Below are 57,553 nucleotides of genomic sequence, written 5' to 3' on the forward strand. Positions count from 1 at the left end.
CTACAACGGATACCACTCTCCAGTAGCAGCGGAAAAGATGGCGGCGTGAGAACCGAAAAGAATGTCCGAAATTACTGGACCAGTTCAGCTTGCTCGCGACACTGGCGACTCAGTCACTCTGTTTACCCGCCCTTGCGGCCCCCGTGAAAGCGCTGCGTGCGAACTCCCCAGTGTCACACAGGTCGGTTACTTAAATAGCTGTCAGTGTGCCCACGACGAACGCGTACAAAAACGCGACATTTTTTGTTGATCTCAACGCACTCACGCCCTAAAGTTCGCGCCGAACATCCATGCTGGAAACGATCCATCCGGCTCAAGTACTGACGACGAGACAGCAAGGTCCATTTACCTTATTTGCTTTCGGCGGACATGCCTTGGGAAGTAGGCGAACCAAAGTGGGGATACGGAGGATGTTCAGTTGCGCCCATTTATTTCTGACGTTTGCCACTAGGAGTCCCTCCCATGTCGATTCAGGTCGAAGACTATTACGCGCGTGAAACCTTCCAAAAAATGAAGGCTTTCGCTGACACACAAGAAACCCCGTTCGTGGTGATCGACACCGCCATGATCAGCAAGGCGTACGACGACCTGCGCGCCGGCTTTGATTTCGCCAAGGTGTACTACGCCGTTAAAGCCAACCCGGCCGTGGAAATCATCGACCTGCTGCGCGACAAAGGTTCGAGCTTCGACATCGCGTCGATCTACGAGCTGGACAAAGTGATGGACCGTGGCGTTGGCCCGGATCGCATCAGCTACGGCAACACCATCAAAAAATCCAAAGACATTCGCTACTTCTACGAGAAGGGCGTGCGCCTGTTCTCCACCGACTCCGAAGCCGACCTGCGCAACATCGCCAAGGCCGCTCCGGGCTCGAAAATCTACGTGCGGATTCTGACTGAAGGCTCGACTACGGCTGACTGGCCTTTGTCGCGCAAATTTGGCTGCCAGACCGACATGGCCATGGACCTGCTGATCCTGGCCCGTGACCTGGGCCTGGTGCCTTACGGCATCTCGTTCCACGTGGGCTCCCAGCAACGCGACATCAGCGTGTGGGATGCGGCCATCGCCAAGGTCAAAGTGATCTTCGAGCGCCTGAAAGAAGAAGACGGCATTGTGCTCAAGCTGATCAACATGGGCGGCGGCTTTCCGGCCAACTACATTACCCGCACCAACAGCCTGGAAACCTACGCCGAGGAAATCATTCGCTTCCTGAAGGAAGATTTCGGTGACGACCTGCCAGAAATCATTCTGGAGCCGGGCCGCTCGCTGATTGCCAACGCCGGTATTCTGGTCAGTGAAGTGGTTCTGGTAGCCCGTAAATCCCGCACCGCCGTGGAGCGCTGGGTTTACACAGACGTGGGCAAATTCTCTGGCCTGATCGAAACCATGGACGAAGCCATCAAGTTTCCGATCTGGACTGAAAAGAAAGGCGAAATGGAAGAAGTCGTCATTGCCGGCCCAACGTGCGACAGCGCCGACATCATGTACGAAAACTACAAGTACGGCCTGCCACTGAACCTGGCTATCGGTGATCGTCTGTACTGGCTATCCACCGGCGCCTACACCACCAGCTACAGCGCCGTTGAGTTCAATGGTTTCCCGCCGCTGAAGTCTTTCTACCTGTAAATACATGCCCCCCGGACAAGCGTCCGGGGGGGTGTCATTAGCGCCTAGCGACTGATACGCCGCAAGAAGCGCTGAAACCCTGCCAGCTCTGCCGATACCTGCTGAATCGAGTTCTCATTCACTTCAGTGGTCGGGTGAACCCGGGCGATAAACACCGCAATCCCCTTGGCAACCAGCCTCATGTTGTGAACCCAGTACGCCCGAGCCTCAACCAACTCGGCATGACGCCTTATTTGTTCTGCACGCTCTTTCAATACTCGAGCGTCTGTCATGTTTTTATTTTTCAACACTCGCAAGTCAGATAACTTATCCGCTATTTTGTTGCGTGCTTCCGTCAGGGCAAACAAACGATAGCCACCGTCGAAAAAGCCCAGGTACAGCGTAACGCGCTCAATGGCAGCCACCACCACATCCGCCTCCGCCCTTCCTACCAACGCAGAAGTTACAAGCGCCTGAACTTGTTCAGTGGTCGGCAGTATATCCCTTACATGATCCAGCCATGTTCGTGCTTGAAGGATAGTGACCGCGGCGTCCATGACCTGTTTATCCGCACGCAACCTGTCTTCTTCTACCTGCAGTGTTACAGCCTGCTGCTCCAACGCTTCGAGCCTTGCCACATCATAAGCGAGCAACGGATCAGCGTAGTGATCCAGATTTAACCCTTCCCCCTCATCGGCCCGCTGGGCTATGTATTCTTTGGCTGCCCCGACAGCACTCACGATGCGATTTATCCGCTGGGCGCAGGTGTCATTGAGTGCAATGATCGCAGAAGTTTGTATTTCCACTGTCAATTCAGTGTGCGCCCGGATGGCAACCCATTGTTCCAGCAGCGCATCGAACCCCGAACTTTCAACGACCACATCAAGATGACGCACCTGATCAACAATAGTGCGCGCACCACTACTCAAACTTCTGGCCGCCAGAACCAAACGCTCTTGTAAAGATGGAATAAAATCGTATTCACGATTAACCGCCACCGCATTGAATTTCTTCAGCCCGGTAAAAACACCCGGCATATCAGGATTTTCATAAACCATCGGTCCAATATCCCTATTCATGAATCCAGTCCCTTTATTCAAAGACGCCCATCGATAATTTCATTGAAAGCGTTGGATATCTGCACGCTATAGTCTTTAACACGCGTCCAGGGATTCAACAGTTGAGAAAAATCAAGTTTGAACCTGTGTAGCCGGGCAAGGTCATCCACCCCCTCCAACTGATAGGCGGCTTCATCGAGGTATTTGGCAATGTAGCCCCATACTTGCGCCAACTGTTTGGCCCCCTGCTCGGCGCCGAGCATACGGCTGCGCAAATCTGTAAAACGCTGCTGAGTGGCATCCAGCACCTGGACCAGCCTCTCTTGATCCTGACTGCCTTGTCTGGCGATCTCGCGCTCGGCAATCAGTTTGTTTTTCCGGGCTCGTGTGGCCTCAGCTTTCACTCCAAATATCCCGCCCGTGATGGCTAATCCGATGGGCCCTAAAAAAAACCCTGAATGGCCATACAGCACTTGGGACTTATAGTCCTTGATCAACTGCTCGATTTCACTGTCGAGCTCTTTTATACGAGCGACTAAAATTTCACGCTCCTTGGACAGCCCCCGCTTCGCATAAGCATCCAGCTTGCCGTTGACTTCGTGAATCAACTCATCCGACAACACCCGTTCGAACTCGGCGGCCAACGCACCAACAGCAGTGGCTTTGTTGATGTAGGCGTCGGTATCTTTTTTAATCAGCAGCACGTACTCCCTGACAACACGAACTGCTTTAAGCTCTGTTGAAGTCAGAATAATTGTCTTCAGCGCGGCTTCTTCCTCCGCAGTCAATTCATTAAGCGTGCCCGTGAGAAAGCGCTCGAATTCAACTTTATTGATCAGCTCAATAATGCCGTTAGCCGTCGTAATAAAACTGTCCGAGAACCTGTTGAGTTGCCGGCTGAGCTCTTTTGTATCGCGTTCCAGCGCCGACCATGTTCCGGCGTGTTGTACAACACGCTGATGAAACGACTGAATGCTCGCAGGCTCGAGCCCCGGTACGGTCTGCGTATTAGTCCCGAACCATGCCACGATCTTATTGTAATCGACCGGCAATGCCCGCGATTCGCGCACATAAGCACGGATGCTGTGTATATCACTGCGCCGGACAATAAACCCCAATTCATCCTTTGAAACCGCAGCATCCTTTTCACCCGCCAGCACCTGGATATATTGCGACGGCAAGTAAATAGCCGCATCCAGGGAAGTCATCTCTTCTAGCGGCCTGGCATCTTCAATACTTTCAACGCGTGCGTGATTATCACCTTGCATATTAATTCCCTTTAAATAATTATCCTGCCAAAACAGAATCAATCTTCAAAGATCATTAATCAATTACAATGCGACCCGGCAACTTGTCAGATAACGACAAAAACAAAAAAGAATACTTACCCAAACAAATCATTCGCCACGCAGACAAACTAAAACGCCGCGTACGAGCATGACCCGCAGCGGCGTAATTAATATCAGTCATTCCTGTTCAGGAGACTATTGATGCGTGCTTGCCAAAGGTCGCTGATTGCTCTGACACGAGGCTCTTTGGCCTCCCGCAGGGCCAAGTAACTCACACGCAAAAAGTTCAGATTGCCTCCCGCCAATGCGCGCTCAAACCAGACCAGGGCCTCATCAATGTTTCCGGACTCTGCCAGTACCGAGGCATGGCTGAACTGGCCACGAAAATCACCGCCCCGGGCCGAGCGTTCGTACCAAATACACGCTGCCTGCTTATCACCCGGGCAATGCACGCCCTCTTCAAGGTAACGGCCCACCAGATTCATCGACTTGGCATGGCCGGCCTGTGCCGCCACCCAGTACAACTTGAAAGCCGCGCGCTGGTCTTGTGCCACACCGCGACCGGTCGCCAGCAAGTTGGCGTAATTGTAGAGCGCCCAATCCAGCCCGGCCTCTGCCGCTTGCCGATATTCAAGGCTGGCCAGCGTGAAGTCGACGGGCCCACCCCAGCCATGCTCCCAGCAACGCCCGAGCATGTTGCGGGCCATCAGGTGGCCTTCATTCGCCGCGATCTGAAACCAGCGTTTAGCCAGCACGGGGTCGCCTTTGATCCCTTGCCCGTCGAGCAAAATCTGGCCCAGCAATGCCTGTCCGTCGACGATGCCTTGCTTGGCCGCCATCAAAATGGCCTGGGCGGCTTTCGCCGGGTTTTCGGCCAGCATGGCGCTCAGTTGATCGCCATCGAGCACTTCTTCGCGGCGTATTTGAAAACTCATGGCTTACACCTCTGCCCAGCGACGCAACAGGTTGTGATAGGTACCCGTGAGCTGGATGAGAGACGGATGATCAGGTACATCGCGGGTCAGTTGCTGGATCGCACCGTCCATTTCGAACAGCAAGGTGCGCTGGCTGTCTTCACGCACCAGGCTTTGGGTCCAGAAAAACGACGCAAAACGTGCGCCACGGGTGACGGCATTGACCTTGTGCAAACTGGTGCCGGGGTACAGCACCATATCGCCAGCGGGCAGCTTGACCTGCTGCACGCCATAGGTGTCCTGAATCACCAACTCCCCGCCGTCGTAGTCTTCAGGCTCGCTGAAAAACAGGGTCGCCGACAGGTCGGTACGCACCCGCTCGGGGCTGCCTTTGGGCTGACGCACGGCGTTATCGATATGAAAGTCGAAACTGCCGCCCCCGGTGTAGCAATTCACCAAAGGCGGGAAGACCTTGTGCGGCAACGCCGCTGACATGAATTGCGGGTTTTTCCACAGCCGGTCGATCATCGCTGCGCCAATCTCCTTGGCTAACGGGTGATCTTCGGGCAGTTGCAGATTGTGCTTGGCCTTGGCGGATTGAAAGCCGGCGGTGATTTTGCCGTCAGCCCACTCAGTTTGCTCCAGCGCCTCTCGAATGCGCTGCACTTCTTCGCGGGAGAACACGCCGGGGATATGCAGCAACATGACGCAACACCTGATAGCAAAGGGATGGCAATGGTATTGATTCTTATTGAATGTGTAAAACCCTGTTAAGCGCTCATAGACGAACGAGTGTGAAAAAACCGTAAAGGCAAATTGTAAAGATTGTAAATTTAGCGCAAATAGTAATCCCTCTCAATTGATAGTCAGAATTGTTTGCCATATATTTCGCGGCTCAAATTCTGGGGGAAGGGATCTTCAAATGTCGCGCCAACCAATAAAAATACCTGTCAGCTCACCTCGCCTGCTGGCTTCGGCCATCGGTGTCGCTATCACCGCGACCTCCGCAGCCCATATGGCTCAGGCTGCAGAAAGCACTGACAGCAAAGCTCAAGGCAGCAGTATTTCCCTGGGCGCGACCACTGTTACTGGCGAGCAAACCGAGCAGTCTTACCAGGTTGACAAGGCCAACTCCCCGAAATACACCGCCCCGCTGATCGATACCCCACGCTCGATAACCGTGATCCCGCAGCAGCTGATCAAGGACACGGCCGCGACCTCTCTGCAAGACGCATTGCGCACTGTTCCGGGCATCACATTCGGCGCAGGTGAAGGTGGCAACCCACAGGGCGACCGTCCATTCATTCGTGGTTTTGACGCTCAGGGCGATACCTATCTGGATGGTGTACGTGACACCGGCGCGCAAAGCCGCGAGATCTTCGCAGTAGAAAGCATTGAAGTTGCCAAAGGCCCCAACTCAGCCTTCGGTGGCCGCGGCGCGGCTGGCGGTACCATCAACATGGTCAGCAAAAAAGCACACCTGGGTAACTCTATTGATGGCGGATGGACCTGGGGCTCAGACCAGACCCAACGCTACACAATGGACGGCAACTACCAGTTCAGCGATACCGTTGCTGGCCGCCTGAACCTGATGAGCCATGAAAGCAATGTTGCCGGTCGCGACAAGGTCAACTACGACCGTTGGGGTATTGCTCCTTCCTTGGCCTTTGGTCTGGGAACCGATACCCGCTTCAACGTCGATTACTACCACATGGAAAGTAACGACTTGCCTGATTCGGGTATCCCGTACGGCTTCTCCGTGGGTAAAACCCACACCGCAGCAAGCCCGGACAAACCCAACAACGGCGGCGACAGCAGCAACTTCTATGGTCTGACTGATCGCGACTTCCGCAAGACTCGCGCTGATATCACGACGCTTGCGTTCGAGCATGACTTCAGTGACGACCTGCACATCAAAAATACCCTGCGTCACGGCAACAGCATGCAGGACTACATCCTGACCCAGCCGGATGACAGCAAGGCCAACGTCAACAATGGCAGCGTATGGCGTCGAGCCAACACTCGCGTGAGCAACACCGCCACCACGACCAACCAAACCGATCTGTTTGGTGATGTGTATATCGCAGGGTTTAAAAATAGCTACTCCACCGGTATCGAGATCAGCCGCGAGACAAGCAGCAAGTCTTCTTACACCGTTGATACCAAAACCGGCTTGGGCAAAGACAACAACGAATGCAACCTAGGAATAATCGGTGCACCAAGCGGTTTTAACTGCACATCGTTGGGCAACCCGAACCCGGATGATCCATGGAGCGGTTCAATTTCGCGTAACTACGCAGGGACCGACAGTTCCAACACCACCCGCGCCATTTATGCAATGGACACCCTGGAGCTAGCGCCTGAGTGGCTGTTGAACATGGGCCTGCGTTACGACCATTTCGAAACCAAATACAAGTCGTACACCGCCGGTGGTACCACCACCTACAAAGGCGAGGACACCAGCGACTTCTTCTCCGGTCAGCTCGGCCTAGTGTGGAAAGTACGTCCTAACGGCAGCATCTACGTTTCCTACGCCACATCTGCGACCCCACCGGGTGCGATGCTGGACGCCAATGAAACAAACCCGTTGAGCGGTACTCCGGATCGCACCGGCAAGATCCTCGCCAGCGACATGGAACCAGAAGAAACCACCAACTACGAAATCGGCACCAAGTGGGATGTGCTCAATGACCGCCTGTCTCTGACAGCGGCCATCTTCCGCACGGAGAAAGAAAACACCCGCGTGCAGACAGACGCTGACACTTACGAAAACGCCGGCAAGACTCGAGTAGACGGTGTTGAGTTGTCTGCCACCGGTAAAATCACCGAAAAATGGCAAGTGTTCGCTGGCTACACCTACCTGGACGGCAAGCAGCAAGATGGCGGCCCGTTGAACAAAGCCACAGACGGCAACCAACTGCCTAACACTCCGAAAAACAGCGCCAGCCTGTGGACCACTTACGCGATTACGCCAAAGCTGACGGTCGGTGGCGGTGCGTTCTACGTGGATGAAGTCTTCGGTAACGTTGCCAACTCGACTTACGTTCCGGCCTACACCCGCTACGACGCAATGGCCAGTTACAAGCTGACCAAAAACGTTGATCTGCAACTAAACGTGCAAAACCTGACCGACAAAACCTACTACGACAAAGCATTTTCGACCCACTTCGCCAATCAGGCAGCAGGCCGTACCGCCTTGTTGACCACCAGCTTCCACTTCTAATCCGAAGCTGAGCTGTACAGAGCCCCGCCCATCTGATGGTCGGGGCTTTTGTGTGTAAAAAGACGCACACGGCATACTGCGCCGTGAAGCATTCAATTGAGCAAGCAAGGCGGTCGTCGTGTTTAAGAAAACACTTTTCCAGCTGCACTGGTTTTTCGGGATAACCGCAGGGTTGATCCTGGCCCTGATGGGGATAACCGGAGCCACAGTGTCGTTCCAGGACGAGCTGCTGAACTTGCTCAACCCGTCGGTGCTCAAGGTCGAGAAACTCGACAGCGGCGTATTGCCACCGGCCGAGCTGGTGCGCCGGGTCGAGGCCACCGAGGGCAAACAGGTCGCCATGATGTGGGTCGGTGTGGACAGCGCCAGCGCCGCGCGCATCTTCTTCACCCCGCCACCGGGCGAGCGCCGTGGTCAATTGCGCTACGTCGACCCTTACACCGGCGCCTACCAGGGCGATGCCCGCGGGCAAGGCTTCTTCGACCTGATGCTGCAACTGCACCGTTTTCTGGCCATGGGCCAAACCGGTCGCCAGATCACCGGCGCATGCACCTTGATGCTGATCTTCTTCTGCCTGTCGGGCCTGTACCTGCGCTGGCCGCGCAAGGCGCTGAACTGGCGGGCCTGGCTGACGCTGGACTGGGCCAAAAAAGGCCGCAGCTTCAACTGGGACCTGCACGCCGTGGCCGGGACCTGGTGCATGGTCTTTTACCTGCTGGCCGCACTGACCGGTTTGTCGTGGTCCTACGAGTGGTACAACAAGGGCCTGCAAAAGCTGTTTTCAGACACGCCCAACAGCCAGCAACGCAAAGGCGGACGCGGCCAGCCCGGGCCTGCGGGGCCTGCACCCGTGGCTGATTACGACGCGATATGGGCCAGCATCCAGAAAGCCGCCGGGCCCGGGCTGAGTATGTACAACGTGCGGATGCCGCCGGTCGCGGGGCAACCGGCCACGGTCTTTTATCTGCGCAGCGACTCGCCCCATGAGCGCGCCTTCAACCAGATCGTGCTCGACCCGGCCACCGGCGTGGTCAAAAAACACGAGCGTTACGACGACAAAAGCTACAAGGCGCAACTGCTGAGCAGTATTTACGCGCTCCACGTAGGCAGCTACTGGGGCCTGACGGGACGCATCCTGGTGACCATCGCCAGCCTGACCATGCCGCTGTTCTTTATTACTGGCTGGCTGCTGTACCTGGACCGGCGTCGTAAAAAGCGTCAAATCAAACAGGCTCGTCAGGGTTTTGCTGACGCAGCCAGCGACGCGCCGTCCTGGTTGATCGGCTTTGCCAGCCAGAGCGGCTTTGCCGAACAACTGGCCTGGCAGACTGCCGGGCAATTGCAGGCTGCCGGCTTGCCAGTGCGGGTTCAGCCTTTGGCCACGCTCAACGCAGACGATTTGCAACAGGCCAGCAACGCCCTGTTTGTGGTCAGCACCTTTGGTGACGGCGAAGCGCCCGACAGCGCCCGGGGCTTTGAGCGCAAGATCCTCGGCCAACCCTTGGGGCTCAATACACTCAAGTACAGCGTGCTGGCACTGGGGGATCGTCAGTACCCGAGCTTCTGTGGTTTTGCGACACGCATTGAGCAATGGCTGAACGAGCGCGGAGCACAATCGCTGTTCGCCCCGGTACAGGTCGACAGTGGTGCCCCTGAGGCCCTGCAACACTGGCATCGACAGCTCGGCCAGCTCACGGGCGGTGCACCGGGTGCCCACTGGCAGGCCCCGAGCTACAACAACTGGCCCCTTGAACAACGGCAATTGCTCAACCCCGGCAGCAGCGGCTCAGGGGTTTACCTGCTGGGGCTCAGCGCACCCGCAAGCGGTATGTCATGGCAGGCCGGTGATCTGGTGGAAGTCATGCCAAGGCAGTCCGTCTGGGCGGTTGAGCACTTTCTTGACGGCCTGGGCCTCGCGGCTGACACCCCGGTGCAACTGAACGGTCTGCAAGAAACCCTGGCCCAGGCACTGGCGGGTCGCCAACTGCCGGAAAACCGCGGCCATCTGGTGGGTATGCACGCCCAGGCACTGGTCGATGCGTTAATCCCGCTGAGCATGCGCGAGTACTCCATTGCCTCGATTCCCGAGGACGGCTTGCTGCAATTGATCGTGCGCCAGGAGCGGCATGCCGATGGCAGCCTGGGGATAGGTTCGGGCTGGTTGACGGAGCATGCCGACATCGGTTCGGCAATCAGCCTGCGGGTGCGTCGCAATAGCGGCTTTCATCTGCCGGCCGAGCCCTGCCCGCTGATTTTGCTGGGTAACGGTACGGGGCTCGCGGGGCTGCGCAGCTTGCTCAAGGCGCGGATTGCACAGGGTCAGCAACGCAACTGGCTGTTCTTTGGCGAACGAAATGCCGAGCATGACTTCTACTGCCGTGATGAGCTGCAAGGCTGGCTGGCCAGTGGTGATCTGGCGCGTCTGGACCTGGCGTTTTCACGAGACCAGGCAGAGAAAATTTATGTACAGAATCGCTTGCTGGAAGCCGGTGATGAAGTACGTCAGTGGCTGGAAGAGGGCGCTGCGATTTATATCTGCGGCAGCTTGCAGGGGATGGCGGCAGGCGTGGATCAGGCATTGACCCAGATGCTGGGGATTGAGGCTGTGGACACGTTGATCGAGCAAGGACGTTATCGGCGGGATGTGTACTGACGTCCTTCGGCCCGCTCCCACGGGTTGTGCGTCAATCTTGTGGGAGCTGGCTTGCCTGCGGTGATGCCTTCGCGAGCAGGCCCGCTCCCACCTGTTTTACAGGAGACTGGATTAAGCCTTGGCCGCCTCCAGCGCCATCTCCACCGGCTCCGGTCGCTTGATCACCGCATACACCACCGCCGTCACCAGACTGCCCGCCACAATCGCCAGCAAGTACAGCAAGGCATGATTGATCGCGTTCGGGATCAGCAACACGAACAGGCCACCGTGCGGCGCCATCAGTTTGCAGCCGAAGTACATCGACAATGCCCCCGTCAGCGCACCGCCCAGAATGCTCGCCGGGATGACTCGCAACGGGTCTTTGGCGGCAAACGGGATCGCGCCTTCAGAAATGAAGCACAGCCCCAGCACCAACGCCGCTTTGCCGGCCTCGCGCTCGGTCTGGACGAACTTGCGTCGCGCCAGGAAGGTCGCAATCCCCAACCCGATAGGCGGCACCATGCCCGCCGCCATGGTCGCCGCCATCGGTGCATAACTTTGTGAAGCCAGCAGCCCTACCGAAAACGCATACGCCGCCTTGTTGATCGGCCCGCCAAGGTCGACGCACATCATGGCGCCCAGCAGCACACCCAACAAAATGGCGTTGGTGGTGCCCATGCTGTCGAGGAAGTGAGTCAAACCCTCAAGCATCCCGGCAACCGGCTTGCCCACCACGTAGATCATCACCAGACCGGTAAACAGGCTGGCGAACAACGGGATGATCAGGATCGGCTTCAACGCTTCCAGGCTTTGCGGCAATTGCAGATAGCGGTTGATCGCCTTGGCGCAGTAGCCCGCGATAAACCCTGCGATGATCCCGCCGATAAACCCGGCTCCCAAGGTGCTTGCCAGCAGGCCGCCGATCATCCCCGGGGCCAGGCCCGGACGGTCGGCAATCGAATAGGCGATGTAGCCCGCCAGCAGCGGCACCATCAGTTTGAACGCGGCATCACCACCGATTTGCATCAGGGCTGCAGCCAACGTGCCCGGCTCTTTATAAGCCGTGATGCCGAACACGAAGGACAACGCGATCATCAAACCGCCTGCCACCACCATCGGCAACATGAACGAAACGCCGGTCAGCAAATGCTTGTAGACCCCGGCCTTTTCTTGCTTGACCGGGCTTGAACCGCCCGTTGCGGCGGTCTCTTGCTGGCCTTCACTCAGCGCCTTGTTCAGCGTGGCTTCGGCTTGTTTGAGGGCGATACCGGTACCGCAGCGGTAAATCTTTTTGCCGGCAAAGCGCTCTGCAGGCACTTCGATATCTGCCGCCAGCAACACCACATCGGCGTCACGGATAGCCTCGGCGCTCAGCGGGTTGCGCGCCCCTACGGAGCCCTGGGTCTCCACTTGCAACTCGTAGCCCAGACGCTTGGCCGCCTGCTGCAAGGCTTCGGCCGCCATAAAGGTGTGCGCCACGCCGGTTGGACATGCGGTGATGGCCACGATTTTAGGCGCACGTTTTTCGTTCTCGACCGGGGCCGATGAGGACTCAGGGGCAGCATAGACTTGCGCCTCCTGTACCCCGCGCTGCAAGACCGCTTCTACATCTTGCAGGGCCTGGGCCGGGGTGCTCTGAAATACCCGTTTGCCGATAAACCGCTGCATGTCCAACGGTGTGCTGCTAACCAGTAATACCCACTCGGCTTCGTCAATGGTGGCCGCCGACAACTGGCGCTCCGGGTGCTTGGGATCGTGCACTTCAACGCTGGTGCTCCAACCCTGACGCTGCGCCGCAGCATCGAGCAGACGGGCACACAGCACGCTGGTCACCATGCCGTTAGGGCAGCCCGTCACAATGGCTAATTTCATGTGTATCCCTCTTATTCTTCTGTCAGGGGGCGAACGCTGACGCCGCCTTCAAGCGTCGCCAGGCGCGCCGCATCGCTGATACCAAAACCAATCTGGGTGACCGCCATGGCCGCAATGGCGGTGGCGGTGCGCAAGGTCTGCTCGGGGCTGTGGCCGCTGAGCAAACCATGGACCATACCCGCCAGCAGCGAGTCGCCTGCGCCCACCGTGCTGGCCACGCTGACCTTGGGCGGCAACGCCTGCAAGGCCGGGCCGCGGCTGAACCAGTTCACGCCGTCGGCACCATGGGAAATGACCACATGCTCAACGCCTTGCGCCTGCAGACGGCTGGCCGCGGCAACCTGGGCCTCAAGGCTGCTGATGTCCCGGCCCAGCGCATCGCTGAGTTCTTCAGTGTTGGGCTTGATCAGCCAGGGCCCGGCCGTGAGGCCTTCTTTCAAGGCCTGGCCGCTGGTGTCCAGAATCACTTTCAGGCCCAGCGCCTTCAAACGCAGCACCAGGTCGCGCAACCACTGCGGGCTGATGCCCTGGGGCAAGCTGCCGGCCACAACGACCGCGTCATGCCCCACGGCAATCTGGTCGAGGGTGTCGAGCAAGGCTTGCTGCGCCTGGGCGCTGACCTGCGGCCCAAGCCCGTTAAGGTCGGTGACGCGGCCATCGTCTTCGGCAAGCTTGATATTGATGCGGGTTTCACCCGGTACGCGGATGAAGGCATCGACAAAGCCGCGACGCTTGAACAGCGCATCGAATGCCTGCTGATTGTCCTCCCCCAAAAAGCCGCTCACGGTCAGGGTGTGGCCCAGGTCGGCCAGCACTTGCGCGACGTTGACGCCCTTGCCCGCCGCATGGGTCAACATCAACGGGCTGCGATTGACCTCGCCCGGCGCCAGATGCCCGAGGCGCACGGTCAGGTCCAGTGCCGGGTTGAGGGTGATCGTCAATACTCTGGCCATTAGAGCGCCTCCACCAGTGCACGCACTTCTTCCGGGCTGCCCAGGCTCAAGGCCTGTTCGGCCAGGGTTTTGAGGCGTTCCATGCTCAGTTCGCGTACCCGCGCCTTGACCTCAGGAATGCTGCGCGCCGAAACGCTCAACTCATCCACCCCCAGGCCGACCAGTACCGGTACCGCCAGAGGGTCGGCCGCCAGTTCGCCGCACACACCCACCCATTTCCCATGGGCATGGGCGGCACGTACGGTGATGTCGATCAATTGCAGCACCGCCGGGTGCAGGCCGTCGGCCTGAGCCGACAAGGTAGGATGACCGCGGTCGATGGCCAGGGTGTATTGGGTCAGGTCGTTGGTACCCACGCTGAAAAAGTCCACTTCCTTGGCCAGCACTGGCGCCAGCAAGGCTGCGGACGGGACTTCGATCATGATCCCCAGTTGCAGATCAGCCACCGGGATTTCCAGGCGCAGACGCTCGGTCATGTCGCGGGCAGCCCGCCATTCGGCCACGCTCCCCACCATCGGGAACATGATGCGCAGCGGGCGGTTGTCCGCCGAGCGCAGCAACGCGCGTAACTGGCTTTCCATCACCTGGGGACGTTGCAGCGTAAGGCGAATGCCACGTACGCCCAAAAACGGGTTTTCTTCTTTCTCGATCGGCCAGTACGGCAGCGGTTTGTCGCCGCCCACGTCCAGGGTGCGAACCACCAGCGGCCGGCCATTCAGGCCGTCGAGTACGCGGCGGTATTCCGCCTCTTGAGTGGCCTCGTCCGGCACTTGGGAATGGGCCATGAAAATCAGCTCCGTGCGCAGCAGGCCAATGCCCTCGGCGCCCTGCTCGACGGCACCGGCCACGCCTTTGCTTTCACCGATATTGGCGAACACTTCGACCGCGTGGCCATCGAGGGTCACGGCCAGTTCATGGCGCAGGGCGCAGGCGGCCAGCAAACGCAGTTCGCGGCTGTCGCGCTCTTGCGTGGCGCGGTGCAGCGCGTCGGCATCCGGCGAAACATGCAAACGCCCACGCTGGCCATCGATCAGCAGCTCAGTGCCGGGTGCCAGCAACAGCACCGCTTCGCCGGCACCCACCAGCGCCGGAATACCCAACGCGCGGGCGACGATGGCGCTGTGCGCAGTGGCACCGCCACGGGCGGTCAAAATACCCGCAACCCGCGCCGGATCAAGGCGCGCCACATCCGACGGCCCGACTTCGTCCATCACCAGCACATAAGGCAGGTCGGGTTCGGCCGGAGTTTCAACGCCACACAACTGGGCCAAAACGCGGCGGCCGATGTCACGCAGGTCGGCGGCCCGTTCGGCCAGCAACGCATCCTGCAAGGACTCTTGCTGGCGCGCTGCGGCCTCGATCACCGACATCCACGCAGCTTCGGCACTTTCGCCCTGTTTGAGGCGCGAATCGACTTCGTCGGTCAGTTCCGGGTCGTCGAGCATTTCCTGGTGGGTGATGAAAATCTCGCGAATGGCCTTGGACTGGCTGCGCGCAATCAGGCCTTCAATGTCCTGGCGCACCTCGCCCAGGGCATTTTTCAGGCGCTCGCGCTCAACCACGGACGACTCGCCACGCAGCGGGTAATCGAAGGTTTGCAGCACTTGAATGTGGGCCGGGCCGATTGCAATACCGGGCGAGGCCGCAATGGCCTGAACCACGCTACCGGCAACCGGGGCCGTGATGAGTGTGGCGATTTCGGCCACACCGGGCACCGCGTCGGTGACGGTCGGCAGAGGCTCGACCTCTTCACCCAACCCCTCTTCCACCGCAGCCAGCAGCGCGGGCAAGGCATCGTTGGCAATGCTCGGCTCGGCGACAAACTCCAGCACCTGACCGCGACGTGCCCCCAGGCTCAGCAGTTTGCTCAGGCTCTTGGCAGAGACTGCCGAGTCCTGGCCATCGAGGATTCTGACGCGGATATCGCCTTCAAAACTTTTGGCCAGCTGTGCGAGGACCTTGGCCGGGCGCGCATGCAGGCCGTGGGCGTTGGCCAGGGTGATACGGGCACTCGGCCAGTCAGCCGGCAGCTCGCCGCCCAGCACTTCCAGCACCGCACGACGGCTGGTGGCACGGCCCAGCTCGTGACCACGGCCGGCAATCAGCAGCGCACACAAACGCTCCAGCAAGGCCTGATGCGCTTCGCCCAGGCTGGCCAGGCAGAACAGACCGCTCAGTGGCTGGCCCAGGTAACGCATCGGTTTGTCCGGGGTCACAAACGCCAGCCCCGGGCGCTTGACCGTTTGCTCGCTGTGCAGCCACCACAGGCCATCACCCAGCGGCAGCGCGTCGACTTGCTGCAATACGGCGGCAAAACCGTTGCTCACGCAATCGGCCTGACGCAACAGACGTGCACCACGCCATACCAGCTCTTCGAAGTCATCGGCTGACACGCCAAGGCCAATCATCTGAGCGTCCAGCGCCAGTTCTTGCGGGGCGCCCTGAAGCAGTTTGAGCAGGGCTTCAGCGGAACTGGCACGGCGCAGGGCTTCGCCCAGATCGGTTTCGCCCAAGGCACGGGTCAGCAATTGCAGCAAACGCAGGTGCTCGTCGGACTTGGCCGCAATACCAATGGCCAGGTAAACGATTTGACCATCGCCCCAATCCACCCCTTCGGGGAACTGAAGCAAACGCACGCCCGTGGTAAAGACCAGTTCTCGGGTTTCAGGTGTGCCATGGGGGATGGCAATGCCCTGGCCCAAAAAGGTCGAACCCTGAGCCTCACGCGCCTGCAAACCGCTCAGATAACCTTCGGCCACCAAGCCATCGGCAACCAGTTTATCGGCGAGCAATTGCAGCGCCGCAGACTTGTCCACAGCCGTTTGGCCCATGGAAATCTGCTCTATGGTGAGCTCGAGCATGCGTTCTCCTTTTCTGGTACTTCATGGCACCAGGTATTGTTTTGAATTAGGTCAGCTTAGGACGCTCATCCCGGACTGTGTCAGTGGATGTGTGGCAAGCACATCGCTACCGGGGCAAGAACCTTTAAACACGCCTGCTGAAACGTTTAATCAAGAATACCCGGCACGTTACTGCATAATTGCCCGCGCTTGAAGCCCAACCTTTCGCTTTGACCGGCGCCAGTGGGCGGATACTGCGAAAAAATACAGTTCCCGTATGGCATACGATGGTCGGCTGCCTTTATCGGTTAGGATTGGCCAGAATGTCGACATGTACTACAAAAAATAAGGAATTTTCGGCGTGAAACTCAGTGATATCGCTCAATTGGCAGGTGTTTCCGTAACGACTGCCAGCTATGTCATCAATGGAAAAGCCGAACAGCAGCGCATCAGCAGCAGCACGGTCGAGCGCGTGCGCGCGGTGGTCGAAGAGCATGGCTTTACTCCCAACCCGCAGGCCGCCGGGCTGCGCAGCCGGCACACTCGCACCCTGGGGTTTATCCTCCCGGACCTCGAAAACCCGAGTTATGCGCGCCTGGCCAAACAGCTCGAACAAGGCGCCCGCGCTCGCGGCTATCAATTGCTGATCGCCAGCTCCGACGACGCGCCGGACAGTGAGCGCCAGTTGCTCAAGTTATTCCGCGCCCGTCGTTGCGACGCCCTGTTTGTGGCCAGTTGCTTGCCTGAAGAAGATGACAGCTACCGCAAACTGCAAGACCTGGGCATGCCGATCATTGCCATTGACCGGACCATGGAGCCCGAGCGCTTCTGTTCGGTCATCAGCGATGACTGCGAGGCCAGCCTGCAATTGACCCGCAGCCTGTTGCATCCGGTACCGCGCCAGATTGTATTGATCGGTGCACGCCCCGAGCTGAGCGTCAGCCAGGCCCGTGAAGCAGGGTTCAAGCAAGCCGTCGAAGGGTTCAAAGGCGAAGTGCTGATTGAACACGGTGCAGCCTTCAGCCGCGAATGCGGCCGTCAGATCATCGACAAGTTGCTGGCACGTCAGGGGCATTTCCCCGAGGCGCTTATCACCACTTCGTACGTGCTGCTGCAAGGGATGTTCGATGCGCTGCTGGAGCACCCGACCCAGCGCCCGCCGCTGCGCCTGGCTACTTTTGGCGACACCCAGTTGCTGGACTTCCTGCCACTGCCCGTCAATGCCATGGGTCAGCAGCACAAGTTGATTGCCGAAAAAGCCCTGAATCTGGCCCTGGCAGCGATTGAAGAACAGAGCTACGTGCCCGGCATTCATGCGATTGCCCGAACCTTCAAACAGCGCATTCATCAGGCCTGAGCATGGAGCTGATCGATACCCACACCCACCTCGACTTTCCGGACTTTGACGCGGATCGCCCGCAGTTACTGGCGCGCAGTCGAGCGCTGGGGGTTGGGCAGATGGTGGTGCTGGGGGTCTATCAGCGCAACTGGCAGCGGCTGTGGGATCTGGTGCAAACCGATAGCCAGCTGTATGCGGCGTTTGGCATGCACCCGATGTACCTCAACGAACACCGCCCAGCGCATCTGGCACAGCTCGAACAATGGCTGAGCCGTCTGGCGGGTCATCCACAGCTGTGTGCGGTGGGTGAAATCGGCCTCGATTACTTTATTCCCGAACTCGACCGCGACGGCCAGCAACAGCTGTTTGAAGCGCAGTTGCAGTTGGCCGCCGACTTTCAGCTGCCCGCCCTGCTCCATGTCCGGCGCAGCCATGCCCAGGTGATTGCGGCGCTAAAGCGCTTCAAGCTCAAGCGTGGCGGGATTGTGCATGCGTTTGCCGGCAGCCGCGAAGAAGCGCGGGAGTATATAAAGCTGGGGTTCAAACTGGGGCTCGGTGGTGCTGCCACCTGGCCGCAGGCCTTGCGCCTGCGCAAAGTGATCGCCGATTTGCCCCTGGACGCCATCGTGCTGGAAACCGACGCCCCCGACATGGCGCCGGCCATGTACCCCAACCAGCGCAACAGCCCGCAGTACTTGCCCGACATTTGCCAGGCTCTGGCGCAAGTGATGGGCATCAGCCCCGAGCAATTGGCCGAGGCCAGCACCGCCAATGCCCGCGCGCTGTTTGGCTGGAAGAACCCGAGTCACCCCCTGTAGATATTCTGTTCCCGGTCATGCACTGGCGGAGTGTTTCTCGCTAAACGGCTTGGCCGGATCAAAGGCGTTCGAGGCGGTAGGCCGGCCTGTTTGGTGTCGGGATCTGCGAGACTCGCACATCTCCTCTGTGGGAGCGGGCTTGCTCGCGATGCAAGCGGCGCGGTATTTGAGTTGAATCGCGCCGATGCCATCGCGAGCAAGCCCGCTCCCACATGGGGTTGTGCAGTTTCAAGCCTTTGCCTTTGCCTTTGCTGTAGTCAGGGGAATGTGCAAACAACGCGAATGCCCCTATTCCAGTTGGGCGTTTGTGGCAGATATGTACTTGGTGGTTCTGTTGTTTTTGCAGCTATTGAACAGCTGAACAGCGTACATATCCGTTCGATGCGCCACGGCTTTCTACGGGTTTCGCCCTTACGGCGAGGCACTTTTGTCAAACAGCCACAAAAGTACCCAAAAAGGCCTTGCCCCGGCGTACGGCCCTCGCTTCGCTCAGGTGTCCCTCGCTCCGGTCCCGCTCCGTGGGCACGCCGTGACGGGCCATCCTTGGCCCAGCACGGCTCTCCCGGCATCCATGCCGGGAGGCCCACTGCGCAGAACCTCCACTCGGCCTCCCGAAGGGGCAGGTAGATCAAGAGCAAATCAAAAGCCAAAGCAAAGCAAAGCAAAGCAAAGCAAAGCAAAGCAAAGCAATAGATTGCGCGATACACAAACCCTGTAGCCACTGACGAGTAGTGCGAGGCTGCGTTCGGTTTGACCTCGGTTACTGGGTTTGCGACCGCTTCGCGCTCGGACGCAACCTCGCGGAGCCCGTCAGCGGCTACAGGTCTTATGGGGTGTCAAAGCAATAACGCCCATACCGCAAAACTCGCATACCACAGCACCGCAGCGCGCAGCAGCATGGCCCAGAGGGTATCGAGGCTGGACACGCCTTCAGGCCCGACTTGCGGCGCCGGGATCTCTGCGGCCGCACACCCGGCCTTGTCGATCAGTTGCGCGGCGCTGATATCCCAACTCAGCAACTCATGGAGCATCACCCGGCTGACCGCCGCGAAATTGCCCACCAGTGCAAAACTGGCCGCCAGCAATCGAACCGGCAACCAGTCAAAGGCATGACGCAATTGCTCGGCACGCTCGACCAGGGCCGGGCTCTTGCCATGCTCTGCCGCCAGGGCCAGCAAGCGATAGCTCAAGGCCGCCACGGGGCCCAAGAGGAAATACCAGAAAATTACCGCAAAGAAGCTTTGATAGGCCTGCCACAACAAGTGGCCCTGTACCTTCTCCAGCAACTGCTCGCCGCTGTCGGCACTGACGCTCAGGTCGCGCTCGGCAACATGGGCTGCGGCCTGCAAATCACCGCGCCGCCAGGCATCGCGAAAGGGTCCGAGCCCTCCCAGCAAGTCACCGCGCCCAAGACTGTAAATCACCACCAGCAGGTGCACCGGCAGGGCCAGCAGGCCATAAGCCACAGGCTGCAGCACCACCAGCAGCAACCCCAGTACCGCTGCGGGCAGTGCAATAAGGATAATCAGCACCCACCACGGCTTGTTGCCAAACCCGGAGCTGGTTTCAAGCTTGTTCAGCTCGCGCAACCAGCCGCCATCACGCTGCAGACGCTGACGCAAAGCCGAGAACTTCTCGACCAGAATCGCCAGCAGTAACACCACAAAACTCATTGTATTTCTCCTGTGTGCTGCAACGCGCTGCGAAAGCGCATCCAGTCAAAAGCCGGCCCCGGATCAGTCTTGCGCCCCGGTGCCACGTCGCTATGGCCACAAATCCTGTGCCCGGTGATGCCGGGATAAGCCGCCTGTAATTGCCGGGTCAAGGCGATGAGCGCCTGGTACTGCGCATCCGTAAAGGGCAGTTCATCGGTGCCCTCGAGTTCGATCCCCAACGAAAAATCATTGCAGGCCTCGCGCCCCTCGAAACTTGAAACACCCGCATGCCAGGCGCGATCCAGGCAGGAAACAAACTGGATAACCGCGCCATCACGCTCGATCAAAAAGTGCGCACTGACCCTGAGCTCGCTGATGCTTTCAAAATAAGGGTGTTCTGTGACGTCCAGCCGGTTCTGGAAGAACGCCTGAACCTTGCCGGTGGCGAACTGCCCCGGCGGCAAGCTGATGTTATGGATAATCAGCAAGGAGATTTCGCCGCTCGGGCGCGCATTGAAGTTGGGCGACGGGCAATGGCACACGCCTTGACACCAGCCGCTCGCGGGGTCCAGCTGCATACAGGCTCCTTCAACAGGCAAAACGAAAGGCCCAGTATGCCGCGATGAGCATGTCGATGGGGAGCAATCTGCGCTGTACGCGATTACTCGGCGCCGGACTGACGCAGACTGTCTATCACCGACTCCAGGGCCCGGTCGAACAGCAGCCGGTCATCGAGCAGTAAAATAGCGCCGCTGCGCAGCTGGACGATCAGATCGGTGCGGCTTTTCTCCAGCACCTTGGCCCCGGCCCGATTCACGAACACATGCGTGCCGCCGGGTTCCAGAATCGTGATCAGCTTGCAGCGCAGCCACGTCGCTTGATCTTCCTGCAGCTCGATCCAGGTCCCGATTCGCAGCTGGCTGACCAGCAGCAGCCCCAGATGGCCCTGCTCGTCAAGAACGGGCAGCGGCCATGGCTGTACGGGGCCGGGCAGGAGCGCGGGCCGGCGGCGGGCCTGCTCGGTATCGCGGGTGCGCTGTTCAAGCAGTTCGATGCGGCTGCGCTCACCGCGGGTAAACATCGAAAAATCATGCAGCAAGGATTCAAGCAGCGCCGGGTTTTTGCCCGCATTCCGGGCCATTTGCAACACCACGTGCTCGATTTTCCGGAAGAGCGGGTCTTTGCAGTCTTCGGCGCTGGCGCCCCAGCCGATGGCCGCGCCCGCAATCACGTTCAACAAGCGGCGGGCCGGATGGCTGTCACAGCTAAAAAAGTTCTGATCACGCTGCGCGATCTGGAGCAAAGGCTCACGCAGCAGTCCGAGCAGTTTTTTCAGCGGCGGTGAGAGGTTGCGGTCATCGCGGATGTACTCGAACAACAGCCCGACCAGGTTGTTCGTATCCTCGCTCGCCTCGGGTGACGACTGCGCAAGCGCACCCACTTTTGCAGCGCAGCATGAAGCCCTGTCCGACAGGTCAGGCAGCACGCCCGTGGCGATCAATAGCTGGTTGGCATCGGCGTACAGCTGTTCGGTCCGGCTAAGCAGATATTTCTCGAACAGACGCAGCATGATCAGCTTGACCTTGATGTCCACGCCCTGATCACGCTCGGCCAGCAGAAAATACTCGCACAGCATCGCCGGCCCCAACGGGTTGTTGTGCTCATCCAGCGCCAGGCAACTCAAGGTATTGAGGCGCGTACTCAGCTGGCACAAGGACAACTGGTTGCGGGTCAGCACCCGCTCCACCATGGCACGGGTCACTTGAGTGCGCTCGAGGTCATCGGCCATCAGCGAAAACACCGCCTGCGCCGGAACGACACCCTGCAAGGCAGGCTCTCTGGTATCGGGCTGGGTCAACCTGACAAAGGCGTCGAACAACCGTTCAAGAAAGCCGCGCTCAATACTTTTGCGCTTGAGCCTCACATCGCGCATGGCTTCAAAAAACAGGCTCTGCTCGGTGTCGTTCTGCGCCTTGTCTGCCATTTCAAACAGGGTTTCATCGGCATTTTCGAACAGCACCTGCAACTCATACCTGAGCTGCTGTGCAGCCTTGTCATGCACCTGCAACAGGATCACAGGCAGGCGGGCAAGCGGCGAGTGCATCGCCAACTCCGCAGTGGCCCTGTAGGCAGGTCCCACTTTCCCGTCATTTTGCATCCTGGCCTCCCTGAATGGTTTCTTCGCCTGCAGGTGAACCGCCTGTAGCCCTGGCCACTTTTAACGCTCACATGCAGAACCGGCGCGTGCATTGCGCACCCGCCGGCATATCGAAATTAAGGGCAATGGCCGCACGTCAAAGCTATGGCGCCAATTGCAAGGCGGATTATCTTGTAAAAGATGGCGCTTGTACCAGCGGACTCTTCATTTGAATGAGTGAGGGGGCAAAATAATGCTGAAAGTGCCGAAAGAAGCACATTGCAGGCATTTGCCTGTGATGCTTCGGCGCACCTTGGGTTCCCCTGTGGCCTGGCCCTATAATCGGCGCACTTTGTTTGTGGAGCTCGTTATGCCGAATTTACGCCTGGCCGACCTCACTGCCGAAATCGAAGCCAACGTACGCCGTGCGTTAGCCGAAGACATTGGCAGCGGCGATATCACCGCACGGCTGATCCCGGCCGAACGTCTGGCCAAAGCCACGATTATTACCCGTGAAGCCGCCGTCATCAGTGGCACCGCGTGGGTTGATACAGTGTTTCGCCAGCTTGATCCGCGAGTCGCCGTCCACTGGCAAGTCGCCGATGGCGAGCGCGTGAGCCCCAATCAGGTGTTGTTCCACCTTGAAGGCCCGGCGCGCTCGCTGCTCAGTGGCGAACGCAGCGCGCTTAACTTCCTGCAAATGCTGTCAGGCGTTGCGACTCACGCTCAGTTCCTGGCCGACCAGGTGGCCGATACTCAGGTCAAGTTGCTGGACACCCGTAAAACTCTGCCCGGCTTGCGTCTGGCACAGAAATACGCCGTGACCTGTGGTGGTTGCCACAATCACCGGATCGGCCTGTACGACGCATTCCTGATCAAGGAAAACCACATCGCAGCCTGCGGCGGCATCGCCCAGGCCATCACCGCTGCGCATAACATTGCCCCTGGCAAGCCGGTAGAGATCGAAGTCGAAAGCCTGGCCGAACTCAAGGAGGCCCTGGCCGCAGGCGCCGACATCATCATGCTCGACGAGTTGAGCATGGACGATATGCGCGAAGCGGTGCGCCTGAACGCGGGCAAGGCCAAACTGGAAGCCAGCGGCGGGATCAACGAGACGACCTTGCGCCCAATCGCCGAAACCGGCGTGGACTACATCTCCATTGGTGCCATGACCAAAGATGTGAAGGCGGTGGACCTGTCGATGCGGTTGAGCCTCTGACCGCACCGCACCTTGCGGGAGCGGCCTGCTCCCGCGATCAAGACAGCGCAAAACCCTGGCATTTCATTTCATGCTCAAGCAGCCATTGCTTGACGGCCAGCCCGCCTGCAAACCCCGTCAACGTGCCGTTGCTGCCGATTACACGGTGGCACGGGATGATGATCGGAATCGGGTTGCGCCCATTCGCCGCCCCCACCGCCCGCGACGCCTTGGGCCGCTGGATTTGCTGCGAAATCTGACCGTAGCTGGTGGTCACCGCGTAGGGAATGGTGGTGAGCGCGTGCCAGACCGACTGTTGAAATTCAGTGCCCAACGGCTTGAGCGGCAAATCAAACATCAGCCGTTCGCCCGAGAAATATTCCTCCAGCTGGCGGCGAACTTCGGCGAGCTTTTGCGGCGAATGCATCCAGCCGTCCTGCGGCACATGGGGCCGACGATCCAGCTCGAAACGCACCTCGCGCAACCCTTCATCATCGGCGACCAAGAACAGCGGGCCTATGGGTGAGGGCATTTGTTCATAGTAGATCTGCGTCATGTTCATACCTTCCGTGCAGCAGCCGAGTCGGTGGCTGCGCGCCATAAATACATCACTGAATAGGCCCGCCACGGGCGCCAGCTTTCGGCCAGCGTTTGCAGCGCCCTGGTGCTTAACGGCTCACCCCGGGGGTTGGCTTCGCGACGCAGAATCAAATCGGCGGCCGGGAACGCATCAGGGTGTTTGAGCACACGCATGGCAATGTAATGCGCGGTCCAGTCACCAATCCCGGGCAGTTGCACCCAGCGGCTGATAAACCGCTCTAACGGTTGTTCTACAGCAAAATCGACCCGGCCTTCGATCAGCGCGCGGGCGACCCCCTGGATCGTGTTGATCCGTGCCTGGGTAATTCCCATTTGCCCAAGGTCGGCCTCTGCCAGTTGCTCGGGGCCCGGAAACAGACGGTTCAGATCCGAACCTGCACCGGGCTCGATCGCAACCCCATAGCGCTGCACGATACGGCTGGCCAGAGTGCGCGCAGCCGCCACGCTGACCTGCTGACCCAGGACGGCCCGCACTGCCACTTCAAAACCATCCCAGCCCCCGGGCAAACGCAGGCCTGGATAACGCTCGATCACAGGTGCCAGCAGCGGGCTGCTACTCAAGGTACGGGCGATGGCGAGCGGGTCGGCGTCCAGGTCAAACATCCGCCGGATCCGCGTGACCACCCCCAGCATCTGGCCGGGAGGTACGTTCAGCAGTTCCAGCTGTAACGCATGCTGCTCACCCGGCCAGGCACTGACCCGCAGCCAGCCGGGCGCATCAGGCTGCCCGAAAACCCGCTGATAACTGAGCCCGTCAACCTGTTCGATACCCGGCAAGGCACGGGTTTGCAGAAAACCCAGCAACGCACTGAAGTCATACGGCGGGCGATAGCCCAGACGCAATACCATTGCCTTGTCCGCCCGTGCCTTTGGGCTGCGCCTGAACGCGCGCGGCTCGGCATGGTTGGCCTCGGCAAACGCAGCATTGAAACGGCGCAGGCTGCCAAACCCCGACGCCATGGCCACTTCGGTGATCGACAGGTCGGTTTCGGTCAGCAGTTGTTTGGCAAACAACAAACGCTGGGTGGCATGAACTGCCATCGGCGGCGCCCCCAGGTACTGCACAAACAAGCGGCGCAATTGCCGGGCACTGACACTCATACGCTCGGCCAGACTCTCCAGCGAGTGATCTGCCAAATAGCCTTCATTGATCAACTTGAGCGCCCGCGACACCAGATGTTCGCCCTGCAACCAGAGTTGATTACCCGGCGCCAGCTCCGGCCTGCAGCGCAAACATGGGCGAAAACCCTGGGCCTGAGCGGCGGCCGCGCTAGGGTAATACACCACATTTTCAGCTTTGGGTGCCCGTGCAGGGCACACCGGGCGGCAGTAGATCCGCGTAGTGAGCACGGCGGTAAAAAACACCCCGTCAAAACGCGCATCGCGGCTCAAGCGAGCGATTTCGCAAGCCGCGGTACTGGGTGTGGAGAGGCTGTTATCGGTGTTCATAGGCCGCAGAATAGCACCGCGATTTTTCCGGTTCTCGCCGTTTTCGGACATCAATGTACCCGCTACGAAAAAAGCCACCCGGCAACTACCGGATGGCTTTTCAAGTGGTGCCGGAGACAGGAATCGAACCTGCGACCTTCGCGTTACGAGTGCGCTGCTCTACCGACTGAGCTACACCGGCGGTTCCCGTAAAACTAGCACCGCAGGGTAAACCCGGCAATCGGCGCAATGCTGTTCACTTAAGAGCAACGCTACACAAATGTGGGAGCGGCGGTGCGACGATTCGACTTGCTCGCGATGGTCTGCAGAGCGCCGCATTTACTCAGTAAATACGCGTCATCATTAACGACCATCGCGAGCAGTCCAGCATCGACCGGCACTCCCGCAGAAGCAGAAATAGCTAAAGTGAACAGCATTGGGCAATCGGTGGTTATTTACAGGCACCACTGGCCAGGCATGTGCCGTTTTGGGTCCAGGTCAGCGTACTGCCATTCAACGTCGGCACCAGCACGCTGACCCAGCCGCCAGCGGCCTGAGTGCCTGCCATGGTGATCACGCCATCGATCACCGTCATGCCTGCCGCCAGGTTGTCAGTCGGCTCCGCCGGAGCCGGAATGCCGTGGGTGCCCGCATCGCAGACCGTCAGGTCGTTGCTCTCGCTCAAGCACAGGGCCACAGCGGTCTTGTAGGTGTTGGCGATCGTGTTCACTTCGGCAAAACGGGTCTTCATGACGTGGTCGTTGTAAGCCGGAAATGCAAATGATGCGATCAGGCCAATGATTGCCACCACAATCATCAGTTCGATCAGGGTGAAGCCTTTTTGTTGTTTCACGTGAAGCCTCCGAATAAAGGGCACGACGGGGTGCCATAGCAGTGCTGTGCGGCCAAAAAAGTGCGCACAGGCTATCAAGGTTAGTGGGCGGATGCTCCACAACTGCATCGCTGACACCTTTGGACATGCTCGGGCGGGCGAGTCGAGGCTCAAGGCATCTAGTCTTTGATACTCACACACAGCCGAGCGCGAAGCGCGCCAGGGATGGACCCATGGCAACACAGGCCGTTAAAACCAGCCTTTATCGGTGGGAAGGCACTGACCTCAAAGGGGCTAAAATTTGCGGTCAGGCCACGGCAGGCAGCCAGGCAATGGTCCGGGTTCAGCTGCGCCGCCAAGGTATTACCGCTGGTAAAATCCGGCGCCATGCAAACGGGCCGTCGCCTGCCGGAAAATCCATCAACACCCTGCAAATCACCCTGTTTACCCGCCAGCTGGCCACCCTGATCACCGCCGGCGTCCCGCTGCTGCAAGCCCTGCAAGTGATTGCCAACGGCCTGGAGCATCCTGCAACTCACCAACTGGTAACCGGGCTGCAGCAGGACATCCGCGCCGGTAGCAGCCTGGCGGCTGCACTGCGTAAAAAACCTGCACATTTTGATCCGCTGTTTTGCAGCCTTGTGGAAGCAGGCGAGCAGGCAGGGGCACTGGATGTGTTGCTGCAACGGGTGGCGACCTACAAAGAAAAAACCCGGGCCCTGAAAAAGAAGATCAAAAAAGCCATGACCTATCCCATCGCCGTACTACTGGTGGCATTGGTGGTGTGCACGATTTTACTGGTTGAAGTGGTGCCGCAGTTTCAGGGTATTTTCCGCTCATTCGACGCACAGCTTCCTGCGTTCACTTTGTGGGTAATCCGCCTGTCAGAGGTACTTCAAGCTTACGGATTGTGGGGGCTGGCGATCTTTTGCTGCACCCTTGCCTGCCTGCACCATCGTTACAAGTACTCTGCCCCGCTGCGCCAACGGGTTGATCGTTGGTTATTGAAACTGCCCGTAATGGGTAGTCTGCTGCACTTGTCCGCCATGGCCCGCTTTGCCCGCACGCTGTCGACCACGATCGCTGCCGGTGTTCCGCTGCTTGAAGCCCTGACTTCGGTGGCCAGCGCCACGGGCAATAGCCTGTACAAAGACGCGGTGCTGCGACTCAAGCAACAGGTGGCAACCGGCAGCCAGATCCATGTGGCCATGGGTAATGTCGGCGTGTTTCCGGGCATGGCCATTCAGATGACCGCCATTGGCGAGGAATCCGGCACATTGGACGATATGCTTGACCACGTTGCCACCTATTATGAAAGCGAGGTCGACACTCTGGTCGATAACCTGACAACGTTGATGGAGCCGGTCATCATGGCGGTACTCGGGATCATGGTTGGCGGGCTGGTCATCTCCATGTACTTACCGATTTTCAACCTGGGCCGAGTGATCTGAGCATGATTGAGCTGTTTAACCATCACCCTGACGCTTTTATCGCCTGCGCCCTGATACTCGGCTTGCTGGTGGGCAGTTTTATCAATGTGATTGCGTGGCGTTTGCCCAAAATGCTCGAACAGGACTGGCAGGCGCAGGCCCGCGAGCTGCTGGATCTGCCCGCCCCTGTCAAAGGCCCTGTGTATAACTTGATGCTGCCTCGCTCCCACTGCCCCAAGTGCCAGCATTCTCTTCGGCCCTGGGAAAACATCCCGTTACTGAGCTACCTGCTATTACGTGGCAAGTGCTCGCACTGCAAAAGCGCTATCGGCCTGCGCTACCCGCTCACCGAACTGGCCTGCGGGCTCTTGTCGGCTTTTGTCGCCTGGCATCTGGGGTTTGGCACGCAAGCGGGCTGGATGCTTGTGCTGACCTGGGGGTTGCTGGCTATTTGCTTGATCGATGCCGAACATCAAATCGTGCCCGACATGCTGGTCTTCCCCCTGCTCTGGCTGGGGTTGCTGCTGAACAGTTTCGATGTCTTCACCACCCTGCCCCAGGCGGTGTGGGGCGCGGCGCTGGGCTATGCCAGCCTGTGGTCGGTGTTCTGGATATTCAAACTGATCACCGGCAAGGACGGCATGGGCCATGGTGATTTCAAGTTACTGGCCGTGCTCGGCGCATGGGGCGGGGTGGCGATTTTACCGTTGACCATTGTGCTCTCCTCGCTGCTGGGCGCGATTGTGGGCTTGAGCCTTTTGGGTTTGCGCCGCGCCCAGACGTCCACCCCGATCCCCTTTGCGCCGTATCTGGCAATTGCCGGCTGGATTGCATTGCTCTGGGGTGGTCAAATAACCGGCTTCTATTGGCAGATTTCGGTTTGACGTGATGACTGCACCTTCCAAACCCTGGATTCTCGGGCTGACCGGCGGTATCGGCAGCGGTAAAAGTGCCGCAGCCGAACACTTTTGCACGCTCGGCGTGCACGTGGTGGACGCCGATCATGCGGCCCGCTGGGTCGTCGAACCGGGGCGCCCGGCGCTGGCAAAAATTGCCGAGCACTTTGGCAACGATGTGCTGCACGCCGATGGCCAGCTCAATCGCGGCGCTTTGCGCAACCTGATCTTTACCGACCCCGAGCAACGCCTCTGGCTTGAAGCCCTGCTGCACCCGCTGATTCGTGATGAGATCGCAAGCAACCTGGCGCAGGCACAATCGCCCTACGCCATTTTGGTCTCACCGCTGCTGATCGAGTCCGGGCAGTACGCGACAACCCAGCGCGTGCTGGTGATCGATGCCCCGCAAACCCTGCAAATACAGCGCACGCTGGCGCGCGACAACACCAGCGAGCAGCAAGTACAGGCCATTCTCAAGGCACAGGCCAGCCGCGAAGAACGCCTTCGCCACGCTGACGACGTGCTGCTCAATGACAACGATTTGAAAGCGCTGCAGACTGAAGTCGAGCGCCTGCATCACTTCTATTTAACTTTGCGTGGAGGCCAACCATGACCAAACCTATGACCGTAGACTGCCCGACCTGTGGCACAGCCGTGCAGTGGGATACCAGCAACGCTTTCCGGCCTTTTTGCTCTGACCGCTGCAAATTGATCGATCTGGGTGCCTGGGCTTCGGAAGAGCACAAGATCCCGGTCAGCCCGGATGCTGAAGACGATTTGTTCTCCGAGGATTTGCCCGAGCGTTTCCACTGATTGCATGGGAGCTGGCTTGCCGGCGATACGCGCGATGCGGTATCGCACAAGCCAGCTCCCACAAAATCACCGTTATTTGGAGGGCCCGTCATCCTGCCACGGTGCAGCCAGGTAACGCGTGCGGTTGAAGGTTTCCAGCCATTCAGGGCAAAACACCACCAGTGCCGTGACCAGCATCCCGTTGATAAACGCCTCAGGAAAGATGATCAGCCACAGGTAGCCAACAAAGTCTTCCAGCCACTCCGGCATCACGAACAACCCGTCCAGCCACAACACGCCCAGTACCGCCAGCACACACAGCAGCGCGGCCAGGGCTGCCGCAAAGAAGCCCGAGCAAAAGATATACACAAAGGGATTACGCGGCCGGGCCCGCTCGACCATGCGCGCACAGCACTCGGTGACAGCGACCGGCAACACAATCAGCAACACGCCATTGACGCCCATCGCAGCAAGATCCTGACGCCCCAGCAGCACCAGCCCGACCTGAGCAGCAAGCGCACCGACAATCGCCAGCGGCCAATCGAGCAGCAAGGTGACTACGGTCAGGCCGATAAAGTGATAAGACACGCCGCTGTCAAAGTCGCGCCGCACCAACCACAGCAAAAATAACGAGAACACCGTACCGAACAGCAAGTGCTGGCGCCGTGTGTCGGCAAACAGCTCAACCCAGGGCGCTCGCCAGATCGCCCACAGCACAACCGGGGCATAGAGCAGCCAGCCAATTGCCTGCGTTTGTGTGGATAACACCTCGGCCCCGATCATCTGCGCACCTGCAATCCAGCCTTGTTAAAGCACACTGCTCAACCCTCCTTGTTTGATGCCAATGCTGCTGATGCGCCTGAGTCTACACCCGGACTTTCAGTAACACCTGTTTCAGAGCTAAGCTGCCCTCATGGACGACTCAGATTATTTACGCCTGCTCACCATTCAGGCCGAACAGGCCAATGCCTTTTTATCCAATGCCCGCAAATGGGAGCGTGAGCGTTGGGTCTGCCAGCGCCTGCTGCAAGGCTTGAACATCCCGTATCACAGCGAAGACTTCACCCAGGCGGAGCAAGAGCCGCCGGATGTGTTGTTCGGCGACGCGCGCTTTGAGGTGTTCTTTGTGCTCGATGAAGGCCGTCGCCTGAACGATGAATGGCGCGAAGAGCTGCAGCGCCGTCGCAGCGCCTACTCCCTGAGCCAGCTGGTACGCCGTGAAGCACGGCCCAAGCGGATTCCGGCGAGCAAGCTGTTGCAGCGTTTAGGCCCCACCCTGCACAAAAAAGCCAACAACTACAAAGAACGCGATATCGACTTGGGGCAACTGGACATCATTGCGTTTTCCAGCCTCAAGCGCGAAGTGCTGGACCTCAACAGCCACTTCCCGCCGCCTACCGAATACCTGCGCCAGGGCTGGCGCTCGCTGTCGCTGGTAGGGCCGACGTTTGCCCGTGTGCTGTTTGCACAACCGGATGCACCGGACTTCCTGCGCAATAACCTGGGGCGCAGCATTATTTTCGACGTGGGGATCAGCCTGTAAGTTCGTGTTCAGACCCGGCACGCTATGCTTGTTTGCATCGCGCTGTAGCTTTTACACATCCTGCTACGTCTATTTGACGAGGCCAAAAATATGTCCAGTCGCCTGAACCCAGATGATCTGAAGCATGTCGAAGAGTACCTGCAACTGCCACAAAACCAGGTTGAGCGCCGGCCTTTCAGGCCCTGGCTGCTCCTTGGAGTGGTGGTGATCGCGGTGATTGCCATGGGCCTGTTGAGCCGCCTCCTGAGTTACCTGGTGCTATGAGCTGCGTTGCGCTCGCCCGGGTCACTGAGCACAGAATTCTTTTAAGCCTTGCGAGTGATACCCATGACCCATCGTATTGTTATCGTCGGCGGCGGCGCCGGCGGCCTGGAGTTGGCGACCCGCCTGGGCAAGACTCTGGGCAAGCGCGGCAAAGCCAGCATCACGCTGGTGGATGCCAACCTGACCCACATCTGGAAACCGCTGCTGCATGAAGTCGCTGCCGGTTCGCTGAACTCATCGGAAGACGAACTTAACTACGTCGCCCAGGCCAAATGGAATCACTTTCAATTCCAGCTTGGCCGGATGAGCGGGTTGGATCGTGAGCTGAAAAATATCTCATTGTCGGCGACTCTCGATGAAAATGGCCAGGAACTGGTACCTGCCCGCGAGCTGCCTTACGACACCCTGGTGATTGCCGTGGGCAGTACCACCAACGACTTCGGCACCCTGGGCGCGGCCGAACATTGCCTGTTCCTCGATACCCGCAAACAGGCCGAGCGATTCCATCAGCAACTGCTCAACCACTACCTTCGCGCGCACGCAGGGCAAAGTGATACGGTCGAGCAGATCAGCGTCGCCATTGTCGGCGCGGGTGCCACCGGGGTAGAGCTGGCCGCCGAACTGCACAACGCGGCACACGAACTGGCAGCTTACGGCCTGGACCGTATCAAGCCTGAAAACATGCATATCACCCTCATCGAGGCCGGCCCACGGGTGTTGCCCGCACTGCCGGACCGTATTGGCGGGCCTGTGCACAAAACCCTGGAAAAACTCGGGGTGAGAGTGCTCACCAACTCCGCAGTCAGTGAAGTCACGGCTGACAGCTTGATCACCAAAGATGGTCAGGTGATTCCTGCCAGCCTGAAAGTGTGGGCTGCGGGGATTCGTGCACCGGGCTTTCTTAAGGAAATCGCCGGCCTGGAAACCAATCGCATCAACCAGCTAGTGGTGCGCCCTACCCTGCAAACTACCCGGGACGACAATATTTTCGCCTTTGGTGACTGCGCGGCCTGCCCGCAGCCGGGCACAGACAAGATGGTGCCTCCTCGCGCCCAAGCGGCTCACCAGCAAGCATCGCTGCTGGCCAAGTCGCTGAAACTGCGAATTGAAGGCAAATCACAACTGCCAGACTACAAATACCGCGATTATGGCTCGCTGATTTCCCTGTCGAGCTTTTCGGCTGTGGGTAACTTGATGGGCAGCCTGATGGGCTCGGTAATGCTGGAAGGCTGGTTGGCACGGATGTTTTACATCTCGCTGTACCGCATGCACCAAATGGCGTTGTACGGCACCTTCCGCACCTTGATGCTGATGCTGGGCAGCAGAATCGGACGCGGCACCGAGCCGCGCCTGAAACTGCACTAAAGAGCACTTTTCATCCTGTGGGAGCGGGCTTGCTCGCGATGGCATCACTGCGATTTGCCTGACAGATCGCGCCGTTTGCATCGCGAGCAAGCCAGCTCCCACAAAGGAAGTTTGCCCCCCTGTCAACGCCCCGCGTGATTCCCAGCCTCGGCTTCACGGCCTTTAAAGCCGTGGGGCTGGTGCTCTGCAAAGAATTGAATATCCCGCGCAAAGTCCGCCAGCAGCAATTTGGCCATGTCGATCGACATGCCCTGCTTCACCAGAATCCGCTGCACCACCACATTTTCAACGTTGGCCGGCAAGCTGTAAGCCGGCACCAACCAACCGCGTATGCGCAGGCGGTCTGCCAGGTCATACAGTGAGTAACCGGTATTCGCCCCTGGCTTCAAACGCCAGGTCAACGCCGGAATCCCCAATTGCGGATCACCGTTGTAGAGCATCTCAAACGGCCCGATCTTGACCAGTTCCCGTGCCAAAAACTGCGCTGTTTCGTAGCACGCCGAATGAATACGCTCATACCCCTCACGCCCAAGGCGCAAGAAATTGTAGTACTGCGCAATGATCTGCCCGGCCGGGCGCGAAAAATTGAGGGCAAAGGTCGGCATATCACCGCCCAGGTAGTTCACGTGGAAGATCAGCCCTTCAGGCAGCTCCATCACATCACGCCATACCACCCAGCCCGCCCCCAGAGGCGCCAGCCCGAACTTGTGCCCGGAAGTGCTGATGGACTTGACCCGTGCTACCCGGAAATCCCAAAGAACATCGGGCGCACAAAACGGAGCCAGCATCGCGCCACTGGCGCCGTCGACGTGAATATCAACACTCAGACCGGTGCTTTTTTCCAGATCGTCCAGCGCATCGGACAATGGCTTAACGGTTTCATACAGACCGGTAAACGTCTGGCCAAAGGTCGGCACCACCACGATGGTGTTTTCATCTACCCGCTCAAGCATGTCCTCAGGCGTCATGAACCAATGACCTTCGGACATCGGCACTTCACGGATTTCTATGTCCCAGTAACGGGCAAATTTGTGCCAGCAAACCTGTACAGGCCCGCACACCATGTTCGGCGTAGATGCCGGCTTGCCTGCGGCCTTGCGCACCGCCCGCCAGCGCCACAACGCCGCCAGGCCACTGAGCATGCAGGCTTCGCTGGAGCCCACAGTCGAAGTACCGATGGTGCTGGCCGACGACGGCGAATGCCATAGGTCTGCCAGCATGTGGATACAGCGATTCTCCAGTTCGGCTGATTGCGGATATTCGTCCTTGTCGATCATGTTCTTGTCGATCGACAGGTCCATCAGCTTGTGAACCTCATCTTCTTCCCATGTTTGGCAGAAGGTGGCGAGGTTCTGGCGGGCGTTACCATCCAGGTACAACTCATCGTGTACCAGTTGGTAAACCTCTCGCGCCGATTGCTCGGCTTCGGGGAATTTTTTGGTCGCCGCGGCGTGTGCCAGAGCAGAAGAACCAAATACGGGATCGACTTCCGTGCTGCGCTTAATGCGGTGCAGTGCCATGTGAATTCTCCTTGAGTAATGGACAACAACCGAGCTTGGCGTTCTCCCATTGGCTCAGCTTCGACCCAGCCAGCATAGACAAGCATTTCGAGTCTGCCGTCCGATTTCCGACCACCGTAAATTTTTCGATCTATAGTCTCGATTCCTGAAAGCACTCACGGAGCGAGCACGATGAAGCAAAGACCCACGACCGTCGACAGCACGGTAAAACAGGCGCTGGAGGAAGCCCTGCAACGGTTTTCCAGCAATCATCACGGCAAAAATGCCAGCTACATCCCTTACCTGGCCTCGGTACCATCCCACCTGTTCGGCATCAGCATCATGTTTTGTGATGGCACCCATGCCGAGGTCGGTGACACCGATTACGCCTTCGCCATCGAGTCGATTTCCAAGGTATTCACCCTCGCCCACGTGCTGGATGAGCTTGGGCCAAAGGCCTTGCGCAGCAAGATCGGCTGCGACCCGACGGGCGAGCCATTCAACTCGGTGGTTGCCCTGGAACTGCACAAGGGCCGACCGCTCAACCCCTTTGTAAATGCCGGCGCCATGGCCACTGTCAGCCTGATTGAAGCCCAAACGGCACAAGCCCGCTGGGAGCAGATCCAGGCCACTTACAACGCTTTTGCCGGACGCCAATTGAGCGTTAACGAAGAGGTGTACAAATCCGAAGCCTCCAGCAATCAACACAACCGCGGGATTGCCTGGTTGCTGCAGAGTTACGGTTATATGTACGCCGATCCCATGGAAGTGTGCGCCGTGTATACCCGCCAATGTTCGGTCTCGATTACCTGCCATGACCTGGTGACCATGGGCGCTACGCTGGCCAACGGCGGCGTCAATCCGGTCACCGGCAAGCAAGTCGTGGCGGCCAAAAACGTGGCGCCAATCCTCAGCGAGATGACCATGAATGGTCTGTATGACACCACTGGCGACTGGTATTACAAGGTCGGCCTGCCGGGTAAAAGCGGGGTCGGAGGCGGGATTCTGGCCGTGGTGCCCGGCGTGTGCGCCATCGCGGCTTTTGCTCCGCCGCTGGATGTGGCTGGGAACAGCGTTCGCGGTCAGCTGGCCGCCGAACACCTCAGCAGCACGCTCAACCTGAGCCTGCTGCACTAATCACGAGAAATGAAAGGAGGTGTTTATGGCTAACGCCAGCAAAGCTAAAACTTACATGTCGTGGCTCACTATCTGTTTCATGATGGTTGCAGCCGTTGCCAGCATCCGTTCACTGCCGAGCATGGCCGTGTATGGCCTGGGCTCGATATTTCTCTATGTCATTCCGGCGCTGCTGTTTTTCATCCCCGTGTCACTGGTCGCTTCTGAACTGGGAACAGGCTGGAATGGCGGGATTTATGGCTGGGTGAGGCAAGCCTACGGCGACAGGCCCGGCTTTTTCATCATGTGGTTCATGTGGATTCAGGTGGTGGTCTGGTACCCCATCGTGCTCGGCTTTGCCGCCAGTACCATGGCCTATCTGATCAACCCGGAACTGGCCAAGAGCGGGGTATTCACCGCAGCGGTGATCATCGTACTGTATTGGCTATCAACCTTTGTGGCGCTCAATGGGCTGAACACGCTGTCGAAACTGACGTCATGGTTCATGCTGCTGGGCACTGCATTGCCCGCTGCGTTGCTGGTACTGCTTGGTGTGGCCTGGCTGGTGCTGGGGCACAAATCGGCTGCACCACTGACCTGGGATGCTTTGATTCCGGCCATTTTCGATACCCATTCCACGGTCAGAACCGGCTCACACAACCTGCATCCGGATTTATGGCGGGAATTTACGGGCGCCATCACCGGCCTGGTACTGATTGTGAGTAACTTTCTGGCATTTGCCGGTATCGAAATGAACGCCATTCACGCTCGCGAGTTGAGTAACCCGCAAAAGGAAATGCCGCGGGCGATCCTGCTGGCCTTCTTCATGATTCTGCTGGTGTTTATCCCACCGACCGTGGCGATTTCGCTGGTAGTCCCTGCTGACTCCACCAGCCTGACCGCCGGTGTTATTCAGGCTTATGCCGCCTTCTTCGCAGGCTTCAATATGCCGTGGGCAACGCCCATCATGGCGATTTTGCTGATCATCGGCGCATTGGGCGGGGTACTGGCCTGGACTGCGGGCCCATCCACAGGCCTGCTGTTTGTCGGCAAGGCCGGGATGCTTCCACCCGTGATGCAAAAAGTGAACAGTAAGGGCGTGCAAAAAAACATTTTGTATTTACAGGCGGTGATCGTGACGCTGCTGTCGACTATCTACATCTTTATCGACAACGTGTCGGATGCGTTCTGGATGATCAGTGCCATGGCCGCACTGATGTACCTGATCATTTACGTCTTTATGTTTATGTCCGCCATGAAACTGCGCAGGACACAGCCCAACGTCAAACGCGGCTATGTACTCAAAGGGCTGCACGGCTGGTGCTACCTGGGACTGTTTTCGACCTGCGTGGCGCTGATTTTCGGCTTTATCCCGCCAAATAATTTCAGCAGCATGCCGTTTTTCGAGTATGCGGGGGTTTTATTGCTGGGGCTGGTGGTAGCAGGCGCGCCACCGTTTATCTTCTACGCGCTGCGCAAGCCGTCGTGGCAGATGGTGCCCAAGGCGCAGGCCGATCAATATTCCGCAGCATTGCAGGATCTGCAAAATGCGGACGACAAGGCCGCAAGGGAAAGTTCAAGTCCGGTTATGACCCCACCAGCAACCCCAAGCGTAAGCTGAGGCTCATAGTAGTTGCGGCTGCGAGTCATCAATGCGGTTCGTCGGATGAACCGCGTTATGCACATCGCAGCCTGTGTACCTTGGCAGCGACTACAGGCCTGGTTTTCTGCAGGCATAAAAAAAGCGTCCCTAAGGACGCTTTTTTTATGGCATCTGATGCGATTGGCATCAGTACCTTATTTTCTACACCCATTACTGCCGGGCAGAAAATGGTCGGGGTAAGGGGATTCGAACTCCTGACATCCTGCTCCCAAAGCAGGCGCGCTACCGGACTGCGCTATACCCCGGTAAAAAAAAGGCACCTTCTAGAGGCGCCTTCTGCGATCAGTGCTTTTGGCCTCTGATCTTAAGATCTAGCTCCAGGGTTAACTGGAACCAAAAATGGTGGGTCGTGTGGGATTCGAACCTACGACCAATTGGTTAAAAGCCAACTGCTCTACCAACTGAGCTAACGACCCAAAAATGGTCGGGGTAAGGGGATTCGAACTCCTGACATCCTGCTCCCAAAGCAGGCGCGCTACCGGACTGCGCTATACCCCGGCTTGAAAATGGCTCCACGACCTGGACTCGAACCAGGGACCCAATGATTAACAGTCATTTGCTCTACCAACTGAGCTATCGCGGAACTACATATTTCAATCTACAACGGTGCTTCTTTACTACCTTGCAACACTCTTCGAGTTCTTCGCATCGCTGCGTTGGCGTCTCTGAGGTCGGCTATTCTACAAGCTTTAAAACCCTTGTCAACCCTTATTTTTCGTTAGAAGACAATTACTTAGCTCTTCTAGCGGGCTTCTCGGTTTGGGCCAAGTTGCCGTTGCGGGTGACTTACTGCGGGGCGCATCTTACAAGCGTTTTCCTTACAGATCAACACCCTAAGTAAAAAAAGGCCTCGCAAAGCGAGGCCTTCCTTAAAACACCGGTTTTGAGCCTTATACGAAGACGATTTCGTCGTCTTTCACACTGGCCACAACCGTGGTGCCTGGCAAGAACTGACCGGACAGAATCAGTTGAGCCAACGGGTTTTCGATCCAGCGCTGAATCGCACGTTTCAGAGGGCGTGCGCCATACACAGGGTCGTAACCCACCGCAATCAACTTATCCAAAGCCTCCTGGTTCAACTCAAGGCTAAGGTCGCGCTCAGCCAGACGACTACGCAGACGACCCAACTGGATATCAGCGATACCGGCAATCTGATCGCGGGCCAGAGGCTCGAAGATCACTACTTCGTCGATCCGGTTCACAAACTCCGGACGGAAGTGCGTACTCACTGCATCCATCACCGCAGCACGCTGTGCCTCACGATCACCCACCAGCTCCTGGATCTGTGCAGAGCCCAGGTTGGAAGTCATCACGATCACCGTGTTGCGGAAGTCCACCGTGCGGCCATGGCTGTCAGTCAGTCGACCGTCTTCAAGCACTTGCAGCAACACGTTGAATACATCCGGGTGAGCCTTCTCGACTTCGTCCAGCAAGATCACCGAGTAAGGCTTGCGCCGTACTGCTTCGGTCAGGTAACCACCTTCTTCGTAGCCTACATAGCCTGGTGGAGCACCAATGAGTCGAGCGACGGAATGTTTCTCCATGAACTCGGACATATCGATACGCACCATCGCCTCTTCAGTATCAAAGAGGAACTCGGCCAGCGCCTTGCACAACTCGGTTTTACCCACACCGGTCGGGCCCAGGAACATGAACGAGCCGCTTGGACGGTTAGGGTCACTCAAGCCGGCACGCGAACGGCGTACGGCATTGGACACGGCCACAACCGCCTCGTCTTGGCCGATCACGCGCTCATGCAGCAAGCTCTCCATCTTCATCAGCTTGTCGCGCTCGCCTTCAAGCATCTTGGAGACCGGAATACCGGTCCACTTCGACACCACTTCAGCGATTTCTTCTTCGGTCACTTTGCTGCGCAACAACTGATTCTCAGTTTTGTTGCTGTGCTCATCGACCATTTGCAGGCTGCGCTCCAGGTCGGGAATGATCCCGTACTGCAACTCGGCCATGCGGTTGAGGTTGCCGCTGCGACGCGCTACTTCAAGCTCCTGGCGGGCCTGCTCGATCTTTTGCTGGATCTGGGCAGAGCCCTGTACTTCGGCTTTTTCCGAGGTCCAGATTTCTTCCAGGTCAGAATACTCGCGCTCATGGCGCTGAATTTCTTCCTGCAGTTTCTCGAGCCGTTTTTTCGCCGCCTCGTCTTCTTCTTTCTTCAGCGCCTGAGCTTCAACTTTCAGTTGAATCAAACGACGCTCAAGGCGGTCCAGCACCTCAGGCTTGGAGTCAATCTCCATGCGGATACGGCTTGCCGCTTCGTCCATCAGGTCAATCGCCTTGTCAGGCAACTGCCGATCAGTGATGTAACGATGGCTGAGTTTGACCGCAGCGATAATTGCACCGTCGGTGATCGCCACCTTGTGGTGAACCTCATAGCGCTCTTTCAAGCCACGCAGAATCGCGATGGTGTCTTCTTCGCTCGGCTCATCCACCAGTACTTTCTGGAAGCGCCGTTCAAGGGCTGCATCCTTCTCGATGTACTGGCGATACTCGTTAAGCGTGGTCGCACCTACGCAGTGCAACTCACCACGGGCCAGCGCAGGCTTGAGCATATTGCCCGCATCCATTGCGCCCTCGCCCTTGCCAGCACCGACCATCACGTGCAGTTCGTCGATAAACAGGATGATTTGACCTTCCTGCTTCGACAGCTCGTTCAGCAGTGCTTTAAGGCGCTCTTCAAACTCACCACGGAACTTGGCACCGGCAATCAACGCACCTATATCCAGCGACAGCAGGCGTTTGCCTTTGAGGCCATCAGGCACTTCACCATTGATGATCCGTTGCGCCAAGCCTTCGGCAATCGCGGTTTTACCCACACCAGGCTCACCGATCAGTACCGGGTTGTTTTTGGTACGGCGCTGCAAGACCTGAATGGTGCGCCGAATTTCATCGTCACGACCAATGACCGGATCGAGTTTGCCTTCTTCGGCACGCTTGGTCAGGTCGATGGTGTATTTATCCAGCGCCTGACGCGACTCTTCGACGTTAGGGTCGTTGACCGCTTCGCCACCGCGCAAGTTGTTGATCGCGTTTTCCAGAGCCTTTTTGGTTACGCCCTGGCCCAGCAACAATTTGCCCAGCTTGCTGTTTTCGTCCATCGCAGCCAGCAATACCAACTCGCTGGTGATGTACTGATCGCCTTTTTGCTGCGCCAGACGGTCTGCCTGGTTAAGCAGGCGTGCCAAATCCTGCGACATATTCACGTCGCCAGTAGGATTCTGGATTTTTGGCAGCTGATCGAGCTCTTTGGTCAGCTCTTTGCGCAGGCTGTTTACATCAAAACCGACTTGCATCAGCAGCGGCTTGATCGAACCGCCCTGCTGTTCCAGCAATGCCTGCATCAAGTGCGCTGGTTCAATGGCCGGATGATCAAGGCCTACAGCCAAAGACTGAGCATCGGACAACGCCAACTGCAACTTGCTGGTTAATCTATCTATACGCATTCGTCACCTTCCTTATGAGCAGGCCGGAGGGATGGAAACTCCTGAATGAAGAAACCTGCCAGATACCATAGTAGATGCGGGCGATTACGGGAGTTTCAAGCGTTTGGAAAATGACGCAGATCAGCTGGACGGTCTTTCGATCCAAACCAGTGATGCAAAACGGCCAGTACGAGGACTGCGCCGGTAGGAGAAAAAGCGAGGGTCGGTCACGGTGCAAAAACCGCCACCGTATACCGCAGTGATGCCAAAGCGAGCCAAACGCAGGCGCGCCAGCTCATAGATGTCCGCCATGTAGCGCCCGGCATTGACGCCGGGCACAAAGGCGTCAGCCGCTTCGGGCATGTCTGTGACAAAGACTTCCCGAACCTCGGCACCCACTTCAAATGCCTTGGGGCCAATCGCCGGCCCCAGCCACACCAGGATATCCCGGGGCTCAACATTGAGGCTTTGGGCTGCAGCCTCAAGCACCCCGGCGGCCAGCCCGCGCCAGCCGGCATGGGCTGCCGCGACACGGGTCCCGGCACGATCGCAGAACAATGCCGGCAAGCAGTCCGCCGTCATCGCCGTGCAGGCGACCCCGGGGGTTGCCGTCCAGCTGGCATCGGCTTCAACAATCAGTTCGGGATTGGCAGGTACGACCACAACCCCGTGAACCTGGCTAAGCCAAGCGGGCTGTACGTCAAAAATATGGGTGAGGCGCTGGCGGTTATGCGCAACGGCCACAGGGTCGTCGCCAACATGGTCGCCCAGGTTGAAGCTGTCGAACGGCGCCAGGCTGACGCCGCCCGCACGGGTGGTCACACAGGCCCTGATGCCAGCCGGCGCAGGCCAGTCAGGAATCAGGAAAGTGTTCACCCGATGAATGCCTCACGGTCTTGCTTGAGCAACGTCAACAACCAGACAAAGTCGTCCGGCAGTGGCGATTCCCAGCTCATGCGCTTACCGGTCGTCGGATGATCCAGCTCGAGGAAGCGAGCATGGAGCGCCTGACGCGGAAAGTTTTTCAGCGATTCGACCATCGTCACGCTGGCAGACGGCGGAATGCGGAAGCGACCGCCGTAGGCTGGGTCTCCGACCAACGGGAAGTTGATGTGGGACATATGCACACGAATCTGGTGAGTACGACCGGTTTCCAGCTTGACCCGCACATGGGTGTGGGAACGGAAACGCTCAAGCACACGGTAATGACTCACCGCCTGCTTGCCACCTTCCATTACCGCCATACGCTGGCGTTGCTGGCCGTGACGGCCGATGGGCGCGTCGATCTTGCCCCCGGCGGTGACGACACCGATAACAATGCATTCATAGATCCGGCTGACACTGCGGCTCTGCAACTGTGTAACAAGTTGCGTCTGCGCCTGAATGGTCTTGGCGACCACCATCAGACCGGTGGTGTCTTTGTCCAGGCGATGCACGATCCCCGCACGCGGCACATTGATAATGTCCGGTACGTGATGCAGCAAGGCATTGAGCAAAGTGCCACTGGCATGCCCTGCAGCCGGGTGCACCACCAGGCCCGCAGGCTTGTTGATGACCAGGATGTCATCGTCTTCATAGACGATATCCAGGGGGATGTCTTCAGCGATCCACTCACCCTGTGCTTCCTGCTCTGCAGTCAGCTCCAGGATGCAACCGCCGTGCACGATGTCACGGGGGCGTATGACGGCTCCGTCCACAGTAAGACGGCCGTCTTTGATCCAGGCGGAAAGGCGCGAGCGCGAGTGCTCAGCGAATAATTGTGCGGCGACTTGATCGAGGCGTTGGCCACCCAGTTCGGACGGCACCTCTTCGCGAAGTTGAATTTTCTCGGACATGCTCATCAGGACCGCGCCAAGCCTTTGGTTTCGGCTGCGCGCTTGTGGTTAAATACGGCGTCTTTTGCCCCGAGGCTTTTCACGGGGCGCTCATCATAACAGGACGGACCCGCCCAAGACAGCGGCCGTCATAGGGACGCAAGCCGCCATGCAAGTGAGACACCTGCTGCTGATCGCCATCCTCGCACTGACTGCCGCTTGCTCGTCGACAAAAGAAGTAGTTGACGAAAACCTCAGCGAAGTCGAGCTGTACCAGCAGGCACAGGCCGACCTGGACAACCACAGCTATACCAGTGCTACCGCCAAACTCAAGGCACTTGAGTCACGCTACCCGTTCGGTCGCTATGCCGACCAGGCCCAGCTTGAACTGATTTACGCCTACTACAAAAACTCCGAACCGGAAGCTGCCAAGTCCGCTGCCGAGCGGTTTATCCGCCTGCATCCACAGCACCCCAACGTCGATTACGCCTATTACCTCAAAGGTCTGACCTCGTTCGACCAGGACGTGGGCCTGCTGGCGCGCTTCCTGCCGCTGGACATGACCAAGCGCGACCCAGGCGCTGCACGCGACTCTTACAACGAGTTCGCCCAGCTCACCAGCCGCTACCCCAACAGCCGTTACGCACCTGATGCCAAGCAGCGCATGATCTACCTGCGCAACCTGCTGGCTGCGTATGAAATCCACGTAGCTGATTACTACCTGACACGTCAGGCCTATGTAGCTGCTGCCAACCGTGGTCGCTATGTAGTCGAAAACTTCCAGGAAACCCCTTCGGTCGGTGACGGCCTGGCGGTAATGGTTGAGTCGTATCAGCGCATGCACCTAGACCAGCTGGCCAGTACCAGCCTCGAAGTGCTCAAAGCCAACTACCCGGACCACCCGAGCCTGGTTGACGGTCAGTTCGTGCCTCAGGTTTCCGAGTCGGACAACCGTTCATGGCTGAGCAAGGCCACTTTGGGCCTTATCGAGTCCACTACGCCGCTGCCACCGGGCGAAACCCGCGCCAACATGGACATCCAGAAGCAGTATCAGGATGCCAAGGACGCGATTCCGGCCGAGTTGAAGCCAAAAGATGCCGATGGCAACATCATCGAAGCACCTGAAGCTCAAACCCCAAGCCGCTCGTGGTTCAGCTACATGACACTTGGCCTGTTCGACTGATCGTTCAGCCCATCAAAAAAAGAGCCCTCGGGCTCTTTTTTTTGATCTCGATTTGGTGCTGTGCGCCTGCCAAGTCCTTGGCTAAACTGGCGTATCTTTTCTTGAATAGCGGATAACCATGCTTCGTTTACTGATCTGGGCTGCTCTGATTGCTGCAGGCGTGTGGTTCTGGCGCAAATACAAGGCCAGCACACTGGCGACCAAAAAGCCGGTTGATCCCGGCGCTCAGCCCATGGTGCGTTGCGCCCACTGCGGCGTGCACCTGCCCCGCGATCGTGCACTGAGCCAGCAACAAGAGTGGTATTGCACCCAGAACCATCTGGAGCAAGGGCCAAAGCCGCGAGGCTAGACCTGCACAACCCCTGTAGCCGCTGCGTTGGCAGCAGCTACAGGGGTTCTTGCCTGCCTATGTTCAGATACGCCCCTCTGGCGCATAAGGTGCGGGGTCAATTATTGGTTCACGGCCCAACAGCAAGTCAGCGAACAACTGGCAGGAAGCCGGTGCCAGGACCAGCCCGTTTCGATAATGCCCGCAGTTGAGCCATAACCCTTCAAAACCCGACACCCGCCCGATATAGGGAATGCCTTCAGGCGAACCCGGGCGCAAGCCAGCCCAATGCCCGACCACTTGAGCATCGGCCAATGCCGGAATTAACTCGACGGCCGAAGCTTTCAGGCTCTCAAGGGCCGTTTGGGTCGGGGCTTTATCAAAACCTTCGTGCTCCAGCGTGCTCCCGATCAAGATATGACCGTCACGACGCGGGATGGCATAACGCCCTTTTGCCAGCACCATGCACGACAAAAAGTCGGAATCGCACTTGTACAAGATCATTTGCCCTTTAACCGGCTCCACCGGGAGTACAAGGCCGAGCCCGCTGAGCAACTCACCGCTCCAGGCCCCGGCCGACAAGACCACCTCATCGCCAAGAATCTCGCCCCGAGCCGTATTTACACCTGATACTTTTTCGCCTTCGCGGATAAACCCCAGCACTTCGCATTGCTCATGAATCGTGACATTAGGCATTGCTTGCAGCGCAGCCTTGAGCGATTTCACCAGTCGCGGATTTCGCACATTAGCCACATCGGCCATATAGATAGCGCGGGAGTAACCCTCACCCAGTACTGGTACTGCATCGGTAACCGCAGAAATATCGACCGCAGCCAGCGGCCGACGCTCACGCTGGGCCCACTCCAGAGCCTGGGTTTCATCGTCCAGATCCAGCCAGTACAAACCGGTAGTGTGAACTTCCGGGTCAACACCCGTGGAGGCAAACAAACGCTCGGCCAGCTGTGGGTAAAAATCCTGGGACCAGTGCGCCAACGCCGTCACCGCACAGTTGTAGCGCCACGGGTAGAGCGGCGAAACAATCCCGCCACCAGCCCATGAAGACTCCTGCCCTACCCCGCCACGATCCAGCAGGATCACCTGCTCTACATCAGCAGCCAGATTAAACGCAGTCAGCAGACCGATAACCCCGCCCCCGACAATCACCACACGTTGCTGCCTTGCCATCTATTGATCCAGCCCGTCATTCAAAATAAAGCGTTAGCGCCCCCAACACTGCTGCACTGTCATGCCAGGGGCGGCCTGGGTAATCGCAGCCAGCCCCGTGTGGGCCAGCGTAAAGCTGCCACAAGGGTCTCCCGCCATTGCCGAGCCCTCTTTGGGCGTCGCCATTAGCAAGAAGGTGTGGTCTGCAAGATCGGACGTAATGTCGTAATACTGATTACCTGAACTGAGGTTTTGCCCACCGTTATATACCGCGTTTCTTGCATAAAACCGCTCAAGACTTTGGGCCTGTTCCGACAGCTGGACGATGATTTGAGCGCGATAAGCCCGCTTCACATAATCGCTGTACTGCGGATAAACGAATGCGCCAAGGATACCGATGATCAGCACCACGATCATCAGTTCGATCAGGGTAAAACCTGCTCCATATTTATACATTGCGTATTTCCTATTGCAGTTGCCGCCACATAATCCTGCGGAAGCGCTGTGGCATGCGCCCTTCATCGCCGTCATCCCCGTCCTGATAACGTGCATAAATGCTTTCCAGCACGGTGCGCGACTGCCCGCGAAAACCAATGCCTGTCACTCGGTACAAATGGCTAATCGCCGTAACTGGCAGATGGGCCGACCCGGTACTGGGGCCAAGGCTCTGAACGCCAAACAGCCCATCCGGAATCCGTATCCAGCGCACCCCGGACTCCGGCTCAATTGCAGGCCCGGCCAGAACCGTCACTGGCGGGCTACAGCCGGCTGGCGAAGCGCAACCCACCATGGTGCGCCATTCGGCTTGAAGCCAGGACTCACCACTGCGCAGCGCAGATTCTGCAGCCTGGAATGAGTGATTGGCGTGTTGGGCGCTGCCGGCCATTTTTGCCTGCTGAGTCGCGCTGACTATTGATGCCAGGCCGACCAGGCTCAGCAGCAGCATAAAAACCAGGCTGACCAGTAACGCCATGCCGCTCTGAGAATTCAATGGCACAGCCCCTTAAGCCAGTCGATTACGCAGAGCAACAACCAGGTGATAGGCCTGATCCCTGACCCGCGCACCGGGATCTCGCAGCGTCAAGGCGATGCGTACGCTGCGGATACTGGCAACAACAGCCGGGCGAGCTTCATAGCGCAGCACCGACTGCGCACTCGCCGAAGCGGCCACGCCAAAACTCACGTCAAACGCAGCTACATTGTCGAGCAATACGGCTTTTTGGTGCCCGACCTTCAATTGCCCATTTTCAAAACTGTAAAACACCTCCCGCACTGGTAAAGCGGTTTCGCCGGGAGCCACAGACAGCCGCGCACCCGGATACGCTTTTGCAAAAGTGGTGCAGTCAGTCACGACCGTCCAGTCCGGCCTGCCCCCTTGAGGCCCCACATCCGCACTGATCATTCGCAACGAGCCCGCAGCCCCTTGCCAGGACACAGGTGTTTGAAACGCTGCGGGCGCATCAAGAATGCGATCACTCGAAAGGCAACCAAACATGCCCGCCATGCGAATTTCCTGGGCCAGTTTACTCAGGACATAACGCGCATCCTCCTGTAGCAACGCCGATGCGCGTTGACTCAGGTAAGTCTCACGGGTGCTTAAAAACACCTGGGTCAGCCCCAACACCACCAGCAACCCCAGCGCCAGCGCCACCATCAGTTCAATAAGCCCGAAACCTGAACTTGGGCTTCTCACGATGCATTAACCCCTGCATCACCGGCTATGTGACTACTCAGGGTAAATGCGCCCGAGTTGCCTTCATACTTGCCAGCGCGAGCGTCATTCCATTGCAGCGTGATATTTGCCTGCTGGCCAATGACAGCAATTTCTCCGCGGACGTTCTCCCCGCCTAAATCACGAATGTTGCGCTTGAACTCACTCAGGTCATGGCCGGCAACCCCCGCGGCCGTTGGGCTAACCTGCTCCATGGCCGAAATCCGGTAGTCACCGTTTGAGTTGGCGCGCATTCGATCCAGCATGGCGTAGGCAATAAAGCTGGCCTGGGTGCTCATCAACGCACTGCCGGTGTACTTCAGGGCATTGAGCTGTATGCCGGCAGCACCCAGCAGGCTGATCACCAGGATCAACAGCGCAATCAGAACTTCGATCAGGGTCATGCCGGCTTGCCGGCTTCTATAGAGTTGAGCCATCTGCGTCTTCCATGTCTGAGGAGTCAGCGACACGTCCTGTATCGCCCAGCCAAAAGCCTAGCGTCAGCCGTGGTTCTTACTGGTAGGAAGCAGCCAAACAGAATGAGCAGTTTTCTCGTCTCATTTCGTGGGCCATAGCCCGGCAAAAAACCTGAAAACATGATGAAACCATTACCCGGAATAGACAGTTTCCGAGTCAGCTATAACGAGAAAACACACCAAAAACCTCCAGGAAAATCATCGTGTATCAACGCGGCATGAGCCTGATCCAGTTGCTGCTGACGTTAGTGATCGTGGCGATCACAGCCCAAATTGCAAGCCCGGCCTATAACGCGCTCATTGAACAGCAACGCCGGCAGGTCATTGCCGAGCAACTGGCCAGCAGCCTGCGCAATGCCCGCGCCGAGGCACTGCTGCGCCATCAGTATGTAGTGGTTCATGCAAGGGAGGAGGACTGGAGTCGGGGCTGGAGGACTATTCTGGACTTGAATGGCAGGGGGCACCTCGACAAGAGCAACCCGGTGCTGATCGAAAGACAGGCCAGCGCACGCATACCCATTGCGGGCAATGCACCGGTTAAACACTATGTGCGATTTAGCCCGCTGGGCGAGCCACTGTTGAGCGGGGGGGCATTTCAGGCCGGGACGCTGCATGTTTGCCAGGCCAGGACCGGGCAGAGCCACTATCAGGTAGTGCTCGCAAAGAGCGGACGTATCAGCCTGCGCAGCGATCAAGCTGCACAGGCCTTGTGCGCGGCAACCTAAGTGATGGCGCGTACACGCAATTCTTTGGGCATGGAGAACGTAACGTTCTCTTCGCGGCCCGCCAGCTCGTCAGCACCGGTTGCACCCCAGGCATGCAGCTGTTGAATCACGCCACGGACCAGTACTTCTGGGGCCGAAGCGCCCGCTGTGATACCAATGCTCTGCACGCCGTCGAACCAGTTTTTTTGCAAGTCTTCGGCACCGTCGATCAGGTAGGCCGGGGTCTGCATGCGCTCCGCCAGCTCGCGCAAGCGATTGGAGTTGGAGCTGTTCGGGCTGCCCACCACCAATACCACATCGCACTCATCGGCCAGCTGCTTGACCGCGTCCTGACGGTTTTGCGTTGCGTAGCAGATGTCGTCCTTGCGTGGCCCGCCAATAGCCGGGAAACGCGTACGCAGGGCGTCGATCACACGACTGGTATCGTCCATCGACAAGGTGGTCTGGGTCACAAACGCCAGCTTTTCCGGGTCCTTGACCTGCAGATTGGCGACGTCCTTTTCATCTTCGACCAGATAAATAGCGCCGCCATTGCTGGCGTCGTACTGGCCCATGGTGCCTTCTACTTCAGGGTGACCGGCGTGGCCGATCAGGATGCACTCACGACCGTCACGGCTGTAACGCGCCACTTCGATATGCACCTTGGTTACCAATGGGCAGGTCGCATCAAACACTTTAAGGCCACGGCCTGCAGCTTCAGTGCGTACAGCCTGGGAAACACCGTGGGCGCTGAAAATTACGATTACGTCGTCCGGCACCTGATCCAGCTCTTCGACAAAGATCGCGCCACGGGAGCGCAGGTCTTCAACGACAAATTTGTTGTGCACCACTTCGTGGCGAACATAGATAGGCGGACCGAATACTTCCAGAGCGCGATTAACGATTTCAATCGCGCGGTCCACCCCAGCGCAGAAGCCACGGGGGTTGGCGAGTTTAATATGCATGCTGGGCCTCGTGGGACGCGCAAAAAAATAATGCCTGTCAGGCCCGGCCGGAGCCGGGCACTGGATTACAGCGCTTTAACGTCTTTGATTTCCACGTCGAAGGTCAGGGTCTTGCCTGCCAGCGGGTGGTTGAAATCGATTGTCACTTGCTCGTCGTCAAAAACCTTGACTACACCCGGCAGCTCGGTGTTGGCCGCATCATTGAATATCACGAGCAAACCTTGCGACAACTCCATGTCCTTGAACTGCGAACGCGGAATGATTTGCACGTTTTGCGGGTTAGGCTGGCCGAACGCGTTTTCTGGAAGAATCTCCAGGGTGCGCTTGTCACCCGCCTTGAAACCGAACAATGCCGCTTCAAAACCTGGCAGCAGGCTGCCATCGCCAACCTTGAAGGTGGCCGGGGATTTGTCGAAGGTGCTGTCAACAGTGTCGCCATTCTCAAGTCGCAAAGCGAAATGCAGGGTGACCTGGGTGTTCTGACCAATACGCTGCTCAGTCATGAGCGGGCTCTCCAGTCTTTTTACTTTTAAACATATCCAACGCCAGCATCACGGCACCTACGCAAATCGCACTGTCGGCGAAGTTGAATGCAGGGAAGTACCAACGATTTTGCCAATGCACCAGAATGAAATCGACTACATGGCCGTAGGCAATGCGGTCATACAGGTTACCCAGCGCGCCACCCAGGATCAGGGCAAGTGCGATGGCCAGCCAGGTGTCATTACGCCCAAGACGCTTGAGCCAGACCACCAGCACCCCACTGACCACCACGGCAATCAGCGCAAACAGCCAACGCTGCCAGCCAGCGCTGTCAGCCAAAAAGCTGAAGGCCGCGCCGGTGTTGTAAGCCAAGGTCCAGCTGAAGAAATCAGGGATCACCACAATCTGCTGGTACATCTGCAGGGCGTTATCGAAATAGACCTTGCTGGTCAGGTCAATGACCAGAACCAGCAAGGTCAGCCAGAGCCAGCCCAGGCGCCCGAAGCGCCCGGCAGTGCTGGTGTTAGGCATAGTGACGTACCTCGCCGGCGCCGCTGATGTTGTCAACGCAACGACCGCAGATTTCCGGATGCTCCGGGTTAACCCCTACGTCTTCACGGCAGTGCCAGCAACGGGCGCACTTGGCGTGGGCCGACTTGACCACTTTGAGTTTCAGACCTGGCACCTCGGTAACCACGGCATCCGCTGGCGCTTGTACAAACGGCGCAACGCTGGCGGTGGAAGTGATCAGCACGAAACGCAGTTCGTTGCTCAGCTTGGACAGGTCGCCAGCCAGCTCTTCTTCGGCGAACAGGGTGACTTCAGCCTGCAAGTTGCCGCCAATGGCCTTGGCTGCGCGCAGGTTTTCCATCTCCTTGTTGACCGCAACCTTGACCGCCATGATCCGTTCCCAGTAGGCACGGTCCATCTCGGTGCCTTGCGGCATCTCGGTCAGGCCTTCATACCAGGTGTTGAGCATCACCGATTCGTTGCGCTCGCCCGGCAGGTATTGCCACAGTTCGTCAGCGGTGAACGACAGGATCGGAGCGATCCAGCGCACCAGCGCTTCGGAGATGTGGAACAGCGCGGTCTGGCACGAACGACGGGCCTTGCTGTTGGCGCCGGTGGTGTACTGGCGGTCCTTGATGATATCGAGGTAGAAACCACCCAGCTCCTGCACACAGAAGTTGTGCACTTTGGAGTAGACGTTCCAGAAGCGGTATTCGCCGTAATGCAGCTCCAGCTCGCGTTGCAGCAGCAAAGCGCGGTCCACGGCCCAACGGTCCAGTGCCAGCATTTCTTCGGCAGGCAGGATGTCGGTGGCCGGGTTGAAGCCGGTCAGGTTCGACAGCAGGAAACGTGCGGTGTTACGGATACGCCGGTAGGCGTCCGCACTGCGCTGCAGGATCTGGTCGGAAACTGCGATTTCGCCCGAGTAGTCAGTGGATGCAACCCACAGACGCATGATGTCGGCGCCCAGTGTGTCGTTGACCTTTTGCGGTGCAATCACGTTGCCCAGGGACTTGGACATTTTGCGCCCGGCTTCATCCACGGTGAAACCGTGGGTCAGCAGTTCGCGGTACGGCGCGTGGTTGTCGATGGCGCAACCGGTCAGCAACGAGGAGTGGAACCAGCCACGGTGCTGGTCGGAGCCCTCGAGGTACAGGTCCGCACGCGGGCCGGTCTCGTGACCCATTGGGTGCGAACCGCGCAGGACGTGCCAGTGCGTGGTGCCCGAATCGAACCACACGTCCAGGGTGTCACTGATCTTGTCGTATAACGGTGCTTCGTCGCCCAACAGCTCGGCAGCGTCCATTTTGAACCAGGCTTCGATGCCTTCGACTTCAACGCGCTTGGCCACTTCTTCCATCATTTCGACGGTGCGCGGGTGCAGTTCGCCGCTTTCCTTGTGCAGGAAAAACGGGATCGGCACGCCCCAGTTACGTTGACGCGAGATGCACCAGTCCGGACGGTTGGCGATCATCGAGTGCAGACGTGCCTGGCCCCAGGCAGGAATGAACTGGGTGCTTTCGATAGCCTGAAGTGCACGGGTGCGCAGGGTATCGCCAGTCGTCGGCTGCTTGTCCATGCCGATAAACCACTGCGCGGTAGCGCGGTAGATCAGCGGAGTCTTGTGGCGCCAGCAGTGCATGTAGCTGTGGCTGATGGTTTCGGTGAACATCAGCGCACCGGCTTCAATCAGCTTGTCGATGATGTTCTGGTTGGCCTTCCAGATGAACTGGCCACCGAAGAACTCCAGCGACGGCACGTATACGCCGTTGCTTTGCACCGGATTGATGATGTCATCGTTGACCATGCCATAGGCTTTGCAGGTCACGAAGTCGTCCACGCCGTAAGCCGGGGCGGAGTGAACCACGCCGGTGCCAGCGCCCAGTTCAACGTACTCGGCCAGGTAAACTGGTGACAGACGGTCGTAGAACGGGTGACGGAAATTGATCAGCTCCAGAGCCGCACCAGTGGTGGTCGCGATGACCAAACCCTGAAGGTTGTAACGAACCAGACAGGACTCGACCAGCTCTTCAGCCAGCACCAGCAGCTTGTCGCCCACGTCGACCAGCGCGTAGGTGAATTCCGGATGCACGTTAAGTGCCTGGTTGGCCGGGATGGTCCACGGGGTGGTGGTCCAGATCACGATAGAAGCAGGCTTGCTCAGCGCTGCCAGGCCAAAGGCCTCTGCCAGCTTGGCATCATCTGCAACCGGGAACGCAACGTCGATGGCTGCGGACTTTTTGTCCTGGTACTCGACTTCCGCTTCAGCCAGGGCCGAACCGCAATCGAAACACCAGTTCACAGGCTTGAGGCCTTTGAACACGAAGCCGCCCTTGACGATTTCGGCCAAAGCACGGATTTCACCGGCTTCGTTTTTGAAGTCCATGGTCTTGTACGGGTTGGCGAAGTCACCTAGCACGCCCAGACGGATGAACTCGGACTTCTGGCCCTCGATCTGCTCGGTGGCGTAGGCACGGCACAGCTCGCGGGTTTTGTCCGCAGGCAGGTTTTTACCGTGGGTCACTTCAACCTTGTGTTCGATGGGCAGCCCGTGGCAATCCCAACCCGGCACGTACGGCGCGTCAAAACCCGACAGGGTTTTGGAGCGGATGATCATGTCCTTCAGAATCTTGTTCAGCGCATGACCGATGTGGATCGTGCCGTTGGCATACGGAGGACCGTCGTGAAGTACGAACTTCGGACGATCCTTGCCAATCTCGCGCAACTTCCCGTACAGGCCAATGCTGTCCCAGCGCTGCAAAATTTGCGGTTCGCGCTGTGGCAGGCCGGCCTTCATTGGGAAGGCTGTGTCCGGAAGGTTTAGCGTGGCTTTGTAGTCGGTCATTTCAGGCTCTTTTTAAGCGGTTGACCCAGCCAAAAGGCTCGGGCGGCGGCGACGTCCGCATTGATCGCCGTCTTGAGCGCCTCCAGGGAGGCGAAACGCTGCTCATCACGCAGCTTGTGGTGGAATGCCACGGTCAGACGCCGGCCATACACATCACCGGCGAAATCCAATAGATGTACTTCAAGATGGGCACTGCCATCCCCTGCAACAGTTGGCCGCACGCCAATATTGGCGACACCGGGCCAGATTTTACCGTCGATTTCAACACTGACCAGGTACACCCCGGTCAATGGCACGCGACGACGCTTGAGCTGGATATTCGCGGTCGGCGTACCCAATTGGCGCGCAAGTTTCTGCCCGTGCAATACCCTGCCAGCGATTTGAAAAGGACGCCCCAGCAAACGTTCCGCAAGGGTGAAATCTGCAGCGGCCAAGGCATCACGCACCTTGGTACTGCTGATTCGCACACCATCAAGTTCGACCGTTTGCGCCGCCTCGACGGTAAAACCCTGCATCTGGCCTGCCTGCTGCAAAAAGTCAAAATCGCCCACGCGGTCGCAGCCAAAACGGAAGTCGTCACCGACCTCCAGGTGCTGCACACCCAGGCCGTCGACCAGAATGGTATCGACGAACTCGGCAGCGCTGAGCTTGCACAGGCGTTGATTGAACGCCAGGCAAAGCACCCGATCAACCCCGGCGTCAGCCAGCAGCTGCAGCTTGTCGCGCAGCCGGGCCAGACGAGCCGGGGCAGTCTCGGGGGCAAAAAACTCACGTGGTTGTGGCTCAAAAATCACCACACAGCTGGGCACGCCCAACTCCAGTGCACGCTCACGCAGCCGGCCCAGGATAGCCTGGTGACCACGGTGTACACCGTCAAAGTTGCCAATAGTGGCGACACAGCCCCGATGCTGGGGCCGCAGATTGTGAAGGCCTAGAACCAGCTGCATAACGCGCTTCTTGCTCATAAAGTGGTCGATTATAACCACACCCAGCCCGGTACGACAGGCAACAGCGCAAGGCAAATCAGGTCATTTCGACAAAATAGACGTCTGACCTGCAATTACCTTACATAAGAGACTTGCGGGCGAAATCCTTCAAACGCAAACCCAGCAACAACAACATGCCGAAATAAGCCAGCACGCCAGCCGCTACCAGCCCGCCCAGACGGACAAAACGCTCCAGCATGTTGCCATGATCCCAGGCCGGCATCAGATGCATCAGGCCCAGCAGCACAGCAGACATCACGACTACCGCCACCACCAGTTTGAGCAGGTACTTGGCCCAGCCCGGCTGGGCGACAAACATTTTTTGCCGGCGCAGCTGCCAGAACAGCAAGCCCGCATTGATGCATGCCCCCACGCTGATAGCCAATGCCAGACCGGCGTGCTGCAACGGAATAATGAACACCAGGTTCAGCAACTGCGTCACCACCAGCGTGAAGATCGCAATCTTGACCGGTGTGCGAATGTTTTGCTGAGCATAAAACCCCGGAGCCAGCACTTTGATCACAATGATCCCCAGCAAACCAAGGGAATAGGCAATCAAGGCACGCTGGGTCATGGCCGCGTCCAGAGCACTGAACTGACCGTACTGAAACAGCGAGACAGTGAGTGGCTCGGACAAGATGGCCAGTGCCAACGAGCATGGCAACACCAGCACAAAACACAGCCGCAGACCCCAGTCGAGTATCCGCGAATACTCCTGACGGTCTTTATTGGCGTAGGTTTTGGACAGGGTCGGCAACAGGATTGTCCCCAGTGCCACGCCCAGCACCCCAGAAGGCAGCTCCATCAGCCGGTCCGCGTAGTACATCCACGACACCGACCCGGCAACCAGAAAGGAAGCAAAAATCGTATTGATTATCAGCGATATCTGGCTGACCGAAACCCCCAGGATGGCCGGCAGCATCTGTTTCATCACCCGCCATACGCCGGTATCGCGCAGATTGAGGCGCGGCAGCACCAGCATGCCGATTTTCTTCAGGTGGGGCAGCTGGAACAGCAATTGAGCCAGGCCACCGACCAGCACCGCCCAGCCCAGGGCCATGATCGGCGGATCGAAATACGGCGTCAGGAACAGCGCAAAAATGATCATGCTGACGTTGAGCAGGGTCGGCACGAAGGCCGGCACCGCAAAACGGTTCCAGGTGTTGAGGATCGCACCGGCCAGCGATGACAGGGAGATCAGCAATATATAAGGGAACGTGACCCGTAACATGTCACTGGTCAGCTCGAACTTCTCGGGACTGGTGGCAAAACCGGGAGCGGTTGCCCAGATGACCCAGGGAGCCGCCACCATGCCCAGCGCGGTGACAATGGCCAGTACCAGCGTTAATAGCCCGGCGACATAAGCGACAAAAGTGCGGCTCGCCTCCTCCCCTTGCTGGCTTTTGTATTCCGCCAGAATAGGCACAAAAGCCTGGGAAAAAGCACCCTCAGCGAAGATCCTGCGCAGCAGGTTAGGCAGTTTAAAGGCAATAAAGAACGCATCCGTGGCCATCCCGGCGCCAAAAGCGCGCGCAATAATGGTGTCGCGAATGAAGCCCAGAACCCTGGAAATCATGGTGATTGAGCTGACGGCAGCCAACGACTTGAGCAAATTCATTGAAAGAGTTTTTGCCTATAGAGAAAGAGCAGGCGAACAAAGCGCCCACTTATGCGATACTGCGCGCCGCAACAGCACAGAGCCAAGCTCGCGAGTTTACAGGTCAAGCGCCGGAAATAAATATCCCGTCTGCCTCGATCCACCACTCAGCGGATCGCATCAAACGCCCTTGACAAGAGTTCTCGTCATCGGCATGATTCGCGGCCTATTTTGTTTGTTATTTCCCAAAAGTCTTTCGAGGAGCTCGACGGTGGCCAACACACCTTCCGCCAAAAAACGTGCAAAACAGGCTGAGAAGCGTCGCAGCCACAACGCCAGCCTGCGTTCCATGGTTCGTACCTACATCAAGAATGTAGTTAAGGCCATCGACGCAAAAGACGCTGCTAAAGCGCAAGCTGCCTATGTTCTGGCTGTTCCTGTTATCGACCGTATGGCCGATAAAGGTATCATCCACAAGAACAAAGCTGCTCGCCATAAGAGCCGCCTGAATGGCCACGTCAAGGCGTTGAACCTTGCGACTGCTGCTTAAGCGATAAGCTTTTTAAAAAACCGACCTCAGGGTCGGTTTTTTATTGCCTGCGATTTATGTACCGCACTGCAACACCTGCAGTCGCTGCCAAAGAACGAGACCGCAATCAACTGCTCGCAGCCTCGCACCCCTCAGTGACTACACCAAAACCCTGCAAGCATAAAAAAAGCTGCGACAGGATCACCCTGCCGCAGCCTTTTTATTGAAAATGATTAGCCGTGGGGCCACGGCAGAATCGGGATTGCCGTTACTGCGTTCTGCGGGCTGCCTTCAATCAGGCGGTCGCTGTACACCAGATACACCAGCGTATTGCGCTTCTTGTCGAGGAAACGCACAACCTGCATGGTCTTGAACACCAGCGAAGTGCGCTCCTTGAACACCTCATCACCATCTTTCAGGTCACCCTTGAAGCTGATCGGCCCGGTCTGACGGCACGCAATCGACGCCTCCGCGCGATCTTCAGCCAAACCCAGACCACCTTTCATACCGCCCGTCTTGGCGCGGGACAAATAACAGGTCACACCATCAACCTTCGGATCATCGAACGCCTCAACCACGATGCGATCATTGGGTCCGACAAACTTGAATACAGTCGACACTGTGCCAATTTCTTCAGCCGACGCCATCAACGGCATCGCCAGCATCAACCCCAGCAAACCTTTAATCAAACGCATTCGACACCTCTAAATCAAACCAGAATCAGGTTATCGCGGTGAACCAGCTCCGGCTCCGCCATATAACCCAACAAACTGACAATCGCATCCGACGATTGCCCAATAATTTTTTGGGCTTCTGCAGCACTGTAGTTGGCCAGGCCGCGAGCAATCTCCCGCCCGTCCGGCGCCACGCAGACCACCATCTCGCCACGACGGAAACCACCCTGCACCGCCTTGACGCCCACCGGCAGCAAACTTTTATTGCCCTGGGACAACGCAGCCACGGCACCATCATCCAGCACCAGCGTACCGCGGGTTTGCAGATGCCCGGCCAGCCATTGCTTGCGCGCCGCCAGCAGGCCGCGCTCCGGGGACAACAACGTACCCAGGCGCTCACCCGCTTTCAGACGATCCAGCACACGCTCCAGACGCCCGCCCACGATGATCGTATGCGCACCCGAACGGGCTGCCAGTCGCGCTGCGCGCAGCTTGGTCTGCATACCACCACGCCCAAGCGCGCCACCCGTGCCACCCGCCACTGCGTCCAGCGCAGGGTCATCGGCACGCGCTTCATAAATCATTTTTGCATCGGGGTTATTGCGCGGATCGGCATCAAACATGCCATCGCGATCGGTCAGGATCACCAGCAAGTCAGCCTCGACCAGGTTGGCTACCAGCGCAGCCAGCGTATCGTTATCACCGAAACGGATTTCATCCGTAACCACCGTGTCATTTTCATTGATGACCGGGATCACGCCCAACTCCACCAACGCACGCAAGGTGCTGCGGGCATTGAGGTAACGCTTGCGATCCGACAGATCGTCATGGGTCAGCAGGATTTGCGCCGTGTGCCGCGAATGCTCGGCAAAGCTCGACTCCCAGGCCTGCACCAGCCCCATCTGACCAATGGCCGCAGCAGCTTGCAACTCATGCATGGCACTCGGTCGCACCGTCCAGCCCAAGCGGCTCATCCCGGCTGCCACCGCACCCGAAGACACCAGCACCAGCTCGACGCCCGCCTCGTGCAAGGCCACCATCTGCTCGACCCAGACCCCCATCGCCACGCGATCCAGGCCCTTGCCATCCGCTGTCAGCAACGCGCTGCCGATCTTCACGACCCAGCGCTGTGCACCCGTCACCTTGCTCCGCATCATCATCCAACCTATGCCTGAGAGCAGCGCGA

The 57,553-nt window shown here is 58.3% G+C and carries 50 protein-coding genes and 5 tRNA genes; 19 read left to right on the top strand and 36 right to left on the bottom strand.

All coding sequences use genetic code 11. The features are described 5' to 3' along the window. Window positions 1-462: 462 nt before the first annotated feature. Window positions 463-1,626 (top strand): type III PLP-dependent enzyme, encoded by a 1,164-nt coding sequence (locus tag ACZRMS_RS18140; protein ID WP_463996420.1) that lies wholly within the window; start codon window positions 463-465, stop codon window positions 1,624-1,626. 44 nt (window positions 1,627-1,670) lie between these two features. Here the strand turns inward: ACZRMS_RS18140 and ACZRMS_RS18145 are convergent, their stop codons facing one another. The 4 genes from ACZRMS_RS18145 to ACZRMS_RS18160 all read right to left on the bottom strand — a co-directional run bounded on the left by ACZRMS_RS18145 (window position 1,671) and on the right by ACZRMS_RS18160 (window position 5,571). Then, complete coding sequence (locus ACZRMS_RS18145) at window positions 1,671-2,684, bottom strand: alpha-xenorhabdolysin family binary toxin subunit B (protein ID WP_463996421.1); 1,014 nt, start codon at window positions 2,682-2,684, stop codon at window positions 1,671-1,673. 17 nt (window positions 2,685-2,701) lie between these two features. After that, entirely contained in the window at window positions 2,702-3,931 is a 1,230-nt protein-coding gene (locus ACZRMS_RS18150) for an alpha-xenorhabdolysin family binary toxin subunit A (protein ID WP_463996422.1), read from the bottom strand. A gap of 194 nt (window positions 3,932-4,125) precedes the next feature. Further along, window positions 4,126-4,887, bottom strand: a complete 762-nt coding sequence (locus ACZRMS_RS18155; RefSeq protein WP_463996423.1) for a tetratricopeptide repeat protein — start codon at window positions 4,885-4,887, stop codon at window positions 4,126-4,128. 3 nt (window positions 4,888-4,890) lie between these two features. Further along, window positions 4,891-5,571 carry a Fe2+-dependent dioxygenase gene (locus tag ACZRMS_RS18160; RefSeq protein ID WP_463996424.1) on the bottom strand — a complete coding sequence of 227 codons (681 nt, stop codon included), beginning with the start codon at window positions 5,569-5,571 and terminating at the stop codon, window positions 4,891-4,893. A gap of 217 nt (window positions 5,572-5,788) precedes the next feature. Between ACZRMS_RS18160 and ACZRMS_RS18165 the strand changes: the two genes are divergently transcribed. Further along, entirely contained in the window at window positions 5,789-8,089 is a 2,301-nt protein-coding gene (locus ACZRMS_RS18165) for a TonB-dependent receptor (protein WP_463996425.1), read from the top strand. Window positions 8,090-8,207: 118 nt separating this feature from the next. Then, window positions 8,208-10,742 (top strand): PepSY domain-containing protein, encoded by a 2,535-nt coding sequence (locus tag ACZRMS_RS18170; RefSeq protein ID WP_463996426.1) that lies wholly within the window; start codon window positions 8,208-8,210, stop codon window positions 10,740-10,742. 111 nt (window positions 10,743-10,853) lie between these two features. On the opposite strand, the gene ACZRMS_RS18175 is transcribed toward ACZRMS_RS18170, so the two are convergent. Genes ACZRMS_RS18175 through ptsP form a run of 3 tightly spaced genes read right to left on the bottom strand, consistent with a single transcriptional unit; the run spans window position 10,854 to window position 16,407 of the window. After that, a complete protein-coding gene (locus ACZRMS_RS18175; RefSeq protein WP_463996427.1) occupies window positions 10,854-12,593 on the bottom strand; it encodes a PTS fructose-like transporter subunit IIB in 1,740 nt (579 codons plus the stop codon). An 11-nt stretch (window positions 12,594-12,604) separates the two neighbouring features. Next, window positions 12,605-13,546, bottom strand: coding sequence for a 1-phosphofructokinase (gene pfkB, locus ACZRMS_RS18180; RefSeq protein WP_463996428.1), 942 nt, complete (start codon window positions 13,544-13,546; stop codon window positions 12,605-12,607). Beyond that, window positions 13,546-16,407: a phosphoenolpyruvate--protein phosphotransferase gene (gene ptsP, locus ACZRMS_RS18185; protein WP_463996429.1), complete on the bottom strand. Its 2,862-nt coding sequence runs from the start codon at window positions 16,405-16,407 to the stop codon at window positions 13,546-13,548. Before ptsP ends, pfkB begins: the two co-directional genes overlap by 1 nt. 340 nt (window positions 16,408-16,747) lie before the next feature. Here ptsP and cra point away from each other — a divergent pair, with 340 nt between their 5' ends. Both cra and ACZRMS_RS18195 read left to right on the top strand, forming a co-directional pair. After that, the gene (cra, locus tag ACZRMS_RS18190) at window positions 16,748-17,743 is read left to right on the top strand and encodes a catabolite repressor/activator (protein WP_463996430.1); all 996 of its coding nucleotides are present in this window, start codon (window positions 16,748-16,750) and stop codon (window positions 17,741-17,743) included. 2 nt (window positions 17,744-17,745) lie between these two features. Next, window positions 17,746-18,543: a TatD family hydrolase gene (locus tag ACZRMS_RS18195; RefSeq protein ID WP_463996431.1), complete on the top strand. Its 798-nt coding sequence runs from the start codon at window positions 17,746-17,748 to the stop codon at window positions 18,541-18,543. 836 nt (window positions 18,544-19,379) lie between these two features. Here ACZRMS_RS18195 and ampE read toward each other — a convergent pair. The 3 genes from ampE to ACZRMS_RS18210 form a co-directional block, all read right to left on the bottom strand. Continuing rightward, window positions 19,380-20,216, bottom strand: a complete 837-nt coding sequence (gene ampE, locus ACZRMS_RS18200; protein ID WP_463996432.1) for a regulatory signaling modulator protein AmpE — start codon at window positions 20,214-20,216, stop codon at window positions 19,380-19,382. Beyond that, a complete protein-coding gene (gene ampD / locus ACZRMS_RS18205; RefSeq protein WP_463996433.1) occupies window positions 20,213-20,776 on the bottom strand; it encodes a 1,6-anhydro-N-acetylmuramyl-L-alanine amidase AmpD in 564 nt (187 codons plus the stop codon). The genes ampE and ampD overlap by 4 nt, the downstream gene beginning before the upstream one ends. Window positions 20,777-20,859: 83 nt before the next feature. After that, on the bottom strand, window positions 20,860-22,356 hold the full coding sequence (locus tag ACZRMS_RS18210) for a DUF1631 family protein (protein WP_463996434.1): 1,497 nt from the start codon (window positions 22,354-22,356) through the stop codon (window positions 20,860-20,862). A 349-nt stretch (window positions 22,357-22,705) separates the two neighbouring features. Here ACZRMS_RS18210 and nadC point away from each other — a divergent pair, with 349 nt between their 5' ends. After that, window positions 22,706-23,554: a carboxylating nicotinate-nucleotide diphosphorylase gene (gene nadC, locus ACZRMS_RS18215; protein ID WP_048359244.1), complete on the top strand. Its 849-nt coding sequence runs from the start codon at window positions 22,706-22,708 to the stop codon at window positions 23,552-23,554. 37 nt (window positions 23,555-23,591) lie between these two features. Here the strand turns inward: nadC and ACZRMS_RS18220 are convergent, their stop codons facing one another. The 4 genes from ACZRMS_RS18220 to ACZRMS_RS18235 all read right to left on the bottom strand — a co-directional run bounded on the left by ACZRMS_RS18220 (window position 23,592) and on the right by ACZRMS_RS18235 (window position 26,414). Continuing rightward, window positions 23,592-24,089, bottom strand: a complete 498-nt coding sequence (locus ACZRMS_RS18220) for a methylated-DNA--[protein]-cysteine S-methyltransferase (RefSeq protein ID WP_463996435.1) — start codon at window positions 24,087-24,089, stop codon at window positions 23,592-23,594. Between the two features lie 2 nt (window positions 24,090-24,091). Further along, window positions 24,092-25,582, bottom strand: coding sequence for an AlkA N-terminal domain-containing protein (locus ACZRMS_RS18225; RefSeq protein ID WP_463996436.1), 1,491 nt, complete (start codon window positions 25,580-25,582; stop codon window positions 24,092-24,094). A 105-nt stretch (window positions 25,583-25,687) separates the two neighbouring features. Continuing rightward, window positions 25,688-25,763 (bottom strand) — tRNA-Thr (locus tag ACZRMS_RS18230). Window positions 25,764-26,012: 249 nt separating this feature from the next. Further along, a complete protein-coding gene (locus ACZRMS_RS18235; protein WP_048359255.1) occupies window positions 26,013-26,414 on the bottom strand; it encodes a pilin in 402 nt (133 codons plus the stop codon). Between the two features lie 212 nt (window positions 26,415-26,626). Here ACZRMS_RS18235 and ACZRMS_RS18240 point away from each other — a divergent pair, with 212 nt between their 5' ends. From ACZRMS_RS18240 to yacG, 4 genes are read left to right on the top strand one after another with little or no spacing between them, the layout of a single operon-like run. Next, window positions 26,627-27,844, top strand: a complete 1,218-nt coding sequence (locus tag ACZRMS_RS18240; RefSeq protein ID WP_463996437.1) for a type II secretion system F family protein — start codon at window positions 26,627-26,629, stop codon at window positions 27,842-27,844. A 2-nt stretch (window positions 27,845-27,846) separates the two neighbouring features. Beyond that, window positions 27,847-28,707: a prepilin peptidase gene (locus tag ACZRMS_RS18245; RefSeq protein WP_463996438.1), complete on the top strand. Its 861-nt coding sequence runs from the start codon at window positions 27,847-27,849 to the stop codon at window positions 28,705-28,707. A 4-nt stretch (window positions 28,708-28,711) separates the two neighbouring features. Beyond that, window positions 28,712-29,332: a dephospho-CoA kinase gene (gene coaE, locus ACZRMS_RS18250; RefSeq protein WP_463996439.1), complete on the top strand. Its 621-nt coding sequence runs from the start codon at window positions 28,712-28,714 to the stop codon at window positions 29,330-29,332. Further along, on the top strand, window positions 29,329-29,532 hold the full coding sequence (yacG, locus tag ACZRMS_RS18255; protein WP_048359259.1) for a DNA gyrase inhibitor YacG: 204 nt from the start codon (window positions 29,329-29,331) through the stop codon (window positions 29,530-29,532). Before coaE ends, yacG begins: the two co-directional genes overlap by 4 nt. 72 nt (window positions 29,533-29,604) lie before the next feature. Here yacG and ACZRMS_RS18260 read toward each other — a convergent pair whose 3' ends face one another. Further along, window positions 29,605-30,294, bottom strand: coding sequence for an energy-coupling factor ABC transporter permease (locus ACZRMS_RS18260; protein ID WP_463996440.1), 690 nt, complete (start codon window positions 30,292-30,294; stop codon window positions 29,605-29,607). A gap of 130 nt (window positions 30,295-30,424) precedes the next feature. Here ACZRMS_RS18260 and ACZRMS_RS18265 point away from each other — a divergent pair, with 130 nt between their 5' ends. The 3 genes from ACZRMS_RS18265 (at window position 30,425) to ACZRMS_RS18275 (ending at window position 32,683) form a co-directional block, all read left to right on the top strand. Next, entirely contained in the window at window positions 30,425-31,054 is a 630-nt protein-coding gene (locus tag ACZRMS_RS18265; RefSeq protein ID WP_463996441.1) for a DUF1780 domain-containing protein, read from the top strand. Between the two features lie 90 nt (window positions 31,055-31,144). Then, window positions 31,145-31,318 (top strand): DUF3094 family protein, encoded by a 174-nt coding sequence (locus tag ACZRMS_RS18270; protein ID WP_463996442.1) that lies wholly within the window; start codon window positions 31,145-31,147, stop codon window positions 31,316-31,318. A 63-nt stretch (window positions 31,319-31,381) separates the two neighbouring features. Beyond that, window positions 31,382-32,683 (top strand): NAD(P)/FAD-dependent oxidoreductase, encoded by a 1,302-nt coding sequence (locus tag ACZRMS_RS18275; RefSeq protein WP_463996443.1) that lies wholly within the window; start codon window positions 31,382-31,384, stop codon window positions 32,681-32,683. Between the two features lie 122 nt (window positions 32,684-32,805). On the opposite strand, the gene ACZRMS_RS18280 is transcribed toward ACZRMS_RS18275, so the two are convergent. Continuing rightward, a complete protein-coding gene (locus ACZRMS_RS18280; protein ID WP_463996444.1) occupies window positions 32,806-34,203 on the bottom strand; it encodes a glutamate decarboxylase in 1,398 nt (465 codons plus the stop codon). 171 nt (window positions 34,204-34,374) lie between these two features. Here ACZRMS_RS18280 and glsA point away from each other — a divergent pair, with 171 nt between their 5' ends. Both glsA and ACZRMS_RS18290 read left to right on the top strand, forming a co-directional pair. Next, window positions 34,375-35,319, top strand: a complete 945-nt coding sequence (glsA, locus tag ACZRMS_RS18285) for a glutaminase A (protein ID WP_463996445.1) — start codon at window positions 34,375-34,377, stop codon at window positions 35,317-35,319. Between the two features lie 25 nt (window positions 35,320-35,344). Further along, window positions 35,345-36,919: an amino acid permease gene (locus tag ACZRMS_RS18290; protein ID WP_463996446.1), complete on the top strand. Its 1,575-nt coding sequence runs from the start codon at window positions 35,345-35,347 to the stop codon at window positions 36,917-36,919. Window positions 36,920-37,129: 210 nt separating this feature from the next. On the opposite strand, the gene ACZRMS_RS18295 is transcribed toward ACZRMS_RS18290, so the two are convergent. The 7 genes from ACZRMS_RS18295 to rluD all read right to left on the bottom strand — a co-directional run bounded on the left by ACZRMS_RS18295 (window position 37,130) and on the right by rluD (window position 42,233). Continuing rightward, a tRNA-Pro gene (locus ACZRMS_RS18295) sits at window positions 37,130-37,206 on the bottom strand. A 95-nt stretch (window positions 37,207-37,301) separates the two neighbouring features. After that, a tRNA-Lys gene (locus ACZRMS_RS18300) sits at window positions 37,302-37,377 on the bottom strand. 5 nt (window positions 37,378-37,382) lie between these two features. Then, window positions 37,383-37,459, bottom strand: a tRNA-Pro gene (locus ACZRMS_RS18305). 9 nt (window positions 37,460-37,468) lie between these two features. Then, window positions 37,469-37,544, bottom strand: a tRNA-Asn gene (locus ACZRMS_RS18310). A 307-nt stretch (window positions 37,545-37,851) separates the two neighbouring features. Beyond that, window positions 37,852-40,419 (bottom strand): ATP-dependent chaperone ClpB, encoded by a 2,568-nt coding sequence (clpB, locus tag ACZRMS_RS18315; RefSeq protein ID WP_463996447.1) that lies wholly within the window; start codon window positions 40,417-40,419, stop codon window positions 37,852-37,854. A gap of 120 nt (window positions 40,420-40,539) precedes the next feature. Then, window positions 40,540-41,274, bottom strand: coding sequence for a peptidoglycan editing factor PgeF (pgeF, locus tag ACZRMS_RS18320; RefSeq protein WP_463996448.1), 735 nt, complete (start codon window positions 41,272-41,274; stop codon window positions 40,540-40,542). Beyond that, a complete protein-coding gene (rluD, locus tag ACZRMS_RS18325) occupies window positions 41,271-42,233 on the bottom strand; it encodes a 23S rRNA pseudouridine(1911/1915/1917) synthase RluD (protein WP_463996449.1) in 963 nt (320 codons plus the stop codon). Before rluD ends, pgeF begins: the two co-directional genes overlap by 4 nt. 148 nt (window positions 42,234-42,381) lie before the next feature. Here rluD and ACZRMS_RS18330 point away from each other — a divergent pair, with 148 nt between their 5' ends. Together ACZRMS_RS18330 and ACZRMS_RS18335 are read left to right on the top strand one after the other, a co-directional pair. Then, a complete protein-coding gene (locus ACZRMS_RS18330; protein WP_463996450.1) occupies window positions 42,382-43,395 on the top strand; it encodes an outer membrane protein assembly factor BamD in 1,014 nt (337 codons plus the stop codon). 118 nt (window positions 43,396-43,513) lie between these two features. Further along, on the top strand, window positions 43,514-43,744 hold the full coding sequence (locus tag ACZRMS_RS18335) for a PP0621 family protein (protein WP_463996451.1): 231 nt from the start codon (window positions 43,514-43,516) through the stop codon (window positions 43,742-43,744). Window positions 43,745-43,807: 63 nt separating this feature from the next. On the opposite strand, the gene thiO is transcribed toward ACZRMS_RS18335, so the two are convergent. Genes thiO through pilV form a run of 5 tightly spaced genes read right to left on the bottom strand, consistent with a single transcriptional unit; the run spans window position 43,808 to window position 47,035 of the window. Continuing rightward, entirely contained in the window at window positions 43,808-44,908 is a 1,101-nt protein-coding gene (thiO, locus tag ACZRMS_RS18340; RefSeq protein WP_463996452.1) for a glycine oxidase ThiO, read from the bottom strand. A gap of 33 nt (window positions 44,909-44,941) precedes the next feature. Continuing rightward, window positions 44,942-45,343: a type IV pilin protein gene (locus ACZRMS_RS18345; RefSeq protein ID WP_463996453.1), complete on the bottom strand. Its 402-nt coding sequence runs from the start codon at window positions 45,341-45,343 to the stop codon at window positions 44,942-44,944. Window positions 45,344-45,353: 10 nt separating this feature from the next. After that, window positions 45,354-45,884, bottom strand: coding sequence for a pilus assembly PilX family protein (locus ACZRMS_RS18350; protein WP_463996454.1), 531 nt, complete (start codon window positions 45,882-45,884; stop codon window positions 45,354-45,356). A 6-nt stretch (window positions 45,885-45,890) separates the two neighbouring features. After that, complete coding sequence (locus tag ACZRMS_RS18355) at window positions 45,891-46,580, bottom strand: PilW family protein (RefSeq protein ID WP_463996455.1); 690 nt, start codon at window positions 46,578-46,580, stop codon at window positions 45,891-45,893. Then, complete coding sequence (gene pilV, locus ACZRMS_RS18360; protein ID WP_463996456.1) at window positions 46,577-47,035, bottom strand: type IV pilus modification protein PilV; 459 nt, start codon at window positions 47,033-47,035, stop codon at window positions 46,577-46,579. The genes ACZRMS_RS18355 and pilV overlap by 4 nt, the downstream gene beginning before the upstream one ends. Before the next feature lie 242 nt (window positions 47,036-47,277). Between pilV and ACZRMS_RS18365 the strand changes: the two genes are divergently transcribed. Next, a complete protein-coding gene (locus ACZRMS_RS18365; protein WP_463996457.1) occupies window positions 47,278-47,799 on the top strand; it encodes a GspH/FimT family pseudopilin in 522 nt (173 codons plus the stop codon). On the opposite strand, the gene ispH is transcribed toward ACZRMS_RS18365, so the two are convergent. The 6 genes from ispH to murJ form a co-directional block, all read right to left on the bottom strand. Then, on the bottom strand, window positions 47,796-48,743 hold the full coding sequence (gene ispH, locus ACZRMS_RS18370) for a 4-hydroxy-3-methylbut-2-enyl diphosphate reductase (RefSeq protein ID WP_463996458.1): 948 nt from the start codon (window positions 48,741-48,743) through the stop codon (window positions 47,796-47,798). The genes ACZRMS_RS18365 and ispH overlap by 4 nt on opposite strands. Before the next feature lie 65 nt (window positions 48,744-48,808). Beyond that, window positions 48,809-49,246, bottom strand: coding sequence for an FKBP-type peptidyl-prolyl cis-trans isomerase (gene fkpB / locus ACZRMS_RS18375; protein WP_463996459.1), 438 nt, complete (start codon window positions 49,244-49,246; stop codon window positions 48,809-48,811). Beyond that, window positions 49,239-49,757, bottom strand: coding sequence for a signal peptidase II (gene lspA, locus ACZRMS_RS18380; RefSeq protein WP_463996460.1), 519 nt, complete (start codon window positions 49,755-49,757; stop codon window positions 49,239-49,241). Before lspA ends, fkpB begins: the two co-directional genes overlap by 8 nt. Further along, a complete protein-coding gene (gene ileS / locus ACZRMS_RS18385; RefSeq protein ID WP_463996461.1) occupies window positions 49,750-52,581 on the bottom strand; it encodes an isoleucine--tRNA ligase in 2,832 nt (943 codons plus the stop codon). Before ileS ends, lspA begins: the two co-directional genes overlap by 8 nt. After that, window positions 52,578-53,528 (bottom strand): bifunctional riboflavin kinase/FAD synthetase, encoded by a 951-nt coding sequence (ribF, locus tag ACZRMS_RS18390; RefSeq protein ID WP_463996462.1) that lies wholly within the window; start codon window positions 53,526-53,528, stop codon window positions 52,578-52,580. The genes ileS and ribF overlap by 4 nt, the downstream gene beginning before the upstream one ends. 118 nt (window positions 53,529-53,646) lie before the next feature. After that, on the bottom strand, window positions 53,647-55,185 hold the full coding sequence (gene murJ, locus ACZRMS_RS18395) for a murein biosynthesis integral membrane protein MurJ (protein WP_463996463.1): 1,539 nt from the start codon (window positions 55,183-55,185) through the stop codon (window positions 53,647-53,649). A 250-nt stretch (window positions 55,186-55,435) separates the two neighbouring features. Here murJ and rpsT point away from each other — a divergent pair, with 250 nt between their 5' ends. Continuing rightward, the gene (gene rpsT, locus ACZRMS_RS18400) at window positions 55,436-55,714 is read left to right on the top strand and encodes a 30S ribosomal protein S20 (protein ID WP_003443902.1); all 279 of its coding nucleotides are present in this window, start codon (window positions 55,436-55,438) and stop codon (window positions 55,712-55,714) included. A 212-nt stretch (window positions 55,715-55,926) separates the two neighbouring features. On the opposite strand, the gene ACZRMS_RS18405 is transcribed toward rpsT, so the two are convergent. Together ACZRMS_RS18405 and proB are read right to left on the bottom strand one after the other, a co-directional pair. Next, complete coding sequence (locus tag ACZRMS_RS18405; protein WP_463996464.1) at window positions 55,927-56,388, bottom strand: CreA family protein; 462 nt, start codon at window positions 56,386-56,388, stop codon at window positions 55,927-55,929. Window positions 56,389-56,402: 14 nt separating this feature from the next. Beyond that, window positions 56,403-57,521 (bottom strand): glutamate 5-kinase, encoded by a 1,119-nt coding sequence (gene proB, locus ACZRMS_RS18410; protein ID WP_463996508.1) that lies wholly within the window; start codon window positions 57,519-57,521, stop codon window positions 56,403-56,405. Window positions 57,522-57,553: the final 32 nt, after the last annotated feature.

The sequence above is a fragment of the Pseudomonas sp. B424 genome (assembly GCF_055408345.1).

What these genes read in the sequence shown, in the direction of transcription:
- ACZRMS_RS18140 (WP_463996420.1), top strand. Translation starts at nt 463, where the DNA reads ATGTCGATTCAGGTCGAAGACTATTACGCGCGTGAAACCTTCCAAAAA.
- ACZRMS_RS18145 (WP_463996421.1), bottom strand. Translation starts at nt 2,684, where the DNA reads ATGAATAGGGATATTGGACCGATGGTTTATGAAAATCCTGATATGCCG.
- ACZRMS_RS18150 (WP_463996422.1), bottom strand. Translation starts at nt 3,931, where the DNA reads ATGCAAGGTGATAATCACGCACGCGTTGAAAGTATTGAAGATGCCAGG.
- ACZRMS_RS18155 (WP_463996423.1), bottom strand. Translation starts at nt 4,887, where the DNA reads ATGAGTTTTCAAATACGCCGCGAAGAAGTGCTCGATGGCGATCAACTG.
- ACZRMS_RS18160 (WP_463996424.1), bottom strand. Translation starts at nt 5,571, where the DNA reads ATGTTGCTGCATATCCCCGGCGTGTTCTCCCGCGAAGAAGTGCAGCGC.
- ACZRMS_RS18165 (WP_463996425.1), top strand. Translation starts at nt 5,789, where the DNA reads ATGTCGCGCCAACCAATAAAAATACCTGTCAGCTCACCTCGCCTGCTG.
- ACZRMS_RS18175 (WP_463996427.1), bottom strand. Translation starts at nt 12,593, where the DNA reads ATGAAATTAGCCATTGTGACGGGCTGCCCTAACGGCATGGTGACCAGC.
- pfkB (WP_463996428.1), bottom strand. Translation starts at nt 13,546, where the DNA reads ATGGCCAGAGTATTGACGATCACCCTCAACCCGGCACTGGACCTGACC.
- ptsP (WP_463996429.1), bottom strand. Translation starts at nt 16,407, where the DNA reads ATGCTCGAGCTCACCATAGAGCAGATTTCCATGGGCCAAACGGCTGTG.
- ACZRMS_RS18195 (WP_463996431.1), top strand. Translation starts at nt 17,746, where the DNA reads ATGGAGCTGATCGATACCCACACCCACCTCGACTTTCCGGACTTTGAC.
- ampE (WP_463996432.1), bottom strand. Translation starts at nt 20,216, where the DNA reads ATGAGTTTTGTGGTGTTACTGCTGGCGATTCTGGTCGAGAAGTTCTCG.
- ampD (WP_463996433.1), bottom strand. Translation starts at nt 20,776, where the DNA reads ATGCAGCTGGACCCCGCGAGCGGCTGGTGTCAAGGCGTGTGCCATTGC.
- ACZRMS_RS18210 (WP_463996434.1), bottom strand. Translation starts at nt 22,356, where the DNA reads ATGCAAAATGACGGGAAAGTGGGACCTGCCTACAGGGCCACTGCGGAG.
- nadC (WP_048359244.1), top strand. Translation starts at nt 22,706, where the DNA reads ATGCCGAATTTACGCCTGGCCGACCTCACTGCCGAAATCGAAGCCAAC.
- ACZRMS_RS18220 (WP_463996435.1), bottom strand. Translation starts at nt 24,089, where the DNA reads ATGACGCAGATCTACTATGAACAAATGCCCTCACCCATAGGCCCGCTG.
- ACZRMS_RS18225 (WP_463996436.1), bottom strand. Translation starts at nt 25,582, where the DNA reads ATGAACACCGATAACAGCCTCTCCACACCCAGTACCGCGGCTTGCGAA.
- ACZRMS_RS18240 (WP_463996437.1), top strand. Translation starts at nt 26,627, where the DNA reads ATGGCAACACAGGCCGTTAAAACCAGCCTTTATCGGTGGGAAGGCACT.
- ACZRMS_RS18245 (WP_463996438.1), top strand. Translation starts at nt 27,847, where the DNA reads ATGATTGAGCTGTTTAACCATCACCCTGACGCTTTTATCGCCTGCGCC.
- coaE (WP_463996439.1), top strand. Translation starts at nt 28,712, where the DNA reads ATGACTGCACCTTCCAAACCCTGGATTCTCGGGCTGACCGGCGGTATC.
- yacG (WP_048359259.1), top strand. Translation starts at nt 29,329, where the DNA reads ATGACCAAACCTATGACCGTAGACTGCCCGACCTGTGGCACAGCCGTG.
- ACZRMS_RS18260 (WP_463996440.1), bottom strand. Translation starts at nt 30,294, where the DNA reads ATGATCGGGGCCGAGGTGTTATCCACACAAACGCAGGCAATTGGCTGG.
- ACZRMS_RS18265 (WP_463996441.1), top strand. Translation starts at nt 30,425, where the DNA reads ATGGACGACTCAGATTATTTACGCCTGCTCACCATTCAGGCCGAACAG.
- ACZRMS_RS18270 (WP_463996442.1), top strand. Translation starts at nt 31,145, where the DNA reads ATGTCCAGTCGCCTGAACCCAGATGATCTGAAGCATGTCGAAGAGTAC.
- ACZRMS_RS18275 (WP_463996443.1), top strand. Translation starts at nt 31,382, where the DNA reads ATGACCCATCGTATTGTTATCGTCGGCGGCGGCGCCGGCGGCCTGGAG.
- ACZRMS_RS18280 (WP_463996444.1), bottom strand. Translation starts at nt 34,203, where the DNA reads ATGGCACTGCACCGCATTAAGCGCAGCACGGAAGTCGATCCCGTATTT.
- glsA (WP_463996445.1), top strand. Translation starts at nt 34,375, where the DNA reads ATGAAGCAAAGACCCACGACCGTCGACAGCACGGTAAAACAGGCGCTG.
- ACZRMS_RS18290 (WP_463996446.1), top strand. Translation starts at nt 35,345, where the DNA reads ATGGCTAACGCCAGCAAAGCTAAAACTTACATGTCGTGGCTCACTATC.
- clpB (WP_463996447.1), bottom strand. Translation starts at nt 40,419, where the DNA reads ATGCGTATAGATAGATTAACCAGCAAGTTGCAGTTGGCGTTGTCCGAT.
- rluD (WP_463996449.1), bottom strand. Translation starts at nt 42,233, where the DNA reads ATGTCCGAGAAAATTCAACTTCGCGAAGAGGTGCCGTCCGAACTGGGT.
- ACZRMS_RS18330 (WP_463996450.1), top strand. Translation starts at nt 42,382, where the DNA reads ATGCAAGTGAGACACCTGCTGCTGATCGCCATCCTCGCACTGACTGCC.
- ACZRMS_RS18335 (WP_463996451.1), top strand. Translation starts at nt 43,514, where the DNA reads ATGCTTCGTTTACTGATCTGGGCTGCTCTGATTGCTGCAGGCGTGTGG.
- thiO (WP_463996452.1), bottom strand. Translation starts at nt 44,908, where the DNA reads ATGGCAAGGCAGCAACGTGTGGTGATTGTCGGGGGCGGGGTTATCGGT.
- ACZRMS_RS18345 (WP_463996453.1), bottom strand. Translation starts at nt 45,343, where the DNA reads ATGTATAAATATGGAGCAGGTTTTACCCTGATCGAACTGATGATCGTG.
- pilV (WP_463996456.1), bottom strand. Translation starts at nt 47,035, where the DNA reads ATGGCTCAACTCTATAGAAGCCGGCAAGCCGGCATGACCCTGATCGAA.
- ispH (WP_463996458.1), bottom strand. Translation starts at nt 48,743, where the DNA reads ATGCATATTAAACTCGCCAACCCCCGTGGCTTCTGCGCTGGGGTGGAC.
- fkpB (WP_463996459.1), bottom strand. Translation starts at nt 49,246, where the DNA reads ATGACTGAGCAGCGTATTGGTCAGAACACCCAGGTCACCCTGCATTTC.
- lspA (WP_463996460.1), bottom strand. Translation starts at nt 49,757, where the DNA reads ATGCCTAACACCAGCACTGCCGGGCGCTTCGGGCGCCTGGGCTGGCTC.
- ileS (WP_463996461.1), bottom strand. Translation starts at nt 52,581, where the DNA reads ATGACCGACTACAAAGCCACGCTAAACCTTCCGGACACAGCCTTCCCA.
- ribF (WP_463996462.1), bottom strand. Translation starts at nt 53,528, where the DNA reads ATGCAGCTGGTTCTAGGCCTTCACAATCTGCGGCCCCAGCATCGGGGC.
- murJ (WP_463996463.1), bottom strand. Translation starts at nt 55,185, where the DNA reads ATGAATTTGCTCAAGTCGTTGGCTGCCGTCAGCTCAATCACCATGATT.
- ACZRMS_RS18405 (WP_463996464.1), bottom strand. Translation starts at nt 56,388, where the DNA reads ATGCGTTTGATTAAAGGTTTGCTGGGGTTGATGCTGGCGATGCCGTTG.
- proB (WP_463996508.1), bottom strand. Translation starts at nt 57,521, where the DNA reads ATGCGGAGCAAGGTGACGGGTGCACAGCGCTGGGTCGTGAAGATCGGC.